59 protein-coding genes and 1 tRNA gene (1 of these 60 running past the window's edge) are annotated in these 54,911 nt (G+C 69.3%); 46 read left to right on the top strand and 14 right to left on the bottom strand.

All coding sequences use genetic code 11. The features are described 5' to 3' along the window. From rpsE to carB, 14 genes are all read left to right on the top strand, one after another. Positions 1-250, top strand: the 3' portion of a protein-coding gene (rpsE, locus tag LAO51_04675) for a 30S ribosomal protein S5 (GenBank protein MBZ5638036.1). It extends 266 nt beyond the left edge of the window; 250 of the gene's 516 nt are visible here — the last part of the coding sequence; its start codon lies off the left edge, out of view; its stop codon occupies positions 248-250. Beyond that, on the top strand, positions 247-474 hold the full coding sequence (gene rpmD, locus LAO51_04670; GenBank protein MBZ5638035.1) for a 50S ribosomal protein L30: 228 nt from the start codon (positions 247-249) through the stop codon (positions 472-474). Before rpsE ends, rpmD begins: the two co-directional genes overlap by 4 nt. 25 nt (positions 475-499) lie before the next feature. After that, entirely contained in the window at positions 500-946 is a 447-nt protein-coding gene (rplO, locus tag LAO51_04665) for a 50S ribosomal protein L15 (protein ID MBZ5638034.1), read from the top strand. 28 nt (positions 947-974) lie between these two features. Continuing rightward, a complete protein-coding gene (secY, locus tag LAO51_04660; protein MBZ5638033.1) occupies positions 975-2,366 on the top strand; it encodes a preprotein translocase subunit SecY in 1,392 nt (463 codons plus the stop codon). Between the two features lie 8 nt (positions 2,367-2,374). Then, positions 2,375-3,031, top strand: a complete 657-nt coding sequence (locus LAO51_04655) for an adenylate kinase (GenBank protein ID MBZ5638032.1) — start codon at positions 2,375-2,377, stop codon at positions 3,029-3,031. Continuing rightward, positions 3,028-3,813 (top strand): type I methionyl aminopeptidase, encoded by a 786-nt coding sequence (map, locus tag LAO51_04650; protein MBZ5638031.1) that lies wholly within the window; start codon positions 3,028-3,030, stop codon positions 3,811-3,813. Before LAO51_04655 ends, map begins: the two co-directional genes overlap by 4 nt. A gap of 91 nt (positions 3,814-3,904) precedes the next feature. Further along, positions 3,905-4,123, top strand: coding sequence for a translation initiation factor IF-1 (gene infA, locus LAO51_04645; protein ID MBZ5638030.1), 219 nt, complete (start codon positions 3,905-3,907; stop codon positions 4,121-4,123). A 28-nt stretch (positions 4,124-4,151) separates the two neighbouring features. Beyond that, the gene (gene rpmJ / locus LAO51_04640; protein ID MBZ5638029.1) at positions 4,152-4,265 is read left to right on the top strand and encodes a 50S ribosomal protein L36; all 114 of its coding nucleotides are present in this window, start codon (positions 4,152-4,154) and stop codon (positions 4,263-4,265) included. A gap of 29 nt (positions 4,266-4,294) precedes the next feature. After that, positions 4,295-4,681 (top strand): 30S ribosomal protein S13, encoded by a 387-nt coding sequence (gene rpsM, locus LAO51_04635; GenBank protein MBZ5638028.1) that lies wholly within the window; start codon positions 4,295-4,297, stop codon positions 4,679-4,681. Between the two features lie 83 nt (positions 4,682-4,764). Next, entirely contained in the window at positions 4,765-5,166 is a 402-nt protein-coding gene (gene rpsK, locus LAO51_04630) for a 30S ribosomal protein S11 (protein MBZ5638027.1), read from the top strand. Between the two features lie 21 nt (positions 5,167-5,187). Beyond that, positions 5,188-5,814 (top strand): 30S ribosomal protein S4, encoded by a 627-nt coding sequence (rpsD, locus tag LAO51_04625; GenBank protein MBZ5638026.1) that lies wholly within the window; start codon positions 5,188-5,190, stop codon positions 5,812-5,814. Between the two features lie 42 nt (positions 5,815-5,856). Continuing rightward, positions 5,857-6,840, top strand: a complete 984-nt coding sequence (locus LAO51_04620; protein ID MBZ5638025.1) for a DNA-directed RNA polymerase subunit alpha — start codon at positions 5,857-5,859, stop codon at positions 6,838-6,840. Between the two features lie 27 nt (positions 6,841-6,867). After that, positions 6,868-7,509, top strand: coding sequence for a 50S ribosomal protein L17 (gene rplQ / locus LAO51_04615; GenBank protein MBZ5638024.1), 642 nt, complete (start codon positions 6,868-6,870; stop codon positions 7,507-7,509). 109 nt (positions 7,510-7,618) lie between these two features. Further along, positions 7,619-10,834: a carbamoyl-phosphate synthase large subunit gene (gene carB / locus LAO51_04610; protein MBZ5638023.1), complete on the top strand. Its 3,216-nt coding sequence runs from the start codon at positions 7,619-7,621 to the stop codon at positions 10,832-10,834. 31 nt (positions 10,835-10,865) lie between these two features. Here carB and LAO51_04605 read toward each other — a convergent pair whose 3' ends face one another. Genes LAO51_04605 through LAO51_04575 form a run of 7 tightly spaced genes read right to left on the bottom strand, consistent with a single transcriptional unit; the run spans position 10,866 to position 16,790 of the window. Beyond that, positions 10,866-11,474 carry a hypothetical protein gene (locus LAO51_04605; protein MBZ5638022.1) on the bottom strand — a complete coding sequence of 203 codons (609 nt, stop codon included), beginning with the start codon at positions 11,472-11,474 and terminating at the stop codon, positions 10,866-10,868. After that, positions 11,471-11,980: an adenylyltransferase/cytidyltransferase family protein gene (locus tag LAO51_04600; GenBank protein MBZ5638021.1), complete on the bottom strand. Its 510-nt coding sequence runs from the start codon at positions 11,978-11,980 to the stop codon at positions 11,471-11,473. Before LAO51_04600 ends, LAO51_04605 begins: the two co-directional genes overlap by 4 nt. After that, the gene (locus tag LAO51_04595; protein MBZ5638020.1) at positions 11,977-12,996 is read right to left on the bottom strand and encodes a hypothetical protein; all 1,020 of its coding nucleotides are present in this window, start codon (positions 12,994-12,996) and stop codon (positions 11,977-11,979) included. The genes LAO51_04600 and LAO51_04595 overlap by 4 nt, the downstream gene beginning before the upstream one ends. Continuing rightward, complete coding sequence (locus LAO51_04590) at positions 12,993-13,574, bottom strand: HAD family hydrolase (protein ID MBZ5638019.1); 582 nt, start codon at positions 13,572-13,574, stop codon at positions 12,993-12,995. The genes LAO51_04595 and LAO51_04590 overlap by 4 nt, the downstream gene beginning before the upstream one ends. 26 nt (positions 13,575-13,600) lie before the next feature. After that, entirely contained in the window at positions 13,601-14,500 is a 900-nt protein-coding gene (locus LAO51_04585; GenBank protein ID MBZ5638018.1) for a lysophospholipid acyltransferase family protein, read from the bottom strand. Continuing rightward, positions 14,497-15,531: a tetraacyldisaccharide 4'-kinase gene (lpxK, locus tag LAO51_04580; protein ID MBZ5638017.1), complete on the bottom strand. Its 1,035-nt coding sequence runs from the start codon at positions 15,529-15,531 to the stop codon at positions 14,497-14,499. Before lpxK ends, LAO51_04585 begins: the two co-directional genes overlap by 4 nt. After that, complete coding sequence (locus LAO51_04575; GenBank protein ID MBZ5638016.1) at positions 15,528-16,790, bottom strand: 3-deoxy-D-manno-octulosonic acid transferase; 1,263 nt, start codon at positions 16,788-16,790, stop codon at positions 15,528-15,530. The genes lpxK and LAO51_04575 overlap by 4 nt, the downstream gene beginning before the upstream one ends. Positions 16,791-16,843: 53 nt before the next feature. On the opposite strand from LAO51_04575, the gene LAO51_04570 reads away from it, so the two are divergent. Both LAO51_04570 and LAO51_04565 read left to right on the top strand, forming a co-directional pair. Continuing rightward, positions 16,844-18,004 carry a cysteine desulfurase gene (locus tag LAO51_04570; GenBank protein MBZ5638015.1) on the top strand — a complete coding sequence of 387 codons (1,161 nt, stop codon included), beginning with the start codon at positions 16,844-16,846 and terminating at the stop codon, positions 18,002-18,004. 86 nt (positions 18,005-18,090) lie between these two features. Beyond that, positions 18,091-19,911, top strand: coding sequence for an HD domain-containing protein (locus LAO51_04565; protein ID MBZ5638014.1), 1,821 nt, complete (start codon positions 18,091-18,093; stop codon positions 19,909-19,911). Between the two features lie 5 nt (positions 19,912-19,916). On the opposite strand, the gene LAO51_04560 is transcribed toward LAO51_04565, so the two are convergent. Continuing rightward, on the bottom strand, positions 19,917-21,902 hold the full coding sequence (locus tag LAO51_04560; GenBank protein ID MBZ5638013.1) for a HEAT repeat domain-containing protein: 1,986 nt from the start codon (positions 21,900-21,902) through the stop codon (positions 19,917-19,919). 159 nt (positions 21,903-22,061) lie between these two features. Between LAO51_04560 and lexA the strand changes: the two genes are divergently transcribed. From lexA to LAO51_04470, 18 genes are all read left to right on the top strand, one after another. After that, positions 22,062-22,670: a transcriptional repressor LexA gene (gene lexA / locus LAO51_04555; protein ID MBZ5638012.1), complete on the top strand. Its 609-nt coding sequence runs from the start codon at positions 22,062-22,064 to the stop codon at positions 22,668-22,670. Continuing rightward, the gene (locus tag LAO51_04550; GenBank protein MBZ5638011.1) at positions 22,667-23,536 is read left to right on the top strand and encodes an aminotransferase class IV; all 870 of its coding nucleotides are present in this window, start codon (positions 22,667-22,669) and stop codon (positions 23,534-23,536) included. Before lexA ends, LAO51_04550 begins: the two co-directional genes overlap by 4 nt. Before the next feature lie 42 nt (positions 23,537-23,578). Then, on the top strand, positions 23,579-23,740 hold the full coding sequence (locus LAO51_04545; GenBank protein ID MBZ5638010.1) for a hypothetical protein: 162 nt from the start codon (positions 23,579-23,581) through the stop codon (positions 23,738-23,740). Positions 23,741-23,992: 252 nt separating this feature from the next. Continuing rightward, positions 23,993-25,024, top strand: a complete 1,032-nt coding sequence (locus tag LAO51_04540) for a hypothetical protein (GenBank protein MBZ5638009.1) — start codon at positions 23,993-23,995, stop codon at positions 25,022-25,024. A 27-nt stretch (positions 25,025-25,051) separates the two neighbouring features. Beyond that, the gene (locus tag LAO51_04535) at positions 25,052-25,456 is read left to right on the top strand and encodes an SIKE family protein (GenBank protein ID MBZ5638008.1); all 405 of its coding nucleotides are present in this window, start codon (positions 25,052-25,054) and stop codon (positions 25,454-25,456) included. A 33-nt stretch (positions 25,457-25,489) separates the two neighbouring features. Next, positions 25,490-26,302, top strand: a complete 813-nt coding sequence (locus LAO51_04530; protein MBZ5638007.1) for a hypothetical protein — start codon at positions 25,490-25,492, stop codon at positions 26,300-26,302. Positions 26,303-26,368: 66 nt separating this feature from the next. Further along, a complete protein-coding gene (locus tag LAO51_04525; protein MBZ5638006.1) occupies positions 26,369-26,584 on the top strand; it encodes a helix-turn-helix transcriptional regulator in 216 nt (71 codons plus the stop codon). 50 nt (positions 26,585-26,634) lie between these two features. After that, positions 26,635-26,844, top strand: a complete 210-nt coding sequence (locus LAO51_04520) for a hypothetical protein (GenBank protein ID MBZ5638005.1) — start codon at positions 26,635-26,637, stop codon at positions 26,842-26,844. Continuing rightward, entirely contained in the window at positions 26,841-27,152 is a 312-nt protein-coding gene (locus LAO51_04515) for a hypothetical protein (GenBank protein MBZ5638004.1), read from the top strand. The genes LAO51_04520 and LAO51_04515 overlap by 4 nt, the downstream gene beginning before the upstream one ends. Position 27,153: 1 nt before the next feature. Next, on the top strand, positions 27,154-29,211 hold the full coding sequence (locus LAO51_04510) for a bifunctional DNA primase/polymerase (protein MBZ5638003.1): 2,058 nt from the start codon (positions 27,154-27,156) through the stop codon (positions 29,209-29,211). A gap of 321 nt (positions 29,212-29,532) precedes the next feature. Beyond that, positions 29,533-30,183: a hypothetical protein gene (locus LAO51_04505; GenBank protein ID MBZ5638002.1), complete on the top strand. Its 651-nt coding sequence runs from the start codon at positions 29,533-29,535 to the stop codon at positions 30,181-30,183. A gap of 238 nt (positions 30,184-30,421) precedes the next feature. Further along, a complete protein-coding gene (locus tag LAO51_04500; protein ID MBZ5638001.1) occupies positions 30,422-30,661 on the top strand; it encodes a hypothetical protein in 240 nt (79 codons plus the stop codon). Next, on the top strand, positions 30,658-32,169 hold the full coding sequence (locus LAO51_04495; GenBank protein ID MBZ5638000.1) for a hypothetical protein: 1,512 nt from the start codon (positions 30,658-30,660) through the stop codon (positions 32,167-32,169). Before LAO51_04500 ends, LAO51_04495 begins: the two co-directional genes overlap by 4 nt. A 35-nt stretch (positions 32,170-32,204) precedes the next feature. Then, on the top strand, positions 32,205-32,897 hold the full coding sequence (locus LAO51_04490; GenBank protein ID MBZ5637999.1) for a hypothetical protein: 693 nt from the start codon (positions 32,205-32,207) through the stop codon (positions 32,895-32,897). Positions 32,898-32,933: 36 nt separating this feature from the next. Next, entirely contained in the window at positions 32,934-33,383 is a 450-nt protein-coding gene (locus tag LAO51_04485; GenBank protein ID MBZ5637998.1) for a hypothetical protein, read from the top strand. A gap of 52 nt (positions 33,384-33,435) precedes the next feature. Beyond that, entirely contained in the window at positions 33,436-33,924 is a 489-nt protein-coding gene (locus tag LAO51_04480; GenBank protein ID MBZ5637997.1) for a hypothetical protein, read from the top strand. A 168-nt stretch (positions 33,925-34,092) separates the two neighbouring features. After that, positions 34,093-34,884, top strand: coding sequence for a sigma-70 family RNA polymerase sigma factor (locus tag LAO51_04475; protein MBZ5637996.1), 792 nt, complete (start codon positions 34,093-34,095; stop codon positions 34,882-34,884). 98 nt (positions 34,885-34,982) lie between these two features. After that, positions 34,983-35,171 (top strand): hypothetical protein, encoded by a 189-nt coding sequence (locus LAO51_04470; protein ID MBZ5637995.1) that lies wholly within the window; start codon positions 34,983-34,985, stop codon positions 35,169-35,171. 72 nt (positions 35,172-35,243) lie between these two features. Here the strand turns inward: LAO51_04470 and LAO51_04465 are convergent, their stop codons facing one another. Both LAO51_04465 and LAO51_04460 read right to left on the bottom strand, forming a co-directional pair. Continuing rightward, entirely contained in the window at positions 35,244-35,633 is a 390-nt protein-coding gene (locus tag LAO51_04465; protein MBZ5637994.1) for a hypothetical protein, read from the bottom strand. Positions 35,634-35,668: 35 nt separating this feature from the next. Continuing rightward, positions 35,669-35,896: a hypothetical protein gene (locus tag LAO51_04460; GenBank protein MBZ5637993.1), complete on the bottom strand. Its 228-nt coding sequence runs from the start codon at positions 35,894-35,896 to the stop codon at positions 35,669-35,671. Positions 35,897-36,180: 284 nt separating this feature from the next. Between LAO51_04460 and LAO51_04455 the strand changes: the two genes are divergently transcribed. Both LAO51_04455 and LAO51_04450 read left to right on the top strand, forming a co-directional pair. Beyond that, positions 36,181-37,395, top strand: coding sequence for a tyrosine-type recombinase/integrase (locus LAO51_04455; GenBank protein ID MBZ5637992.1), 1,215 nt, complete (start codon positions 36,181-36,183; stop codon positions 37,393-37,395). Between the two features lie 58 nt (positions 37,396-37,453). Next, on the top strand, positions 37,454-38,668 hold the full coding sequence (locus tag LAO51_04450) for a site-specific integrase (protein ID MBZ5637991.1): 1,215 nt from the start codon (positions 37,454-37,456) through the stop codon (positions 38,666-38,668). 27 nt (positions 38,669-38,695) lie between these two features. Here the strand turns inward: LAO51_04450 and LAO51_04445 are convergent. Together LAO51_04445 and recA are read right to left on the bottom strand one after the other, a co-directional pair. Continuing rightward, positions 38,696-38,771, bottom strand: a tRNA-Phe gene (locus tag LAO51_04445). 77 nt (positions 38,772-38,848) lie between these two features. Continuing rightward, a complete protein-coding gene (recA, locus tag LAO51_04440) occupies positions 38,849-39,904 on the bottom strand; it encodes a recombinase RecA (protein MBZ5637990.1) in 1,056 nt (351 codons plus the stop codon). Positions 39,905-40,234: 330 nt separating this feature from the next. On the opposite strand from recA, the gene LAO51_04435 reads away from it, so the two are divergent. From LAO51_04435 to LAO51_04405, 7 genes are all read left to right on the top strand, one after another. Beyond that, positions 40,235-42,085 (top strand): LysM peptidoglycan-binding domain-containing protein, encoded by a 1,851-nt coding sequence (locus LAO51_04435; protein MBZ5637989.1) that lies wholly within the window; start codon positions 40,235-40,237, stop codon positions 42,083-42,085. Positions 42,086-42,139: 54 nt separating this feature from the next. Further along, on the top strand, positions 42,140-43,663 hold the full coding sequence (locus tag LAO51_04430; GenBank protein ID MBZ5637988.1) for a YifB family Mg chelatase-like AAA ATPase: 1,524 nt from the start codon (positions 42,140-42,142) through the stop codon (positions 43,661-43,663). A 122-nt stretch (positions 43,664-43,785) separates the two neighbouring features. Next, complete coding sequence (locus tag LAO51_04425) at positions 43,786-44,160, top strand: BlaI/MecI/CopY family transcriptional regulator (protein ID MBZ5637987.1); 375 nt, start codon at positions 43,786-43,788, stop codon at positions 44,158-44,160. Beyond that, positions 44,157-45,131, top strand: coding sequence for a hypothetical protein (locus LAO51_04420; protein MBZ5637986.1), 975 nt, complete (start codon positions 44,157-44,159; stop codon positions 45,129-45,131). The genes LAO51_04425 and LAO51_04420 overlap by 4 nt, the downstream gene beginning before the upstream one ends. 217 nt (positions 45,132-45,348) lie before the next feature. Then, on the top strand, positions 45,349-47,517 hold the full coding sequence (locus tag LAO51_04415) for a TonB-dependent receptor (GenBank protein MBZ5637985.1): 2,169 nt from the start codon (positions 45,349-45,351) through the stop codon (positions 47,515-47,517). Positions 47,518-47,831: 314 nt separating this feature from the next. Beyond that, the gene (locus LAO51_04410; GenBank protein ID MBZ5637984.1) at positions 47,832-48,308 is read left to right on the top strand and encodes an ATP-binding protein; all 477 of its coding nucleotides are present in this window, start codon (positions 47,832-47,834) and stop codon (positions 48,306-48,308) included. Further along, positions 48,305-48,649 carry an STAS domain-containing protein gene (locus LAO51_04405; protein MBZ5637983.1) on the top strand — a complete coding sequence of 115 codons (345 nt, stop codon included), beginning with the start codon at positions 48,305-48,307 and terminating at the stop codon, positions 48,647-48,649. The genes LAO51_04410 and LAO51_04405 overlap by 4 nt, the downstream gene beginning before the upstream one ends. 24 nt (positions 48,650-48,673) lie before the next feature. Here the strand turns inward: LAO51_04405 and mutS are convergent, their stop codons facing one another. Continuing rightward, positions 48,674-51,346 (bottom strand): DNA mismatch repair protein MutS, encoded by a 2,673-nt coding sequence (gene mutS, locus LAO51_04400; GenBank protein ID MBZ5637982.1) that lies wholly within the window; start codon positions 51,344-51,346, stop codon positions 48,674-48,676. Positions 51,347-51,459: 113 nt separating this feature from the next. Between mutS and LAO51_04395 the strand changes: the two genes are divergently transcribed. Beyond that, on the top strand, positions 51,460-51,819 hold the full coding sequence (locus tag LAO51_04395; protein ID MBZ5637981.1) for a DUF4870 domain-containing protein: 360 nt from the start codon (positions 51,460-51,462) through the stop codon (positions 51,817-51,819). A gap of 22 nt (positions 51,820-51,841) precedes the next feature. On the opposite strand, the gene LAO51_04390 is transcribed toward LAO51_04395, so the two are convergent. Further along, a complete protein-coding gene (locus tag LAO51_04390; protein ID MBZ5637980.1) occupies positions 51,842-52,969 on the bottom strand; it encodes a tetratricopeptide repeat protein in 1,128 nt (375 codons plus the stop codon). A 132-nt stretch (positions 52,970-53,101) separates the two neighbouring features. Here LAO51_04390 and LAO51_04385 point away from each other — a divergent pair, with 132 nt between their 5' ends. Together LAO51_04385 and LAO51_04380 are read left to right on the top strand one after the other, a co-directional pair. Continuing rightward, entirely contained in the window at positions 53,102-53,767 is a 666-nt protein-coding gene (locus LAO51_04385; GenBank protein MBZ5637979.1) for an outer membrane lipoprotein carrier protein LolA, read from the top strand. 82 nt (positions 53,768-53,849) lie between these two features. Then, the gene (locus tag LAO51_04380; GenBank protein ID MBZ5637978.1) at positions 53,850-54,881 is read left to right on the top strand and encodes a polyprenyl synthetase family protein; all 1,032 of its coding nucleotides are present in this window, start codon (positions 53,850-53,852) and stop codon (positions 54,879-54,881) included. Positions 54,882-54,911: the final 30 nt, after the last annotated feature.

Here is a 54,911-nt window from a genome sequence, read left to right as displayed (position 1 = left end):
CTTCGGCTCAGGCACGGTGCTGCTCAAGCCGGCGGCCCCGGGGACCGGCGTGATCGCCGGCGGTGCCGTGAGGGCGGTCCTGGAGTCCGCGGGAGTGCAGGACATCCTGACGAAGTCCCTCGGCTCGGCGAATCCCAACAACGTGCTCCGGGCGACCATGGACGGGCTCAAGAGGCTCAAGAGCGTGGAGCTCGTGGCGCGCACCCGCGGGAAGGACGTGGCGGAGATCGCGCAGGAGGTTTCGAGATGACGCCGCCGAGAGCGCAGGCCGCGTCCACCCTCCTGGCCCGCCAGGTCAGGAGCGGCATCTGCTGCAACAAGCGCCAGAAGGCGACCCTGCGGGCGCTCGGCCTTGAAAGGATCGGCCGGGTGCGGACGCTGCCCGACAACGACCAGGTGCGCGGGATGATCGCCAAGATCCCCCACCTCGTGGAGATCGTGGGCGGGGACCGGGCCCCCGGCCGGGCGCGCTAGCCCCGCCGGGCGGGAGGACGGAACGATGAGGCAGAACGAGATGAAGCCCGCGGCGGGTTCGAGGAAGAACCGTAAGCGGGTCGGTCGAGGGCCGGGATCGGGCCTCGGCAAGACCTCGGGTCGCGGCGAGAAGGGCCAGAAGTCCCGGAGCGGCTACTCGGAGAAGCGAGGCTTCGAGGGCGGCCAGATGCCGCTCCACCGGCGGATTCCGAAACGCGGCTTCACGAACATCTTCAGGAAGGAGTACCTGACGGTCAACGTGGAGAGGCTGAACCGGTTCGATGCGGGCGCCCTGGTCACGCCGGACTCGCTCCGGGAGGCGGGGTTGCTCCACAAGGGAAACCTCGGCGTGAAGGTCCTGGGCAACGGAGATCTCAAGGTGGCGCTCACGGTGCGCGCCCACAAGTTCACCGAAGCCGCGGCCCGGAAGATCGAGGAAGCGGGCGGGAAGGCCGAGATCCTGGGGCGGTAGCCGCCCCCCGACGGGAGAACGACCCGAGATGATCCAAAGCTTCAAGAACATCTGGAGCATCCCCGACCTCAGGAGGCGCGTCCTCTACACGTTCGGGCTGCTCGCGGTCTACCGGATCGGCGGCCACATCCCGACCCCGGGGATCGACAACCAGGCGCTGATCCGCCTCTTCGAACGTCAGGCCGGCTCGATCCTGGGCTACGTGGACCTGTTCGCGGGGGGGAACTTCCGCCGGTTCACGGTCTTCGCCCTGGGGATCATGCCGTACATCACCGCGTCCATCATCCTGCAGCTCCTGACGGTGGTCTGGCCGTACCTCGAGAAGCTCAGCAAGGAAGGGGAGGCGGGCCGCAAGAAGATCACCCAGTGGACCCGCTACGGGACGGTGGCCCTCTCCGTGATCCAGTCGTACGGGATCGCGCTCTGGCTCCAGTCGGCCAGCGCGGGCGGCGCCGAGAGGATCGTGCTGAACCCGGGGATCGGGTTCCAGATGATGACGATGCTCACCCTCACCACGGGCACCGCGTTCATCATGTGGCTCGGCGAGCAGATCTCGGAGCGCGGCATCGGGAACGGCATCTCGCTCATCATCTTCGCGGGCATCGTGGTCGGGTTCCCGAACGCGGTGGTTCGGACCTGGGAAGACCTGCGCACCGGGCAGCTCGGGCCGCTAGCCGTCCTGATGCTCCTGGCGCTCATGGCGGTGGTCGTCGCGGCCATCGTGCTGGTCGAGCGCGCCCAGCGGAAGATCCCGATCCAGTACGCCCGCAGGATCGTCGGGCGGCGGGTCTACGGAGGGGCCTCCACCTACCTGCCGCTCCGCGTGAACACCGGAGGCGTGATCCCGGTCATCTTCGCCTCGTCGATGCTGGCGATCCCCCAGACGCTGCTGACGTTCCGGTGGCTGCAGGACATCCGGTGGGTCCAGGATCTCCACCGCCAGCTGGAGTACTCGGCGCCGCTCTACAACGTCCTGTACTTCGTCATGATCATCTTCTTCTGCTTCTTCTACGTGTCCATCATCTTCAACCCGATGGACCAAGCGGACAACATGAAGAAGTACGGCGGGTTCATCCCGGGCATCCGCCCGGGGCGGAAGACCGCCGAGTACATCGACCGGATCCTGACCCGTCTGACCTTCGGGGGGGCGATCTACCTGGGCCTGGTGAGCATCCTGCCGGTGTTCCTCATCAGCGGCCTCAGGCTCCAGGTGCTCCCGTGGATCGGCCCGGCGATGGAGCCGTACCTGCCCAAGCTGATCACGCAGGGGCTCAACGTGAAGTTCTTCTTCGGCGGAACCTCGCTCCTGATCGTCGTCGGCGTGGCGATGGACACGGTTCAACAGATCGAGTCCCAGCTGATCATGCGGCACTACGAGGGCTTCATGAAGGGGGCCCGGATCCGCGGGCGCCGCGGATAGGGAGCGGGATGGTCGCGAGGAGAGTCGTCTTGGTGGGACCGCCCGGGGTCGGCAAGGGGACCCAGGCGCTCCGGCTCCGGAAGGAGCTCGGCGTGCCGCACGTGTCCACCGGCGACATCCTGCGCGAGGCGGTGCAGAAGGGGACGCCGCTCGGTCGGCGGGTGCGTTCCTTCCTGGATTCGGGGCAGTTGGTGCCGGATGACCTCATGGGCGAGCTGATCGCGGAGCGGCTGGAGCGCCCCGACGCCGCGGCCGGGTTCGTCCTCGACGGTTTCCCCAGGACCGAGGAGCAGGTCGGGATCCTCGACGGGGTGCTCGCGAAGGTGGGCGCGGAGATCGACCGCGTCCTCGCGCTCTCCGCCTCGGAGGCGGAGGTCGTGAGGCGGCTCTCGGGTCGGAGGATCTGCCCGAGGTGCGGCAGCGTCTTCCACCTCGACAGCCGTCCACCCTCCTCGGCGGGAGTATGCGACGCGTGCGGCTCCGCGCTGACGCAACGGCCCGACGACGAGGAAGAGGTGATTCGCGAGCGTCTCAAAGTGTACGAGGCGCAGACGCTCCCGGTGCTCAGGACCTACGGCCAGCGCGGGCTGCTCCGGGAGGTCGACGCGTCGGGGGACGCCGACGCGGTGTTCGTCGCGCTCAGGTCGGGACTGGCGGCGCCGTGAACCGTACGATTCTGAAGTCGGCCGTCGAGATCGAGATCATGGACCAGGCGAACCGGATCATCCGGGAGATCCTGGTCGAATTGAGGAGCAGGATCCGTCCGGGAGTGACGACGCTGGACATCGACCGATTCGCGGAGGAGAGGATCACGGCGGCCGGGGGGATCCCCGCGTTCAAGGGCTACCGTGGACCCTCGGGAGGACCCGGGTTCCCCGGCACCGTCTGCGCGTCGGTGAACGACGAGGTGGTCCACGGGATCCCGTCGGCCGACGTGGTTCTCCGGGAGGGCGACATCGTCTCGGTGGACCTGGGGGTGCTCTTCCGCGGATACTACGGGGACGCGGCGGAGAGCTTCCCGGTGGGCGAGGTGTCCGGCGACGCGAGGAAGCTCCTGGACGTGACGAGAGACTCGCTCGGGCTCGGTCTCAAGGAGGCCCGGCCCGGGAACCGGGTGTCGGACATCGGGCACGCGGTGCAGGCCCACGTGGAAGCGCACGGGTTCTCCGTGGTGCGGGAGTTCGTGGGGCACGGAATCGGCTCCCATCTTCACGAGGAGCCTCAGGTGCCGAACTTCGGGCAGCCCGGACGCGGAGCCCGTCTCCTTCCCGGCATGGTGCTCGCCGTCGAGCCGATGGTGAACGCCGGCGCCCCGGAGGTCGTGGTGAGCGCTGCGGACGGATGGACCGCCAGGACCCGGGACGGGAACCTGTCGGCCCATTTCGAGTTGTCGGTGGCGGTGACGGAGAACGGGCCGAAGGTGCTCGGGGAGCCGCTCGGCCCATGAGAGCCGGAGATTCGACGGCGATCGGAGGCGGGACGCGCCGCTTAAGGAGCGGCGCGCGATTCCCGGCCTCGGAGAGGTAAGACCGGTCCCTATGCCCAAGGAAGAGGCGATCCAGGTCGAAGCCACGGTGGTCGAGCCGCTGCCTAACGCGATGTTCCGGGTGGAGCTCGAGAACAAGCACCGCGTGCTGGCGCACATCTCGGGGAAGATGCGGAAGCACTTCATCCGGATCCTGCCCGGCGATCGGGTGCTGGTGGAGCTCTCGCCCTACGATTTGACGCGCGGGCGGATCGTGTACCGCTACAAGTGACGGCGGGCGCTCGCGGACGGAGACGGTCATGAAGGTCCGTGCATCGGTGAAGAAGATCTGCGAGAAGTGCAAGATCGTGAAGCGGAAGGGTGTCGTCCGGGTGATCTGCGAGAATCCGAAGCACAAGCAGCGGCAGGGTTGACGCGAGGGTCGCGTAAGGAGGCTTGAGCCGTGGCACGTATCGCGGGCGTTGACCTCCCCCCGAGCAAGCGGGTGGAGATCGGTCTGACCTACATTTTCGGGATCGGGCGGTCCCGCTCCCTGATGATCCTCGGCAAGGCCCAGGTGGACCCCGCGACCAAGGTGCGGGACCTGTCGGAAGACGAGGTCGTCCGGATCCAGCGGGTGATCAACCAGGAAGGTCGCGTCGAGGGCGACCTGAGGAAGAGCGTCTCGCTGGACATCAAGAGGCTCATCGAGATCGGTTCGTACCGCGGCATGCGGCACCGCCGCAACCTGCCGTGCCGGGGGCAGCGGACGCACACCAACGCGAGGACCCGGCGGGGGCCGCGCAGGGCCATCGCCGGCAAGAAGCGGGCCGTGGGGAAGAAGGGCTGAGGAAGCGCGTCGACGGCCGCGCGTCGTGGAGGCACCGGGGACCTCGGTCCCCGCTCCGCGCCGACCGGCCGTGAGGAATGAGCATGGCGAAAGCAGCGAAGGCCGCCGGAAAGAAGGGCGGCAAGAAGGAAAAGAAGAACGTTCCCCACGCGGTGGTTCACGTCCACGCGTCGTTCAACAACACGATCGTGACCGTGACCGATCCGAAGGGGAACGTCCTCAGCTGGTCCTCGGCCGGCGTTCAGGGGTTCAAGGGCTCGCGAAAGGGGACTCCCTTCGCCGCCCAGACCGCGGCGCAGGCGGCGGGGAACATGGCGAAGGAACACGGGGTCCGGACGGTGGACGTCCGGGTCAAGGGGCCGGGCGCCGGGCGCGAGTCATCGATCCGGGCGCTGCAGGCCGCGGGAATCGAGATCAAGTCCATCAAGGACGTGACGCCGATTCCGCACAACGGGTGCCGACCGCCCAAGCGGCGGCGGGTCTAGCCGGGTCGAGGAGGTTCGCCAGTGGCAAGGATGACCGGAGCGGTCTGCAGGCTGTGTCGGCGGGAGGGGATGAAGCTCTTCCTGAAGGGGGACCGCTGCTTCAAGGAGAAATGCGCGTTCGAGAGGCGAGGCTACGCGCCGGGCCAGCACGGCCGGCGGCGCTCGAAGGTGCAGGGATACGGGATCCAGCTCCGGGAGAAGCAGAAGGTCAAGCGCATGTACGGAGTGCTCGAGCGCCAGTTCAGGACCTACTTCGCGAAGGCCTCGCGGAAGAAGGGGATCACCGGCGCCAACCTGCTCCAGATGCTCGAGCGTCGGCTCGACAACGTCGTGTACCGGCTGGGGTTCGCCTCGTCACGCGCGATGGCCCGCCAGCTCGTCGCCCACGGACACATCCTCGTCGACGGGCGGAAGGTGGACATTCCGGCGAGCCTGGTGGATTCCGGCTCGGTGGTCTCCCTCAAGGAGGCCAGCCGCAAGAACGAGGCGATCAAGATCTGCCTGGACACCGCCAAGGGGCGCGGCGTCCCGCCGTGGCTCGAGCTCGACGCCGACCGGTTCCAGGGCACGGTGAAGCAAGCGCCGTCCCGGGAGGAGATCACGCTGCCGATCCAGGAGCAGCTCATCGTCGAGCTGTACTCGAAGTAGTCGGCCGGGACGGGCGGGTCACCGTCCCGCGGGAGGACTCGGATGCTCTGGAAGGGGTTTCAGAAGCCGAAGCGGCTCGAGGTCGAGCGGCAGACGCTGACGGCGACGTTCGGCCGATTCTCCGCGCAGCCGTTCGAGCGGGGGTTCGGAACGACCATCGGGAACGCCATGCGGCGGATCCTCCTGTCCTCGATCGAGGGGGCGGGCATCACGGCGGTCAAGATCGAAGGGGTCCTGCACGAGTTCTCGTCGATCCCCGGGGTGGTCGAGGACACGACGGACATCATTCTCAACCTCAAGCAGGTGCCGTTCCGGATCCACAGCGACCACTCCGAGGTCCTGATGCTCGCCGCCGAGGGGCCGAAGGTGGTGAAGTCCGGGGACATCGAGGCCGGCTCGAACGTGGAGATCCTGGACCGCGACATCCCCATCGCCACGCTCAGCGAGGAAGGCAAGATCGCGGTGGAGATGCGCCTGAAGCGGGGTCGCGGGTACGTCTCCGCCGACCAAAACTTCGACGACGACCTGGGGATCGGGTACATCCCCGTGGACTCCGCCCACTCGCCGGTCCGCAAGGTCAACTACATCGTCGAGGACGCGCGGCTCGGGCAGCAGACCGACTACGACAAGCTGACCCTCGAGGTCTGGACCAACGGCGCCGTGACCCCGCAGGACGCGGTGGCGCTGGCCGCGAAGCTCCTCAAGGACCACATGGCGATCTTCATCAACTTCGAGGAGTCCGCCGAGGAGGACATGGAGTTCCCGGTCACCGAGGACGAGCGGCTCCTCGAGACCCTGAACCGGTCCGTGGACGAGCTCGAGCTGTCGGTGCGCTCGTACAACTGCCTGAAGAACGCCAACATCAAGACCATCGGCGACCTGGTCACCAAGTCCGAGGTCGAGATGCTCAAGACGAAGAACTTCGGCCGGAAGTCCTTGAACGAGATCAAGGACATCCTGACCGAGATGGGCCTCGCCCTCGGCATGAACATCGACCTCAAGAAGCTCAAGGCCCGCTCCACGTAGCCGGGATCGGGCGCCGGAGAACCGAACATGAAACACCGGGTAGCCGGTCGGAAGCTGGGGCGCACGTCGGCCCACCGCCTGGCGCTGCTTCGCAACCTGGCCACCGCCCTCTTCGAGAGGGAGCGGATCCGGACCACGCTCATGAAGGCCAAGGAGCTCCGGCCCTTCGCCGAGAAGCTGGTGACGACCGCCAAGAAGGAGACGCTCCACGCCCGGAGGCAGGTGCTGCGGCACATCCACGACCGCGAGGTGGTGGCCAAGCTGTTCGAGACGCTCTCCGCCCGCTTCGCGCAGAGGCCGGGGGGGTACACCCGGATCCTCAAGCTGGGTCCCCGCCGCGGCGACGCGGCGGAAATGGCGATCATCGAGCTGGTCGGCTCCGAGTCGCTCACCTCGAAGAAGAAGAAGGACGCCGCGAAGGCGAAGGGCGCCAAGGAGGCCAAGGAGGCCGAGGCGCCCGCGGGCGCGGAGGAGACCGCGTCGGAGGCGAAGGCGGGAGAGAAGCCCCCGAAGCGGAAGGCCCCGGCGAAGAAGTCGAAGGAGCCCGCCGGGGCCGGGAAGCCGAAGGTAAAGAAGTCCGCCGCGGCCAAGGGCAAGGCCAAAGCGGAGGAGAAACCCCAGGCCGCGAAAAAGGGCGGCGGGAAGCGCGGCAAGAAGCCGGAGGCGTGACGCCTCCCCCAGGAGGCCGCCGGCTCGCGCGGAACGATCGAGAGGGAGCCCGTCGGGCTCCCTCTTTTGCTAGGGGTGGGGGCCGTAGCCCGATCGTCCGGGAGGGGACGTGCCGAAGCGCACCGACATCCGGAAGATCCTGATCGTGGGATCGGGGCCGATCGTGATCGGGCAGGCGTGCGAGTTCGACTACTCGGGAACCCAGGCGGTGAAGGCCCTCCGGCAGGAGGGGTACGCCACGGTCCTCGTCAACTCGAATCCCGCCACGATCATGACCGATCCCCTGACCGCCGACCGGACCTACGTGGAGCCGCTGGTCCCGGAGATCCTGGAGAAGATCCTCGACCGCGAGCGCCCCGACGCGCTCCTGCCGACGGTGGGCGGGCAGACCGGCCTCAACCTCGCGATGGCGCTGGGGGAGGCGGGAGTCCTGGACCGGCTGGGCGTCGAGCTGATCGGCGCGAGCCTCGACGCGATCCGCACCGCGGAGGACCGGTCGGCGTTCAAGGCGGCCGCGGCGCGGGTCGGCCTCGAGACGCCGAGGAGCGGGACCGTCCGCTCGTTCGAGGAAGCGCGCGTTCTGATCCGCGATCTCGGCTTCCCGGCGATCGTCCGCCCGTCCTTCACGCTGGGAGGAACGGGAGGAGGCACCGCATACAACCTCGAGGAGTTCGAGGAGATCGTCCTGGCGGGGCTCGACGCCAGCCCCGTCAGCCAGGTCCTGGTCGAGGAATCGGTACTGGGCTGGAAGGAGTTCGAGCTGGAGGTGATGCGCGACCTGAACGACAACGTGGTCGTGATCTGCTCCATCGAGAACTTCGACGCGATGGGCGTGCACACCGGCGACTCGATCACCGTGGCGCCGGCGCAGACCCTGACGGACAAGGAATACCAGATGATGCGGGACGCCGCCGCGGCGATCATCCGCGAGGTCGGCGTGGCGACCGGCGGCTCGAACGTCCAATTCGCCGTGGATCCCGTCTCGGGGCGGATGGTGGTGATCGAGATGAACCCGCGGGTCTCCCGATCGTCGGCCCTCGCCTCCAAGGCCACCGGCTTCCCGATCGCGAAGATCGCGGCGAAGCTCGCGGTCGGCTACACCCTGGACGAGATCCCGAACGACATCACCCGCTCGACGCCTTGCTCGTTCGAGCCGTCGCTCGATTACGTGGTGGTGAAGATCCCCCGCTGGGCGTTCGAGAAGTTCCCGTCCACGAGCCCGGTCCTCGGCACCCAGATGAAGTCGGTCGGCGAGGCGATGGCCATCGGGCGCACGTTCAAGGAGGCGCTCCAGAAAGCGATTCGCTCGCTCGAGGTCGGACGCGCGGGCCTCGGGGCCGACGGTCGCGATCGGTTCGACGCCTCGCGCCTCAGGGAGAGGCTCCTGACCCCGAACTGGGAGCGGATCTTCTACATCCGGCACGCCCTTCAGGGCGGGATGACCGTGGAGGCGATCGCCGAGCTGACCCGGATCGACCCGTGGTTCCTCGCGCAGATCGACGAGATCGTCCAGCTCGAGGGGCGGCTCCGATCGTTCGATCTCGGCGACGCCCCCTTGACGCTCCTCAGGACGGCGAAGCGCGCCGGGTTCTCGGACCGGCAGGTCGGGTACCTTCTGGGCTCGACCGAGGGGCAGGTCCGCGACCGCCGGAAGTCCGAGGGGCTCGAGGCGTCGTTCAAGCGCGTGGACACGTGCGCCGCCGAGTTCGCCGCGGAAACCCCTTACCTCTACTCGACCTACGAGGAGGAAGACGAGTCGGAGCCCACGGCCCGGCGCAAGGTGATGATCCTCGGCGGCGGTCCGAACCGGATCGGGCAGGGGATCGAGTTCGACTACTGCTGCTGCCACGCCTCGTTCGCCCTCCGCGAGGAGGGGATCGAGAGCATCATGGTCAACTGCAACCCCGAGACGGTTTCCACCGACTACGACACCTCCGACCGGCTCTACTTCGAGCCCCTGACGCTCGAGGACGTCCTCCGCATCGTCGAGAGAGAGCGGCCCGAGGGGGTGATGGTGCAGTTCGGGGGCCAGACGCCGCTGGGCCTCGCGCTCCCGCTCCAGGCGCACGGGGTGGAGGTGCTCGGAACGACGCCGGACTCCATCGATCTCGCGGAGGACCGGCGGCGGTTCGGCGAGCTGCTGGCGGAGCTGGGTATCCCCGCTCCGGAATGGGGGACGGCGAGGTCGCTCGAGGAGGCGAGGGTGATCGCCTCGCGGATCGGCTACCCGGTCCTGGTGCGCCCCTCGTACGTGCTGGGGGGGCGGGCGATGTTCGTCACCCACGAGGAGGAGACGCTCTCCCTGACCATGCGCCGCGCGGTGGAGGCGTCGCCGGAGCACCCCGTCCTGATCGACCGATTCCTCGAGGACGCGTTCGAGGTGGACGTGGACGCGATCGCGGATGGGAGCCGCGTCGTGGTGGCCGGGATCATGCAGCACATCGAGGAGGCGGGTATCCACTCGGGGGACTCGACGTCGGTGATCCCGCCGTACCATCCGGTCGTCGCGGGGAAGATGACGGTCCTGCGGGACTACACGGTCCGACTCGGCCGCGCCCTCAGGGTCCGCGGGCTGATGAACGTCCAGTACGCGATCAGGGACGGCGTCGTGTACGTGCTCGAGGTCAACCCGCGGGCGAGCCGGACCGTCCCGTTCGTTTCGAAGGCGACCGGCCTCCCGCTGGCGAGGATCGCGGCCAAGGTGATGGTGGGGCGGACGCTGGACGAGCTGGGGTTGACCGCGGAGCCCGGGGTCCGGGGCACCTTCGTGAAGGAGTCGGTCTTCCCGTTCGTGAAGTTCCCCGGCGAGGACCCGGTGCTGGGGCCCGAGATGCGTTCCACCGGCGAGGTGATGGGGGTCGCGCCGGAGTTCGGCGTCGCCTTCGCGAAGGCCCAGCTCGCCGCCGGCTGCCGCCTGCCGCTCCGCGGGACCGCGTTCCTCTCCGTGAACGACAACGACAAGGCCAACCTGGTGCCGATCGCGAGGGGGCTCGTGGCCCTCGGATTCGAACTCATCGCGACCGGCGGGACGGCGGCGCACCTCCGCGGCATCGGCCTCCCGTGCCGCGAGGTCTACAAGGTGCTGGAGGGTCGCCCGAACGTCGTGGACATGATGAAGAACGGGGAAATCCACCTCGTGGTGAACACCCCGCTCGGGCGGGAGTCGTACTTCGACGAGAAGGCACTGCGCGTCAACGCGATGCGGCGGGGGATCCCGCTGATCACGACCCTGTCGGCCGGTCACGCCGTCGTCGAGGCGATTCGCGCCATGAGGGAGGGGCCGCTCGAGGTCCGGAGCCTGCAGGAGATCTACGGGGAGCCGTGAGTCCTCGGAACGCGGCCAGCGGGCGACGACGTCACGGGGCCGCGGCGACGTCGTCGCAGCTCATGCAACCCTCGGGATAGGCTCCGCACCCGATCCGCTCACCGGTCTTCCGCTCGACGATCCAGACCACGTCGCAGCGAGCGTCGACGGGGACGACGGCGAGATTCACCCTCAAGATTTCCGGCGGATACCGCCCGAACGGGACATCGGGATTCGGCCGCACCCACGCCCTCGCCCGGACCACGTACGTCTTCCCGGCCGTGAGGTCGAGCTCGATCGCGTGTAGAGCCGCCGGCGCGTCGAGGGACGCGGGGAGCTCCTCTCTCGCGCCGTCCAGCCTGCGGACCGTGACGGGTGCGAAACGGACGACGAGAGCGTGACGTCCCGGCGACACGCGCGCGACCGTGACGCCTTTAGCGTCCGCGCCCTTACCATCGACCCCGGTCCGCGGCGCTTCGCCCAGAGACCGGCCGTCGATGGAGACGATTCGCACCCCCGTGGACTCGCGGCCGCGCCAGGCCTGTGCGGTGAGGGTCGCCGAGTCGGACTTGCCGAGACGGGCCTCCCGCTCCGCCGCCGCGGACGCTCCCACGAGCAGGACCGTGAAGCCGATGGAAAGAACCCGCGCACGACGACTCATGACGAGCCCTCCTCGGAGGTTTCCGGCGCCGGGTCGCGGATGGCCCGGAGCAGGTCCCGCGTCGCGTGACGTTTTGGGTCGCCCACGATGGCGATCCGGATCCCGAGCTCCCCGGCGATCTCGCGCTCGGGGACCGTGCCGACCGCGTAGTCGGTCCCCTTGCAGTGGACCGCGGGGCGGAGCGCGCGCATCAGCGTCTCGACGGTCGGCTCGGGAAAGAGCGTGACGAAGTCCACGCACTCGAGCCCGGCGACCAGCTCGGCGCGCTCGTCTTCCGGGACGATGGGGCGCGAGGGCCCCTTGAGCCGGCGCGCCGAGGCGTCGGAGTTGACGCCGACCACCAGGACGTCGGCCTCCGCCTTCGCCCCCTCGAGATAGCGGAGGTGTCCGACGTGGAGGAGGTCGAACAGGCCGTTGGCGAGCGCGACGGTCCTTCCGGCGGCGCGGAGGGGCGCGAGCGCCTCGACGAGGCGGGGGAGCGGAAGCACCTTCGTCGCCGCGCTCACGGCCGGAACGCCTCCTTCAGGGCCGCCTTGAGCTCGGCGCGGGTCACGGTGGCCGTCCCGACCTTCATGACCACGATCCCGGCCGCGACGTTGGCGAGGATCGCCGCCTCGGCGTACGTCGCGCCGGCGAGGAGCGCGAGGGTGAACGCGGCGATCACGGTATCCCCGGCGCCGGTCACGTCGGCGACTTCTCCGGCACCGAACGCGGGAATGTGGACGGCCGGGCTCCCGCGCTCGATGAGGCACATGCCCTTGGCGCCCCGGGTCACCAGCACGGCCCGGTCCCCGCTGCGGCGCAGGAGCTCGCGGCCGGCGTTTTCCACGGCGCGCCCGCTCCTCAAAGTGCCGAGTCCGAGGGCCCTCTCGACCTCCTCCTGGTTCGGCGTGCAGGCGGTGGCGTAGCGGAATCGCGCGACCCGGGCGCGGGAGTCCACCGTCGTCGTCGGCCTCCTCCCGGCGACGGCGGCTCGGACGACCGCGGGAGCGCCGGCTCCGTAGCCGTAGTCGCCGACGAGGAGCCCTTCGGCCCCGGCGAGCGCTCGCCTCGCGCGAGCGGCGACACCCGCCGACACCGGAGTCGGCAGATCGCCGTGAGTCGCTCCTCGATCGAGCCGCACGATCTGCTGTCGCCGCGTGTGGACGCCCCCCGCGACGATCCGGCTCTTGGACGGGGTCTCGTACCCCCGCGCGACGGCGATGGCGGTCGTTGGCACCCCGATCGTCCTCAAATGCGCGAGAAGCCTCGCGCCGGGCTCGTCCCGCCCGACGATTCCGACGGGGACCGGCCGGGCATCGAGGGCGCGGAGGTTCGCGACCGCGTTCCCTGCGCCGCCGGGCACCGACACGGTCTCGAGGCGCTCGAGGATCAGCACCGGGGCTTCCCGAGAGATGCGGGCGATGTCGCCGTTGACGAACTCGTCCGCCACCAGGTCGCCGAGCACCACGACCCGACGTCCCGCGAACCGGTCCACGACCGCTCGGAGGTGCGAGGCGTCGGCCGTCCGCGCGGCGCTCAAGGCGCGGCTCCCGGCGCGCCCGCGCCGCCGTCCCGACCGAGGATCCACTCGACGGCGTCCAGCAGATCCTCCGCGACGTGGTCCGGCCGCGCCGGCCAACGGGCGGCGCGGTGCTCGATCTCGCCTCGCCCGTACCCCGTCAACACCAGGATCGTCGTGACACCGACCCGCCGCCCGGCCTCGACGTCCCGGATCGAGTCGCCGATCATGTAGGAGCGCGTCGGGTCGATGCCCAGCTCGTCCCGGGCGCGCAGCAGCATGCCGGGGCGCGGCTTCCGGCATTCGCAGTCCTTGCGGTACGGCCCGTCGCCGGCGTCGGGGTGGTGCGGGCAGTAGTAGATCGCGTCCAGCACGGCGCCCTCCGCCGCGAGCATCTCCCTCACCCGATCGTGCACCCGATGGACGAGGTCCTCGGTGAAGTAGCCGCGGGCGACCCCGGCCTGGTTGGTCACCACGACGGTCTTGAATCCCGCCTCCCGGGCCCGGCGGATCGCGGCGGCGCTCCGCGGCAGGAGCCGGATCCGGCTGACGTGGTTCACGTAGCCGACCTCGTCGCAGACGGTTCCGTCGCGGTCCATCAGGAGGGCGCGGGCGGACGGAGCGCTCACGGGGTTCGTTCCCTCGGCGTCGTCTTCCAGCGCCGGTGCATCCAGAGCCAGAGCTCCGGGTGAAGTCGGACCCACTTCTCCACGACCGCCGTGGCGTCCGCCGTGAGACGCAGCACGTCGGCCTCGTGATCGCCGGAATCAGGGACCTCGACCTCGGGCTCGTACACGACCTTCCACGCTCCCCCGTCGAGCGGGACGGAGAAGACCGGCACCACCGCCGCCCCGGTCCTCAGCGCGAGCAGGGCCAGCGTCGGCGTCGTCGATGCGGGACGCCCGAGGAACGGCACGAACACCCCCAGGTCTCGCGCGTCCTGATCGATCACGATGGCGACGCCGATGCCGCAGCGGATCGCTCTCAGCATCTCACGGACCGCGTTCCGCTTGTGGATTATGACATTTCCCGAGCCGCTCCGGAGCTTCGCCAGCGTCCGCTCCAGGAACCGGTTGTCGAGCGGTCGGGCTACGAGCGCCAGAGGCATGCCGAGGTATCCCTGCATCAGGGCGACGAGCTCCCAGTGGCCGTAATGCGCCGAGAACAGAATGACCCCTCGGCCGCGCGCGTATGCGGCGCGGATGTGCTCGAGGCCCTCGTAGCGCACGGCGGCGCCGACGGATTCGGCGGAGAGCCTCGGGAACGCCAGAGCCTCGAAGAGGATCCTCCCGAAATGCCGCCAGCAAGCCTTGGCGATCCGGCGCACCTCGCCCTCGGGGAGCGATGCGCCGAGGATCGTGCGGAGGTTCTCGAGGGCGATCCTCCGATGCGTCCGGTCGATAGCATAGGCGAGCCGTCCCGCGCCCGAGCCGACCGCCGCGAGCGCCCGTCGCGGAACGACGCGCGCGATGCCGACGATCACCGCGAAGGCCGCGGCCTCCAGGAGGAAGCGGATCGCCCTCAAGGGAGGAATCCCGCGAGGGCCGTCCGCACCAGGCGGAGGAGCGCCTCCTCGTCGTGCACGACGGTCTCGATGCGGAGGGCGAGGAGAGAATCAACTGCCGGACTCGGAACGCGCACCCGGTCCTTCTCCGTCGTGACGAGAGCGGCTCGGTGCGTCCTCGCGAGCTTCCTCAGCCCCTCGATCTCGCGGGGAAGATACGGGTGATGATCGGGAAAGACCCGCGCGGCGACGACCTCGACCCCCTCCTCCTCGAGGTCCCGAAGGAACGGGACCGGGTTCCCGATCCCGCAGAACGCCACGACGCGCTCCGGCTTCAGCGCCGGCTCCGAGGCCGCGCCGACGAATCCGGCGCGTCGGTGCCCCGCGCGGATCACGGGCGTTCCCGGCGCGTAGCGCGCCACGGTGCCCGCGAGCGCGGAGACGTCGGCGTCCGGGAGGCACCGCGTCACGATGACCGCGGAGGCCCGCGCCAGAGCCCCAGCCGGCTCGCGGAGCGGTCCCGCGGGGAGGAGCCGGCCATTTCCGAACGGCGAAGCGCCGTCCAGGAGGACGAGGTCGAGGTCGCGCGAGAGACGGCGGTGCTGGAACCCGTCGTCGAGCACCACGACGTCCGCTCCCTCGACCGCCGCGGCCTTAGCACCGGCGACGCGATCCGACCCCGCCAGCACGGTCACGCCGGCGAGCGCGAGGGCCAACAGCACCGGCTCGTCGCCACAGACCTCGGGGCCGGCCAAGGGGCCGCCGCCGGAGGAAACGAGGAGCGGGCCCTTGCCGGCGCGCCCGCCGTACCCCCGGGTCACGATCGCCGGCCTCCGTCCTTCGGCTTGGAGTCGGCGGACGAGCCAGGCCACCAGCGGCGTCTTTCCCGCTCCCCCGGCCACGAGATTCCCCACCGACAGAACGGGGATCGGCGCGCTCGTCGACGCCCCCGGCCGGTCGTACCGACGGTTCCTTGCGCGGACCGCGTACCCGAACGCCCAGGCGAGCGGCATGAGCGCCGTCGAGATCAGCCCGCCGCGAGGTGGCCTCACGAGCGATCCAGGAGCGAGAGCACGACGGCGACCGTCCGCTCGAGCGCGCCGCGGTTGGTGCGGACGACGCCCCCGGCCGCACGGGCGATCCGCCGGCGTTCCTCACCGTCGCGAACGAGGAGTTTCCACGCCTCCGCGAGAGCCGCGGGGCTCAGGACGCGGATCGCGCCGCCGGCTCCCAGAAGGGCTTCCACCGTCTCGGTCACGTGGCTCGTGTGCGGGCCGACGAGGACCGGCGCTCCCGCCGCGGCCGGCTCCAGGACGTTGTGCCCTCCGATCGGCACCAGGGTCCCCCCGACGAAGGCCGCGGTGGCCATCGCGTAGAGCGACGCCAACTCTCCCACCCGGTCCACGAGCAGGACGTCGGCCCGACCGGCCTCGACATCGGCGCCGGCGGTCAGCCGGTGATGCGAGAGGCCTCGATCGACCATCTCCGAAGCAACCTCGCCCGCCCGCTCCGGATGTCTCGGGGCCAGCACCAGGTAGAGCGACGGGTGCTCGGCCCGCGCCTCGGCGAAAGCGTCGAGCACCATCGACTCCTCGCCCGGCCCGGTGGAGCCGGCGAGGACCACGGGACGGCCCTCGGCGATCCCGAACCTAAGGCGTAACGAAGCCTCCGACGCCGCGGGAACGGGTAGGTCGTATTTGACGTTTCCAGTCACCGTCAGCGCCTCTCGCCTCACTCCCAGCTCGACGAATCGCTCGGCCTCGTCCGGGCTCAAGGCGGCGACTTTTGCGAGGCCCGCGAGGAGCGGCGAGAAGAGGCGGCGGAATCTCCGATATCGCGCCATCCGCTCCGGAGCGAGACGCCCGTTGATCACGGCTACCGGGACGCCGCGGCCGAAGGCCTCGTGGAGGAGGTTCGGCCAGATCTCGGTCTCGACGAGCACGAGCACCCTCGGACGTATGCCGTCGAGCACACGGCCGGGGAGCCCCGCGAAATCGAGCGGGGCGTAGAACGCCGCCTCCACCATCGGGGGCGACGGAAGCTGGCCCCGGCCGGACCGGGTGACCGCGGATGCGGCGAGGGGCACCCCGGGCCTCTCCGCGCGGAGGGCCGCGGCCAGGAGCCTCACGATGCGCGCTTCCCCGACCGAGGCTCCGTGGATCCAGATGCCTCCCGGCGGCATGTCGGGAAGCCGCCGCGCCCGGCGCTCCTCCCACTCCCTCACGGCCTCGGGGCTCTTACCCGCCGCGACCTCGAGGAGCGGAGGGAGGGCCCGGAGCGGCAGGGCCAGCGTGTTGTACGCCCAGAGCATGGTCGGCGTCCTCCGGTCCCGCTACCGATGGCGGTCCGTCCCGCGCCACTATAATGGCAGCCGTGCGCCGGATCTATCTGGACCACCACGCGACCACACCGCTCCTTCCGGAGGTCCGGGCGGCGATGGAGCCGTACCTCGGGGACCGATTCGGCAACCCGTCGGCGGCTTCGGTCTACCCCGAGGGCCGCCAGGCCCATGAAGCGGTCGAAGCGGCTCGAGCGAAGGTGGCCGCGCTCCTCGGGGCCAGGCCGTCCGAGATCGTCTTCACGTCGGGGGCCACCGAGTCCGACAACTGGGCGCTCAAGGGGGCCGCGTGGGCGCGGCAGCCTGGGAAGGACCATCTGATCACCTGCGCCATCGAGCACCAAGCGGTGCTGGAGCCGGCCGCGTGGCTCGGGCGGCGGGAGATCCGCGTGACGACGCTCGGCGTGGACTCCGATGGACGAGTCGATCCCGACTCGGTCCGTCGCGCGATCGGCCCGGGCACGTTCCTGGTCTCGATCCAGATGGCCAACGGCGAGATCGGCACCGTCGAGCCCGTGGAGGCCATCGGCGAGATCTGCCGCGAGCGCGGCGTCCTCTTCCACGTGGACGCGGCGCAGGCGGTCGGGAAGATCAGGGTGGCGGTCGGCTCGATCGGAGCCGACCTGCTGTCGCTGTCGGCCCACAAGATCTACGGGCCGAAGGGGACGGGCGCGCTGTTCGTCAGGCGGCGGGTGCGGATCGAGCCGCTCCTCCACGGGGGAGGGCAGGAGCGGGGCCGGCGCTCCGGGACGGTGCACGTGGCCGGGGTCGTCGGCATGGGGGCGGCGTGCGAGGCCGCGGCCCGGGACCTCGACGGGCTGGCCTCCCGACTCGCCGCGCTGAGGGACCGCCTGTGGGAGGGGATCTCGTGCCGGATCTCGTCGGTCCGGCGCAACGGCGATCCGGTCCACGCCCTGCCTCACAACCTGAGCGTGACGTTCGAAGGGGTCTACGCGCAGGCGCTGGTTCAGGCGCTCCGATCGGTGTCGGCGTCGAGCGGGTCGGCCTGCTCCTCGTCGAATCCGGAGCCGTCCCACGTTCTGAGGGCGATCGGGCTGCCCGACGCGCTCGCGGACGCCTCGCTCCGCTTCGGCCTGGGACGCGACAACACCGCGGACGACATCGACGAGGTCGCCGAGTCGCTGTCCCGGGCGGTGGACCGTCTCCGCTCCCTCTCTCCGGTCTGACGCACGTTCGCGCCGTTCCCTTCGAGCTTTTTCGGAGACCTGGCGAGGGTTTGTCCCGCGGGCGTGCCGGAACCTATATTCCCCGCATGATCGACGACGGGGAGGAGCCGCTCGCGGCGAGCGGAGAACCGGTCAAGGTGTCCGCCGGGATCCCACCGATCCGGCGGAGGGGGAGGATCCTCTTCTCCCTCCTCGCGGTCTTCGTGATCGTGGGGCTCGTCCCGCTCGCCACCGTCGCCTGGAAGCTGATCGACGTCAACCGGGAAGCTCTCAAGACGTCCCAGCAGGAGTACCAGCTCCTGATGGCCTCATCGGTGGCGCGGGACGTGGACGGCCAGGTGGATGCCCTCCGCGCCCAGCTCTCGTCCCTGGCGAAAGGAATCGGCGGCCTCCTGGGGCATTCGGGGACGGTCGATCCGGAGACGATCCGCCGGGCGCTCGCGGACATCGCGGACGACCGGATGACCTACCTCCGCTACATGGATTTCCGCGGCGGGATGGTGGACACCCGCTCGACCGCCACACTCCCGCCGGACCTCGACGCGCTGTTCTTCGCGGGACTCAGGCGATCGGCGGAGTCCATGTCGGAAGGACGCGGAGGGACCACGGTCCCGACGATCTCGGAGCCGATCCTCCTCGCCGGCGGCGCTCCCCGAGCGGTGGCGATCCTCTCCGCACCGGTGGTCTCGGGGGGGATGTTCCGCGGGATTCTCTCGGCCCTGGTCGACCTCCAAGCCGTTTGGGACGGCGTGGCCGGCGGGAATCGGACGGGCCACACGATGTTCGCCCTCGACTCCAAGGGAAGGGTCTTCGCCACGAGCGCGCGAAGCAGCGAGGCGCCGGACCGTGACTTCGCCCGGTCGGAGATCGCCCGGAAGTTCCTGAACGCTCCCGGCCGCGCCCGCGAGACGATGCCCTTCACCCTGCAGCGGAACGGGAAGCCGGAGCGGTACCTCGGCTCGTACGAGGTCACACGGGAGGGGTGGGGCGTCTTCGTTCAGGCCAAGGAGCGCCAGGTCTACCTCCCGGTGCGGGACATGGTGGCGAGCACGCTCCGTTGGGCCCTCCTCGCGCTCTCCCTGGCGATCCTGGCCGCCGTCGTGTCCGCCGGGACGCTGTCCACACCCATCGACCGTCTCGCCGCCGCGACGCGGGCGTTCGCGGCGGGGGATCTCTCCCACCGCGTGCAGGTCCGGTCGCGGAACGAGATCGGCGAGCTGGCCGAGGCGTTCAACCGGATGGCGTCTCAGATCGAGGACTCGATCGGACGTCTGAAGCAGGCCGCCGAGGAGAACAACCAGCTGTTCCTCGGCACCATCCGCGCCCTGGCCCAGGCGATCGACACCAAGGACCCGTACACCCGGGGCCACTCGGTCCGCGTCAACAAGTACTCCGTGATCATCGCTCGCTACATCGGCCTGCCGCGGGACGAGATCCAGAACATCCACGTCGCCTCGCTGCTGCACGACGTGGGCAAGATCGGGATCGACGACGCGATCCTCAAGAAGCCCGCGCGCCTCACCGCGGACGAGATGTCGGTGATGAGGACGCACACCGCCCTGGGCGCGAGCATCATGTCGCCGATCCGCCAGATGGCCAAGATCCTGCCCGGGCTGAGGAGCCACCACGAAAGGTGGCGCGGGGACGGGTACCCGGACGCGCTGGAGGGCGAGGCGATCCCGCTCATGGCCCGCATCATCGCGGTCGCCGACACCTTCGACGCGATGACGACGACCCGGCCCTACCAGCGAGCCTGCACGTTCGAGGACGCGGTCCGACGACTGAACGAGATGAAGGGGACCGCCCTCGAGGAGAAGGTCGTGGAGGCGTTCAACCGCGCGTACCACGCCGGCGAGTTCCGCCCCGAGGAACGCGCGTCCCAGGCGGTACAGTCCGCGACGGCCTGAAGCTCCTACTCGAGCTTGATCCGCTCCGGCGGCACGTCCATCGACGCGATGGACCGGCCGGCGTCGAGCTCCCTCAGCATCCAGTCGAGCCGGACCTGTTCGTGGCCCCGCATCATGTGGAACGACCGGAGCCGCGGGATCCGCACGGCCTTGAGGGTCGGGATCGCCTGCTTCCCCGAGGCCACGGCGAGGTAGATCAGCACGTCGATGTCCCGTCCCTCGCTCCGCTCGGCCGACGCTCGAAGGGCGTCGGTCATCTTCGGGTCGCCGAGCCGCCGCGCCGCATAGGCCGCCATGTCCCGGATGGGCTGCTTCTCGAGTGAGTCGTATGCCGGGTCGAGGAGGACGTGCTCGACGAGGGAGGCCGCCGCCGGGGATGCCCCGGCGGCGGTGGCGCGCAGGATCTCCACCTGATCGTCCGGCTTCGCTCCGGCGAACAGGTCCGCGAGGCCCCGGTCCGCCTCTTCGCCCCCGATCTCACCGAGTCGCGTGTAGGCGAGGCGACGAAGGCCGGGGTCGTCGCCGGCCGCCGCGGCGAGCCACTTCTTGACGTCGTCCTGATTCTCCCGGATCGCGGTGAGGCGACGGAGCAAGCCGTCGAGGTACGCGATCAAGGTCGGATCGGTCTGGACCTTGCCCGCCTCGCGGACTCCCACGATCGCGTCCCAATACCGCAAGGCGACCATCGCGTCGCCGAGGGCGTAGACGTCGCTCCACCGGCTGGCATCCGCGAGCGGCGACGCGAGATACCCCTTCAGAAGGCGCTCCGCGATGCGCGGCCCCGCCCGGCGCTCCTTTGCGGCGACGAGGGGACCGAGGACGCTCTCGACCAGAGGCCAGCGCGGATCCGAGAGGAGCGCGAGCAGCGTCTCCATCGCGCCGGCACCGCCGATCATCGCGATCGAGTTCACCGCGTGGATCGCCACGGTGACTTCCTTGTCCTGTAGAGCCGTCCGGAGCAGGTTGAGCCCCTTGGGGTCTCCGATGGTTCCCAGGACGTTCGCGATCCACATCCGGTCGAGATAGTCCCTCCTGCCCCAGTACCCGCTCAGGGGCTCGATCGCCGCCTCGCCCGAGATCTCGCCGAGCGTGCGGTAGAGCGGCATCCGCACCGACGTCTCGCTCTCGACGTCGAGGCGCGCCACGATCTCCTTCGCCTTCCCGGCGGGCCTGAGCTGCTCGAGGGCGACGGCCGCCGCCGCGCGTGGGATCGACTCGCTGTCCGTGAGCATCTCGAGGAGCGGGGGGATGCCGGCGAGGCTACCGAGGCGCCCGATCGCCCGCGCCGCCGCGGCGCGAACCCCGAGATCCGAGTGCTTGAGATAGGGGAGGATCTTGGGCAGCGTCGACGGATCCGCAATCCGTCCCAGCGCGTCCAGGACGGAGGTGAGGTCCCGCGTCATCTCGGGGATCTCGGCGTACTTCTGCGCCTGGGCGAGGAGCCGCGGGATGCTCGCCGGCGCGGTCAGCGCGCCGACGACCTCGATGCCGCTCATCTGCTCGAACAGCTCGACCGTCGCGGCCCTGAGCCGGCCCGAGTTCAGGAGATCCACGGCGTCCACCTCGCCGAGCATCGCCAGCCCGTAGCACGCCCAGAGCTTCTTCTTGCGGGCGAGTCCGCCGGAGTCCTTGTCGGCCTCCGCGACCGCCGTTCGGAGCGCCTGGACCGACGCGTCGCACTTCACCCGGCCAAGCACGCGGCATGCCAGGGGATAGTTCGGGGTCCTCGGCGCGGTGAATTCCGGCACGATGAACTCGACCATCGGAGGGCCGAGAGCCACGAGCCGCCGCTCGATCGACGAGCGCTCGATCTTGTGGTCCGCGGCGTCGGTCAGGATCGCCTCCACGGCCGCTCGAATCCTCTCGTGCTCGATCATCGCCTGAGCGCTCTCCGACGGCTCCTGCGGGTTCGGCTCCGACGCGATCGCGGTGCCCGCGGCCATCGCGATCAGTAACGCCAGCGGCAGGATCACGCGAAGAATTCGGCGCACGGCAGGTCCTCCCATCAGCGCAGCTCGGCTTGCGACTATATCCCGCGCCCCGCGACGCCGCCAAGTCGCGAGGGTGCTCCAGAGGCCCGCGACGTGAACTCGAGGTTCAGGCTTGATTTTCGTCCGCCTTTCGCTAATAACTAGTGCGGGAGGTCGCACATGGCCCTGACGCGCCGGCAGCGGGAGGTCCTGGACGTGATCCGGGAGTTCATCGGGACGAACGGGTACTCGCCGAGCCTCGAGGAGATCGGGAAGTCCCTCGGCCTCTCCTCGGTCGCGACGGTCCACAAGCACGTCTCGCACCTCGTCGCGAAGGGATACGCGCGCCGGATCTGGAATCAGAACCGCTCGATCGAGCTGACCCCGGGGCCGGAGGTCCCACTGGCTCGGAGCGTGCCGGTCGTGGGGCTGCTCGCGGCGGGTGTCCCGATCGTGACGGTTCCCGACGGCGGGACCGTCGTGATCGCTGCGGGCCTGGCGCCCGAAGGGCTCAAGGCCCATGCGCTCCGGGTCGTCGGCGACTCGCTCCTCCCTGCCGCCATGCGAGATGGCGACCTCGTGATCGTCGAGGAGCGGGTGGAGGCCGCCGACGGCGAGACGGTGGTCGCGATCCTGGACGAATCGCGGTCCGCGGTCGCGACCCTACGTCGCGACCGGGACAGGACGTGGCTCGAGGCTCATCCGGGGGAGCCGTTGACGGTCTCTCCGGCGCGCGTCGAGATCCGGGGGGTGTTGCTCGGACTCGTTCGCAGGTACCCGAAGCCGTGAGCCTCGAAAACTCCCGTCTCAGGTTCCAGGACCCTAGCGGATCCGTCTGGCTCGACGGGCGCCTCGTCGAGCCGCGGGAGGCCGCGATCCTCGTCACCGATCCGGCCATACAGTTCGGCCTGGGAGTCTTCGAGTCGCTGGCCCTGCGCGCGGGGCGCGCGCTCGAGCAGAGCGCGCACGTCGACCGCCTGTTCGCGTGCGCGGCGCGCCTCGGCGTCCCCCTGCCGGCGAGAGCCGAGCTGGAGTCGGCCATCGCAGGGGCCGCGGCCGGCGTCGAGGGAGGCTGCGGCTGGCTTCGGGTGATCGCGAGCCGGTCGGGCCGATGCGCGGTGTTCGCGGGAAGGATGGATCCGTCCGAGGAGGGGAGGAGCGTGCGTGCGGTCCTGCTCCCCTGGCGGCGCAGTCCCGCCGACGTTCTCACCGGGCTCAAGAGCCTGAACTACGCGGCGAACGTGCTGGGCCTCGAGGAAGCCGAGCGGCGGGGCGCCGAGGAAGGGCTCTGGCTCAACACGCGAGGCCATCTCGCGGAAGGATGCTCGAGCAACCTGTTCGTGGTGAGATCGCGCGCGATCTTCACGCCGGCGGAGCGCGACGGGATCCTGCCGGGGATCGTCCGCGGGCTCGCGATCGACGCCGCCCGCGGCCTCGGTCTCCCGATCCACGAGGGGAAGGTGCGCGTTCCCCGGCTGCTTCGGGCGGACGAGGCGTTCCTGACGTCGAGCACCCGGGGCGTCCGGCCCCTGGTGGAATTCGAGGGGAAGCCAGTGGGTCGCGGGCGGCCTGGCCCGGTTACGGCCGCGATCGCGGAGGAGGTCCGCAGGCTCCGCGGGATCGACACGGCGGAGGCGGCGCGCCGGCGTACGTGATAGAACGTCGCCGCGGACTCGCGTCAGAGGGAGGATCACGGGATGGAGCAAGGCGTCACACAAGCGACGGGCTGGATCGTCGCCACCCCTCATGCCTGGACCTTCATCGCGATCTGGGCCGTCGTGGTCCTGGCTTACGGCATCTGGCGCTCGCGGGGTGAGGCGACGCAGGACACGATTCGGCCGTCGGGGCCGACGGGGTAATCCTCGCAGCGGGACCTCGAGCCGGCGACTGCGACCATCCGTGGCGCGATTCGGGATTGGTGGCTCGGGACGGAATTGAACCGCCGACGCAGGGATTTTCAGACGGGTCCCAGAGCTTGTCGTTCCGACGTTTTCGCGAAACGGCGCGGTTTCCTTATCCGAGATATCCGACTAATACGCTAGAATTGCCTTAGCGGGGTCCCTGCTCGGTCCCTACTCGGAACGCACGACAACCCGCGACCGGGGGCAGGCATGGCGACGCAACAGGCTCTCGATCGACTCACGGCCATAATCAAGCAGCTCGACGATGTGGATCGCGAGAAACTTCTCCGGCGAAACCTCGGAGAAGAGTCGATCGAGAAGGCGATAGGTCCGGGCCTCGAGCAACTCGACCAGGTAAAGCACTTCGTCGTGACGTACGCGCAGCAAGTTCACGACAGCCTGGTCGAAGGTATGCGGGGCGTCCTCGAGGGGATACGGACCCTGCTCGCGACCCAGGCGGCAAGGCCGAACGTTGAGTATCTCTCCCAGCGGCAGGTCTTCCTTACCGAGTTCGCCCGGCAACTCGAAGACACGAAGGTCCACATGCCGGGCTTCGTTACCGCAGCGATCGTCGAGCGGGGATTCCTAGAGGACGAAGGCATCCGACGCGAGTACGAGAAGACGGTCACCGAACTCAAGCGCGAATCTGCTGCGACGCTCGCGGCAGTGAAGGAAGAAGCAGAGAAGGCCGTAGCCGGCGCCAAGGAGCTCGCGGATCAAATCGAGCAGCGCGCGCGGCGGACCGCCGCGAAAATCTCGCTGAAGGAGGCGCAGGAGCAGTTCACCTCCGCCACCGTCGACCTTTCCGGGAAGATCAAGCTGTGGGCCAGGTGGACGCTCGGGGCACTCGGCCTCTTGGTTGTGGTCCCACTCGCATTCATGCTGTGGCCACTGCCCAAAGGCGAAGCGTGGCCCGTCGCGCTCTATCACACGCTCCTTCGTATGATCGTGTTGAGCGCGGCGGCGGGCTTTTCCACGTTCTGTCTTCGAATGCTCCGGGCACACATTCACATGAGCGAGAAGAATAAGCACCGCGTTCGAGTCGCCAATAGCGTGGAGAGCTTTGTGAACTCCGCAGTGGATCCGCAGCAAAGGGATCTGATCCTCGCAAAACTCGCGGAGGCCATCGTCGACTTCGGCGACTCGGGCCTGATCCGACACGAACACGACGACACTGGTTCCCCAGCCCTTTCCGGCGACACGATCGGAAGAATCCTGAGCGCGCTGAGTTCGAGGAAGTAGCGAACGGCGCCAACCCAGGAGGTTTGAATGGGAGTCCTAGACGCCCTCAAGGATGCCGGTCAGCTTGCCAAGGGGCTCGCGTCGATTGAGGACAAACAGAAGCTCCTCGATCTCCAGGTCGCAGCCCTCGAGATCGCACAGCGAAATGCCCAACTCGAGCAGGAGAACCGGGAGTTGCGCGAGAAACTGCGGATCCGGGACGAGCTCACGTTCCGCGAGAACGTCTACTGGCGCGACGGCCAGGCGGACAAGGGCCCATTTTGTCCCCCGTGCTGGGACTCGCGCGGGCTACTTGTCCATCTCACGGAAACCACGCCCAATGTGCAGTACGACTGTAGGTCGTGCGGCAAATACTTCACTCTTCGGCCCGCCCCGCCTGTGATACCTCGGCGCGGCGTAAAAGAAGATCCTGACCCCTTCAGACGTTTCTAGGTTCCATCCCGGCGCGCTCGGGCGGGAGGCAGGATGGCTCATAGGTCAGCGCGGTCCGTCTTGACGGTGCTCCACCAGGAGCGGAGCGCGGACTGCATCACGTTCCACGAGTGCAGGTATCAGCGCCCCCACGGCGTCCGCGGGCTCGGGGACGTGCTCGTTATCGTCGCGACCGGCGAGACCCCGAAGGGAGATGAGTGGCGCCGCTATTCCCGATCAAGCGTCGCTTGGTTCCGTTGGCGTGAAGGTCGGCGGACGCCTTACGAGCCCGAGCGTTGCTTTGAGCAAAGGAAGCCGGTCCCCGCGCTGGCGGAGAAAGTGGACCGACTCCGGCGACACGTCGAGAACAGCGGGCACTTCTCACACGGTCCGCTCGGCACCGCGGGGCCCGTCGAAGGCAAAACGCTAGTCTCGCGGGAGAGAGTCGGGCCGGTGGTCCTCGAGTTCCTCTTCGCGCTCGCGGCTCCGATGCTTCCGGTCAAGGGAGAGTCCCGAAGATGGGAAGGGCTGAGTGTGCCCTGCTGGAAGGCTTACTGCATGGCGCAGGCGAAAGAGGATCCGGCGGAGCGTCGAGGGCAACTGCACTCCCTGTTCTGGACGCTGCACCGAGGCTGCCCGTCCCTCGACCGCGCCCCCGCGAATATTCAAGGCCTCGTGAAGCGGCAACTCGCTCTCCGGTCGCAACGCGGGCGGCGCTGGGGACCCCGGCACGAGAAGCCGGAGACCCTCGTGCTCGAGCTCGCCGCGAAGATCCTCCGATGCAGCGTCGAGACGCTCAAGCGCCGCGTCGTCTTTGCCTACCGTACTGACGGCTCTCTCGACCCGTGGAGCATCGGCCTGTCCTGACCTGCCGGTTTCGTACCCCCTTGTCATCCGTGACATGCCGCGGCGGGAGGCCCTATAACCTGGGCCATGGCGGACACAAATGTTCTTGAGGTTGTTGACGGCCCCGCCAGAGTGATCCGGCGGGCCCGGCGAATTCTCGGCCTCTCGGTTCACGAGCTGGCGCTCCGCGCCGATTGCTCGCCGTCGCACCTCTCCCGCGTCGAGCGCGGCCTCGCCCGGCCTGGCCCGGACCTGCTCGCGCGGGTCCTCGAGGTCCTAACCGTTGAGGAGCCGCGGCTGTGAACGCGCCGGCAGGCGAGCGCCTGACCTACAGGACGCGAGAGGCCGCGGAAATGTTGGGCGTTCCGCTGTCGACGCTCCACGATCTGATCCGCCGCGGCGTCCTCGAGGCGGTGCGGCTCGGAGGAGCGGAAATCCTCGAAACACGGAACGGCGTCCGTCGGCGGAGGCGCGGTCTCGTGCTCATTCCGGCCGCAGCTCTCTCAGAGATGATCGAACGGAACCGGGTTCCGGCGCGGGAGCGGAAAACGGGGGCTGCATGAGTATCCGCATCGTTCCGACAGAAGACGACGGCCGGACCGTCTACGCGCCGCGGGTTTTCTGTGACCATTGCGGCCAGGAGATCACCGACGCCGGCCGGGCCATGTTCGCCTGGCCGTGGGACGAAGCGCGAGCCGGCGACTCGACGGCGCCCCTCTTTCTTCACAAGGGACCTTGTGCCGAGACCGCCGCTCCGCGCGAGACGCACGGGTGGGACGAGCTGGAACGGTTTCCGCTGTTCCTCGCGGCCAACATCGGCGCCGACCTTGAGCGGGCGAAGCGATCCGCTCAATTCATGGCGAGGCTCTGACGTGGACCAGGCCGCGGCGATCCGCGAAGCCGAAGCGGTGAAGGGCGCGGCCCGGGGATGGGCTTTCACCCCGGTCAACGGCAAGGTCCCAACGCTTCCCGGATGGCCCGATCTACCCAAGCCCGATGCGGAGCAAATCCGCCAGTGGGCGCGAGCCGGGAACATCGGCCTTCGGTGCGGGAGCGTGTCGGGTGTGGTGGTGGTAGACGAGGATAGGCACAAGGGCGGCCGTCTCGATAGCGTACCTCGGACCCCGACCGTGGAGACTGGCGGAGGCGGCAAACAGTACTATTTCGCGGCGCCCCCCGAGCCCATCGGGAACACGGCCGGGCGGCTCGCCCCCCACGTCGATACTCGCGGGGACCGTGGACAAGTCGTATTTGTAGGGAGCGTCCACCCGGAGACGGGCCGCATCTACCGATGGGCGGACGGTCTCTCGCCGGATGACGTGCAGCTCGCGCCGTTCCCAGCGGATTGGCTTACGAAACTCCGCGGCGGGAACGGGAACGGACACCAGACTCCCGCAAAGGCGTCCGTGGCGGTGGCCGTCCCCGATGCTTACGGCCGTTCGGCTCTCGAGGCGGAATGTCGGGCCGTCCGCGAGGCGCCCGCCGGCACCCGAAATGACACCTTGAACCGCGCGGCGTTCAATCTCGGGACGCTCGTGGGAGGCGGGATCCTCGAGCGCGTGACCGTGGAGGATGCGCTCCTCGACGCGGCGTGCGCCTCCGGACTCGTGTCCGACGACGGGGAGCGGAGCGTCCGAGGGACGATCGCCTCCGGCCTCAAGTCAGGGATCGCGGAGCCGAGGCGCCCCGAGCCGACGCGACAAGGCACACCCGCCCCCGCGGCCGTCGAGGTGGATACAGACGCGCGCGACTCGTCCACCCCGCCCGAATGGGTAGACGCGCCAGAGCGCGACGGGGCAACCCGGCAAGCGCCACCGGCAGAGCCGACCTCCCGGCGTGTCGCCGAGGCCGCCATCTGGCGGAGCGCGGACGTGTACGAGCTGCTCATCGCAGAGCCCGCGCCGGTCCCGTTCTTGGCCGATCGGTTTCTAGCGCGGCAAGAACTGGCGCTCCTCACCGCACCGCCGAAGGAGACGAAAACTTGGGTAACACTCGCGGCGGCCGTCGACCTGGCGCTAGGCCGGCCGGTTCTCGGGCTCTTCGCCGTCGAGCGCCCGCTCCGGGTCCTCCTCGCCGACGAAGAGATGGGGCTCCGGAAGATTCAACGCCGGTTGCAACGGATCACCCTCGGCCTTGGCCTCACTGACAACGACCTCCGCGCCGTCGCGGAACGGATCAATCTTCGGCCACAGCAAGGCATGGGGCTCACGTCGGACGAAGGAATCGAGGCTCTCCGCGTGGCCCTCGAGGCGTTCCGGCCCGACGTGGCGATCTTCGACAGCTTCGCCGCATTCACTAGCGGTATCACCAGCGAGAACGACAACGCGGCCAGGCGCCGGTTCTACAACGCCGCGATCGCACCCTTTAAGCAGAGTTACGACCTGGCCGTCATGATGACCGCGCACCCGCCGCTCCCGTCGCAGAACGCGGCCCCTGACGCGAAGACCCGCCCGCGCGGAGGCGGAGACATTCTCGCCGTCGCCGATCGGGCGTTCTACCTCGAGAAAGTCTCCGAGACGAAAACCGAGCACGGCCGCATCGTGACCGCGACCCTCGGGGAGCGGTTCTCCCGGGAAGGTGGTGGCCTCGACGGCCTCTGTACCGTCACCGTGGAGGATGTGGGCCCGAACGCCACGACGGTCCGCGCCACCTCGAGCGAGAGCGGTTCCCTGGCCGCGGCGGTGGGCAAGCGCGCCGCGTGCGAGCAGGAGATCCTCCACACACTCCGACTCCAACCCGAAGGGCGGATCTACCAGCCGACCCTAACCGAACACTGCAAGGGCAAGGGATACGACCGGACCCGGGTGTACTACCCCGCCTTGAACGGCCTCGAGGGGCTCCGCCGGCTCCGCGTGCTCCCCGCCGTGCCCGGCTCCGGCAAGTCGGGGAAGTGGGTGCAGCTCAGCGAGGAAGACGACCGTGACGACTAGGAGATTGTCGCGACTGTCGGGGGCGATTGTCGGGGAGCACCGCGACAATCGCGAGAGGGACTGTCGGGGCTGTCTAAGAAGACACTCTCCCTGCGACAGTCTCCCGCGAACGAAGAAAGACAGACTGTCCCCCAGACTGTCGCAAACAGGGGGGCAGTCCGGCGGCCTCTGGGCCGCCTTAGACAACCCCCCTCCCGGGCGCGCGGACAGGCCGAGTGTCGGGCGGGAAGGACACACCCTCGCGCCCACGCCACCCGGGCCCCTTCGGTGCTCGCGCCCGTATGGCTCGCAAATCCCTACAGCGAAAAAGGAAGTGAAGCGGTGTCAGTGACTTACGAAAACGTCGAGGCGACTCGGGACCCAGCCGGGACCGCCGAAGCAAAAAGCCGCCTTGAAAAGCCGCACGCCGAGGGACTCGCCGGGGCCGCGCCGATCCCCTGGCCGGTGGCGATTCAGAGCCTCGCCGGGGCGCTTCGACTTCATGGCGTGAAGGCATCGGAGGTGCTCGCGGTAGGGGAGTGGATCGCCGCAACGGAGGCGGCCCTCGAGGAGCCCGTCACGCCGGGCGATCGCGGCACGCTCGGGAGTCTCGCCCGGGTCAAGGTGCTCGAGCTACGCGCCGCGCGCCGACTCCTCGAGCGTGGGATGTTGACGCGCGAAGGAGGCGTCAAGCCGCTCTCTGCCGAGTTCCGCGGATACGTCCGGCTCGGGATCGACCTACAGGCACAACTCCATTACCGGCGCGGCAAGCCGCCCGGCCTTGACCTCGCCGGCTACTTGGCCGCGAGGAGGACCGAGGCCGCCTCCGCTGCGCTCCCCGTGGACGTGTCATCGGTGCAGCCTCCCGGCCCCGACGCGGCTACGGCCCAGCCTGGCAGCGACGCGGGCAACGTCGCGGGGCAAGCCGCCGAAGTCGAGGCCGACGCGCCCGGGAGCGATCCTGGTGAAGTAGGCGAGGAGGTACGGCCGTGAAGATTCCGACCGCTGGAAAAAATTCGAAGGTCGAGGGGCAAGGGCCGGCCGCTCCCTCGAGGCGGGACTCCTCGCCCGCTGGACGAACGGCGACCGGCCACGGGAAGGCGCGGGCTCTGCTCGGCGGGCTCGCGCCCCACCGTTCTAGGGTGACGCCGTGACCGCTCGCGCTTCGTCGAGGCGCCCGGCTGTCCGCGCTCGGATCGCTACGGCGCTCCGCCGGCTCCGGGACCTTGCCGTGTCCGTGGGGACCGCCCGCCGGGAGGCGCTGTCCGCCGTCCTCCGCGTCGGCCTCAGCGGGGGCGACTTGGCCGACGTGCTGACGGCCGCCGCGGTTCTCCGCGAGGTGGAGCGGGAGCGGGCCCGCGTCGAGGGGGATCTAGTCACCGCCTCGCGCGAGGCTCTGAGGGTTGACCGTCGACCGACTCCCGCCGCTCAGCGGGCGAAGGGCGCCCGGGTGCGAGGGGGGAGGCCATGACGATCCCTCGGATTTCCCTCGAGGACTTCGCGGTTGATCCCCAACTCGGGAACTTCAACGAGGCGTCGCCCGGACAGCGGCTCGCGCTCCGGCTCCTCGACGGGCTCCCGCCGGCGGACACGGAGCAGCGGGACCTATTCGAGACGATCGCCGGTCGGCCGTGGGGCGAGGACTTGCGGGCCCCTCGCCGGGTCGTGGCGCTCGTTATGGGCGCCGATTCTGGGAAGAGCATTATGGCCGCCGAGTTGCTCTTGCATCGGGCGCTCTTCGGCGACGTCTCGGCCCTTCGGCCGGGTCAACGCGCGGTCGGGCTTCTCGTGGCACCTGATACCCGGCTCGCGGGAATTCCACTCTGCTACGTCAAGGGCATCCTCGACACGTCGGCGCTCGTGCGCGCGGAGCTGGACGGAGAGCCGGCGGCGGAGACAATCCGGTTCAAGCGCGGAACGGAAGTCGCGATTCTCCCGGCGACGCTCGGCGGCCGCGCAGTTCGTGGCCGTCGATTCGTTGCGGCGGTGCTCGAGGAGACTGCGTTCTTCAGGGATCGTGACTTCGCGGTCAACGACGTGGACATCGTTCGTGCTGTTCGTCCCCGACTCCTCCCCGGGGCGCAGCTCGTGGCGATTTCGACGCCGTGGCGAAAAACCGGCTACCTGTACGACCTGCATCGCGCCGAGTTCGGACAGTCGAAGGGCGCGCTCGTGCTTCAGGCTGCTACCGGGATCATGCGCCCCGACAAGCGAGCCGCCGATCTAGAGCGCGAGTTTGCGGACGATCCGATTTCAGCCGCTGCCGAGCTGGGCGCGCAGTTCCTCGAGGGCGTTGACGGGCTCTTCGGCGTGGCGGACCTCGAGGGGGCGATTGACGAAGGGGTGCAGCGGCGGGGGCGGGTGCCCGGTTTCGCGTACGTCGCCGCGACGGACCCGAGCGGACTGCGAAACGATCCGTGGGCGTTCTGCATCGTTGGCCGCCGCGACGACGGCGCGGTCGTGCAGTTCGTGACGCGCGCATGGCTCCCGGGGTCGAGTGTTGAGCGCATCGTGGCGGAGATCAAGGCCGAGCTGGCCGCGTTCGGCCTCGGCTCGGTTGTCAGCGATCAATACGGCTCCGAGGTGACGCGCGCCCACTTCACGGCCGCCGGCGTGCAGCTCGAGGAGCGCGCGTTCACGTCGGGCCCGTCAAGTCCGAAAACGATGGGATTCAAGGCGCTTCGGGACCTCGTGGTATCGGGTCGGATTCGGCTCCTCGACGATGAGACGCAGCGGCGCGAGCTTCAGCTCCTCGAGGTGACGCGGTTGTCGGGTGGCGGGGAACGGATCGCGGCGCCGGGACGGTTGCACGACGATCGCGCCTGCGCGTTGGCGCTGGCGGTCGGAGAGATCGCTACTCCCGCGCCCCATCAAGGCATTCTCGATTTCATCCGGGCCCAGCGTGCGGCGCAGTTTGCAGCGCGGGGCGTGACGCACGTTGACGGCGTACCCGTAGCGGAGATCCAGACAACGAATTGACCGCGCCCGCTGTGGCGCAGGAAGGACGGACCGAAATGGAAACGATGACCACGACGACGGGCGCGTTGAAGGACCTGAAGGTGGCGGCCGCGCGTCTCCGGACGCGCCAGGCCGCGCTCGAGGAGGAGCACCAGGGCGACGTCGCTCGGGTCGAGAAGGGCCGCGTCTCACTCGAGGAGGCGAAGGCGGCTCACGTCGCCGGGTCCGTCCGGGCCTCGGCGGTCCGGGACGGAGAGGTCGCGGTCGAGGAAATGCAGGCGATCGCGGGACACTCCGCGCACGCGCTCGGGCTGGTCTCCGAAGACCTGGCCCGGGTCGAGGGTGAGATCGCGGTCGAGGAGCGGACCCTCGAGGCGGAACGCCAGCGCAAACTCGCCGCGCCGCTGCTCGCGGAGCATGACCGCCTGCTCGACGAGCTGGCCGCCTCGCTCGCGGCCGTACCTCACGCGGTACTCGCGAAGCTGGGCGCCTTGGTCCGCGAACTCGGGGAGAAGGCGCCGCTCGTCGACGCGCCCTCGGTCGAGCTGGCCGACGTCGCCGCACGCGCCGCGAAGGTCTGGGCCGGGCTCTGCGATCGCTCGTGGGCCGGCATGGACGCGACCGATCCCGGATTCTCCGAGCGGGAGCGCGCGGCTCTGTTCCTGCGGTGGCTCCCCGTCGTGCTCGCCGGTCCGCTGGTCGACGGCGGAACGGTGAACGCGCTCGCCCGTCTCGGCGTGAAGCAGTAAGAACCACGGGCCCCACGGCCCGGTCAAAGGAGTTGTATGAACAAGCTGAACGAGGCGATGGACGCCGCGTGGCGAGCCCTCGCAAAAGAGGCAGCGCATCTCGACGCGGCGGCCAACGCGACGATCGCGCGGCTGCGCGTGGAACTGGCCGAGGCGCAGCAGCCGAAGGCGCCGACGCTCACAAAGCGGGAGATCGTGGCGCTGCGCGAGGCGGAGCGGACGGGCACCGTTCCCGCCGCGGTCAAGCGTCTCGTGAAGGCTCGCAGCCTGTCGGCGGCTCAACGCGCCATGCTCGACGCCAGCGCGATGGCGTTGGAGCAGGACATGCGCCAGTCGAAGCTCGGCTGCCCGCCACACGAGCGGGTCGTCGAGTTGATGACCGAGGCGGTTCTGCGGTTCTTCGACGACGCGCACCCGTTCTTCGATACCGCGCTGGGCGAGGGGTACGTCACCGTGAAGACGCGGCTGCGGAGCGGACTCTTCTAGAGCGCCTGGCGGTGGAACGGGGGCCGCTGTCGGTCCCCGTAAAGGAGCGGCAATGGATCACGATTTCGAGCCGCGCCCCTTGGGGCGCCCTTCCGTCCTCCTTGAAGCGGTCGGCGCCTTCACCGCGGCGGTGCCGAACGGAGCAAGTTTCTCCAGGATCCCGCCTCTCTCGTGGCCGTTCTTTGCCGACCTCTGCGCGAGTTACGGCGCCACGGACGAATGGCTCGCGGACGGTTTCTGCGTCCCCGCCGATGTCGCGGAAGCGGTCGCGGTCGGGATCGAGACCGGAGGAATCGAGGCCGTCGCCGATGCGCAAGCGGGCTATCGGGCCACGCGGGCGACGGGCGTGTTCCCGACGAAGACCTGGCCGGCGGGGGCGACGCGGGAGTACCTCCGGCCGTGGGCCGTCAATCTTCTCGACGAAGGCGCCGAGGAATGCGAGATGGTCATCCCGGACGAGATCGTCGAGGAGTACGAGCACCTCGTTCGGGCCTTCGCGAAGTTCTGCCGCGGGAGCGGCGGGTTCTACATCAGGTTTTGAGACCGGGGTGAGGGGCGGTCCGGGGCGCGGTCTCCCTCAGCGCACCGTCTGGCGACTTCGCCCGGCTGCGCCCCATCTAGAGCACGGCCCGCCCGGGGTGGCTCCCGTGGCGGGCCAGGAGGACGGTGGACATGAACGGCCCAAGGTTAGCACAAGCCGGAGGTGTCCATGTCCTCCTCTGTCGCTCGCCTGACCGCCGACGCCGAGACCGCCATCCGTGCCCGCCTTGCCGCGGGCGACGAAAGCGCGAGGGGCGAGATGATCGAGCGCACGGTGGGGCTCGCGCGGTGGGTTGCGAGCCGGCCGCGGGTGCCGATGCACCTCTTCGACGATGCCGCGCAGGAGGGACGGCTCGCGATCGTGCAGGCGGCGCAGCGGTTCGACCCCGACACGTCGACCCCGTTCCGAATCGTCGCGCTCGTGGTGGCGGAGCGCGCCGTCTGGGATTTGATTCGCCGGGAGTCACCGCTTCACATCCCGGCGTGGTACACGAGGCGGCTCTCCACGGTGCTCCACGTCGCGGCAACGCTCGCCGGCAGGCTGGGCCGGGAGCCGTCGGAGGCGGAGATCGCGGAGGCGGCGGGCATCTCCGTGCGTGCGGTGGCCCAGACGTTCGAGCGGGCCGCCTCGCTCTCGGTCGTCCACCTGGACGACCTGGACCCCGAGGAGCAGCGGGCGATTCTCAGGAAGGTCGCGGCGCCCGGGCCGACGCCGGCAGAGGACGCCGAGCGAGAGGACGCGGCCCGCTGGGTCCGGGAGCAAGTCGCCCGGCTTCCCTCGCGGTCGCGTGGGGTCCTGGTGGCGTACTACGGACTCGACGGCCAGGCCCCACGGGGCGGAGGCGCCCTCGCGAGAGAACTTGGTATCACCCGTCAGGGGGTCGCGTTCCGACTGGCCAAGGCCGAGCGCAGGCTCCGCGCCCTGGCCGAAGTCGCGGGGTTGCAGCCGGCGCGGCGCTGAAGCTGGCGAGGCGCGGAACTCGCCGGCCGCGGGGTGACGGGACGGCTCGTGGACGTAGATCGTTGACGACTTCGCGGCGGGAGCCGCACGGAGAGAACATGGCAGAGAAGCTCGATACCTCATTCGTGGAAAGTCGAACGTCGCAAGAGCGGCAGATCCAACAGGCCACGGCGGCCCCCGGTGGCGCCGTGGTGGCGCGCCAGCCCTCGCCGGGCGCGTCGGCCGGAGAAGGTCGCGCCGCGGTCGCCCGCACGATCGGCGCGAGGAACAGCGCCGGGACGAAGTGACGGGCGCGCGTCGGTGCGACGGATGACCGAGGCGGAGAGGGCGGGACGATGACGCCGGAACGATTCCCGACCTTACGGCAGGGTGCCGCTCGCCGTGGCGATCTTGTACGCGCCGTCACTACTCGCAGACCTGAAGAACTTGTCGTCAACGTAGATCGTGACTGTCACGGTCCCGTAGTCGCACTTGTTTTGCGCCGAGAGGTAGATCCAATCTCCGGTGCGACCGCCCCAACGGTGTTGCCAACCCGACCTTACGTCTTGTTGCTCGCTGCTTCCGCCTGCTGCCGAGTACGTCACGGAAGCGCCACAGTCCGGGGCGACCACTCCATAAAAGACGGTACGAGTCGTCGGGGAGACTTGCGAGAGGCCGGTCCAGACGACGGACAGCACGACGCAAGCGCCTATCCCGAGAACGGAAATCCCACCGATCACGGCGAGGACGATCAGGCAGCCCTTTTTCATCGGCATCCCCGCGACGAAGTAGGTCTAGCGACCTTTCAAGCGGCGGGGGACTGGACTGACCGCTCGCCCTTCCGCCATCGCTGGGCCTTGTCCTCGTCCCATGCGGGCTCGGCAAGGCCCACGGCGAGGAGAGCTATAGGCCCCATGACGACCGCGAGCAGCAGCCAGCCGACGCCGGGACGGCCCTTCGATTCTGCGACGAAGGCGGTAGCGAACAAGCTCATGAGGTAGGTCCAGACGCCGAGAGGCAGCATCAACGCCATGATTCACCCCCGAGGGATCTACGGTGGACCGGATCATACAACCGTACCAGCGGCACGTTTACCAGCTCATGCAAGCGCCGGGATCATGGCGGAGGGGAGGCCCGCCGAAACCGGACGTGCGATCACCCTGCCGACCTCGCGCCGAGCGATCCTGGGCCCGCCCAGCGCGTCATTTTCGAGCCGGGAGGCCCCGCTTGACAGTTTCCGCGGCTAGGCGTAGGTTCCCATCGAAAGCGGGACCCCCGACGGCGCGAACCGTCGGAGGCCCCTAACCGGAGGACGCGATGATGGCGCGACCCACGGCTAACGCAATCCTAGCAGACAAGAGCAGACACTTTACCTTCCCCGTTGGAGAATCCTATCCGCCTAGACAGACTCTCCGACCGCTCGAAATCTCTCTACTCCTCTCCGCTCCCGACCGGCGCACCCGTCGCGGTCTACGGGATGCCGCGGTCCTGGAACTCCTGTACGGCGCCGGCCTCCGAGCGAGCGAGGTAGCCTCCCTCCGCGTGGACTCGATCCGCTGGGCGGATCGGAGTCTCTTCGTCAGAGGCAAGGGCGGTAACGAACGGCTCGCCCCGCTGGCGGGGATGGCAGCGGAAACGCTCGCCCTGTATCTCGGTCGCGGTCGTTGTGGTGACTGGGTATTCCCCGGACGCAACGGCCGCCCGCTGGGGCGCTCCGCGGTGTGGGGCATCGTGAAGCGGGCCGCGCGGGCAGCGGGGCTCCCTGAGTGGATCGCGCCTCACGCGCTGCGCCATTCGTTCGCCACCCACCTACACGAAGGGGGCGCCTCGATAGAGCAGGTGCGGCGGTTCCTTGGACACGCGCACCTCGCTACCACCGCGATCTATACCCACGTCGAGCTTTCCATGCTTCGCAAGACGATGCGGACCTGTCACCCACGCGAGCACCGCGGCGCCCTGTTACGTCTCTGGGAGACCCAGCATCGGGGAATGCGCGAGGCCGGCGAAGAGGGGCGGCGCCGTCACCGAGAGCACTCCTGGTGGATCGCGCACCGCCGCAGATGGCGCGAAGCGCGGCCGATCAACGCCGAGCCGGGCGAACTGGCGAAGGTCAACGTAGAGTGCATGGACCGAGAGGGGAAGCGGCTGCGCTGCCTCATCTGCGACACCGAATGGATAGCTGGCCCGGGGCCGAACGGACGCCGGGCTTATCGGTTCTGGACGTGCCCGCAAGGGTGCAACGAGGAGGGGATCATGGCGACCAGGAGGAGAGTCCCCCAGGTGGTCCGCACGGAGATGTCCCACTACTTCGGCGCGCTCTGGCGCGTCCCCGTCGAGCGGCGGGAGGAATGGACCGCAGCGCACCCGGCGCCCGACACCACGGCGGCGGCGCGGGAGAGTACGCACCGGCGGCGGTCCGAGGAGGTGGACACCCGAAGGGTCCTCCGTGGATGCGTCCGAAGCATGGAGCGGCACGCGGCCCGGCGGGAGACGTTCACCGCGGAGAGGCTGCGAGCGGCGGGGATCGCGTGAGATCCGCCGACTACTTCCTCTGTGTGCTCCAGGCGTGGCGGAACGAGGAGGACTGACGATGATCTGGAAACGCCGGAACAAGCGCGACGGGATGGTCTACTACTTCGTCCGGTACGAGCTGGACAACGGCCGGCGGAAGAAAGAACAAGTCCCCCTGAATCTGGACGGTCGGCCCGTGTCGAAGCAGGACGCCGCCGACTTCCTGACGAAGCGGAAGGCGGAGGTCAACGCCGGGACGTGGGTCGACCCGCACGCGCCGGCGCCGGAGGTGGATCCCGAGACGGGCCCGACCTTCCGGCAGTTTGCGACACGGTTCCTCGCGGAGCATCCCGGGAAGCGCCGCTCGAATCACTACCCGTCGAACGTCCGCGAGCTTGTGAAGCACTTCGGCGACCGACCGCTCCGGCAAATATCACGCGCCGACCTGGACGCCTACCGCGTGGCGCTCCAGACGACGGCGCGCCCGGGGCGGCCGATCCCGAAGAGCAAGAGGGTCGAGGGCGGACCCGAGCGCACCTCCCGGGCCCCCCTCTCCTCGACGACGGTCCTTAAGCGCCTCCGCGCGCTGCATCGGATGTTCAAGTTGGCCGTGCGGTGGGGCGATCTGCCGTTCAACCCTGCGGCGGACCTTGAGAAGCCGTCGCCGAACCGGGGCGGGCTCCGCTACCTGTCGCGTGAGGAGTTCGGGAGGCTCGAGGAAGCGGCTCCGCCGTGGCTCCGCCCCATGCTTCGGCTTGCGGTCGTTACCGGCCTCCGGTTGAAAGAGGTCGCGCTCCTGACGTGGGGCGAGGTGGACCGCAAGGCGCGGACGCTGACCGTAGCGATGGAGACGAAGACGGGGGCCCGCACGGTCCCGTTGAATCGCGAAGCGGAGGCCGTCCTCGACGAGGCGAAGGGGCGACGGAAGCAACTCGCCACGGAGGTCCGAGTCCTGGAGGCGTACGTCTTCGTGGACGATGCCGGCCAGGGATACGCCGACGAGGCCAGGAGGCGGCTCGTCAGCGAGGCGACCCGAGCCGCGGCCAGGGGGGCCGAGCTTCCCGGCAAGGTCGGGTTTCACACCCTCCGGCACACGGCCGCTTCGTGGATGGTCCAGGGGCGGACCCCGCTGTACGAGGTCCAGGAGATCCTCGGACACTCAAGTCCGGCACTCACCGCCCGGTACGCCCACCTGGACCCGAAACACCTCCGGACCGCGGTCGAAGCGATCGACGAAATGCTCCGCGAGGGTCCCGTTTCGGTCCCTATTCGCGAGGCTGTTTTGGGTGGCTAGTTAAAAACATTGAATCGTGGGGCTTTTTGGTGGCTCGGGACGGAATTGAACCGCCGACGCAGGGATTTTCAGTCCCTCGCTCTACCAGCTGAGCTACCGAGCCTCCTGCCGGATGCCGCGAAGCGCGTGGATTCTCGCACCGCCCCCCTGGGTCGTCAAGGTCAGGAGATCGCCTGAACGTCAGCCGCGGGACTTGGCGTGGGCCTTCTCGGCCTCCTGCGGAGGAGCGGCGGCCGCTCGCTTCGACATCCCCAGAACCTCTCGGACCTTCCCCTCGATCTCGGCGGTCAGGTCGGCGTTGTCCTTCAGGAAGACACGCGCGTTCTCCCGCCCCTGCCCCAGGCGGATCTCGCCGTAGGAGAACCACGAGCCCGACTTGTCGATGATCTTCTGGGCGATCCCGAGGTCGATGAGGTCGCCTTCCCTCGAGATCCCCTCGCCGTAGAGGATGTCGAACTCCGCGGAGCGGAAGGGAGGTGCCACCTTGTTCTTCACGACCCTAAGGCGGGTGCGGCTCCCCGTGGTCTCCTCGCCTTCCTTGATCGCGCCGATGCGCCGGATGTCGAGCCGCATCGAGGCGTAGAACTTGAGCGCGCGTCCGCCCGTCGTCGTCTCGGGATTGCCGAACATGACGCCGATCTTGTCGCGGATCTGGTTGATGAACACCAGCGCGGTCCCGCTCTTCGACACGACCCCGGTCAGCTTGCGGAGCGCCTGCGACATGAGCCTGGCCTGGAGGCCGACGTGGGAGTCGCCCATCTCGCCGTCGAGCTCGGCCTTCGGCACCAGCGCGGCCACGGAGTCCACCACCACGATGTCGATGGCGCCGGACCGGATCAGGATCTCCACGATCTCGAGCGCCTGCTCGCCGGAGTCCGGCTGCGAGACCATGAGGTTGTCCACGTCGCAGCCGAGCTTCTTCGCGTACTCCGGGTCGAGGGCGTGCTCGGCGTCGATGAACGCCGCGATCCCTCCGAGCTTCTGCGCCTCCGCCACCACGTGGAGGGCTAGGGTGGTCTTGCCCGACGATTCCGGTCCGAAGATCTCGACGACCCGCCCCTTGGGTATCCCGCCCACGCCGAGAGCGAAGTCCAGCGAGAGCGCGGACGTGGAGATGACCGGAATCTCCACGTGGCCGCGGTCGCCCAGCTTCATGATCGATCCCTTGCCGAACTGCCGCTCGATCTGCGAGACAGCGAGATCCATCGCCTTCGTCCTTTCCTTCGAGTCTGGCATCATGGGATTCTCCAGGGGAGGCGTCGTCCCGCCGGTTGGTCGCAGGGTCCCCGGCCTCGCTGGAGGTTAGGCGATCGCCTCCGGCCCTGTCAAGGCGTGGCGTTTCGGGATCGAAATCGGACTCACGAATGCGTTCTTTGGGTGGCCTCCAGCGCCCCGGAAGCCGCGTCACGGCGCAAGGCGCGTCCGTTGCTATGGGTGGGTGGCGTACGGGCCAAGGCAACTTGAAGAGTTCAAGGTTGACAGCACCGAAAGCGGCCCTTATTATTCGCCACGACTCATAGGCCCGCCGCCGAAGCCTTCGGGGCGCCTGAGCGTGGAGGAGCCGACGTGATCAGGCTGCGGTCGACCCTCCCGGGCAAGCCATGTTTCACTCTCCTCCCGGCGGTGCTGGCGCTCGCGCTCGCGGGCTGCGCCACCCTGAACCAGCGCTCGGTGGACACTCCGCCCAACGAGACACCGGCCCCCGTCGCGAACGCACCGGCGGTTGCGGTGCCTGCCGGGAACGCCGTCGAAGAGGTGATCCTGGGCGCGCGCGCCCACCAGGCCGCTGCGGAGCGGGCTCAGGGAGAGGGCGACGCCGCGACCGCGCGTCAGGAATTCGACAGCGCGATTCGGATACTCCAGGAAGGCGGAACCGACCCCAGGCTCGGCGAGATCTCGGCGGAGATCTCGGACGAGATCAAGGCGCTCGACGGCGCGGCGCAGGCCGGTCCGGACCAGGTCGACGTCGAGACCGAAGAGGTCGAGCCTTCTCCCCTGGACGAGCTGGCCACGCCTCCGCCGGAGCTGACGCCGGGCGAGATGGAGCAGGAGCGCAGCCTCATCGATTATTCCGGTCTGAAGTTCGACATCCCGTTCGTGGTGAACGACAAGGTGATCGCCTGGGTCGATTTCTTCACGAACCGCGATCGCGACAAGTTCCTCCCGGGGCTGATCCGTTCCGGCCGGTTCCTTCCGATGATCCGGAGGATCTTCGCGGAAGAGGGCCTGCCGCAGGACCTCGCGTACATGGCGCACGTGGAGAGCGCGTACAAGGTCAACGCGTTCTCGCGCGCGAAGGCCAAGGGGATCTTCCAATTCATTGTCGGCACGGGGCGCCGCTACGGCCTCCGCACCGACGCCTGGGTGGACGAGCGCTCGGACCCGGAGAAGGCGACCCGGGCCGCCGCGGCGTACCTCAAGGACCTCTATGCGATGTTCGGCGACTGGTACCTCGCGCTGGCCGCGTACAACGCCGGCGAGGGGAAGATCCAGCGCGTGATCGACCGGACGGGAGAACGGGACTTCTGGTATCTGGCCGCGACCCGCGTCCTGCGGAACGAGACCGCGAACTACGTGCCCGCGATCCTCGCCGCCACGCTGATCTCGAAGGACCCCAAGCGGTTCGGCTTCGAGTTCGAGCCCGATGCGCCGATGGACTACGAGAACATCCGGGTCGAAGGCTCGGTGCACCTCAAGGTGCTCGCTCGCTGCGCGGGAACCGACGTCGACACGATGCAGAAGCTCAACCCGGCGCTGAGACGCCGCCAGACCCCTCCCGGTTCCACCGAGGTCCGCGTTCCGGCGGGGACGGGGACGACCACCCTCGCCGCTCTCGCCGAGGTGCCGGCAGCGGAGCGGTCGGCGGTGGCGCGGCACTTCGTCGCGAAAGGCGAGACCCTCGCTGGGATCGCCCGCCGCTACGGCGTCCGGACTTCCGAGATCCGGAAGGCCAACCGGATGGGGAAGCGCACCGCCGTCCATCCCGGCGAGTCGCTGATCGTGCCGGCGGGCGCGGCCGACGTCGCAGATTCCACCGAGCCCAGGCCCGCCGCGCGCTCTGCGGGCGCCACCCTCTACCGGGTGCGCCGCGGGGACACGCTGTCGTCGATCGCGAGGAGGTACGGCACCCAGCCGGCCGCGATCGCCTCGGCCAGCGGGATCTCGCAGAATCGCACGCTCAAGGTCGGCGATCGGCTGACGGTCCCGGGGGCCGCGGAGGCGAAAGCCGACGCCCTTCCCGCAAAGGCGGCCCGCCACTCTCAGGACGCCGCACGGGTCGTCCACACCGTTCGGCGAGGCGAGACGCTCCGGCGTATCGCCGACCGCTACCAGGTCACAGTGGACCGGATCTGCGCCCTGAACGACCTCTCGCCGGACGCCACGATCTACCCCGGCCTGAGGCTCACGATCGAGTAGCTCCCGCCTCCTCCCGTCTCGGTCCCGTTTCGCCTTCCGAGAGGGTGCCGGACCATGCTCGGGCGTGCCACGGGTGCCGTCCTGATCGGGGTCGAGGCCTGCCTGGTCGAGGTCGAGGTCGATCTCGCCGGTGGGCTGCCCAGCGTCTCCGCAGTGGGGCTGCCGGACGTGGCCGTCCGGGAAGGGATTGAGCGCATCCGTTCGGCGATCCCGCACGCGGGGTTCACGCTCCCCGACGGGCGGGCGATGATCAACCTCGCCCCGGCGGAGGTGCAGAAGCAGGGGGCCGGACTCGACTTGCCGATCGCGGTGGCGCTCCTGTCGGCGGACGGGCAGATCCAGGCGAGCCATCCCGAGGAGACGGTGATTGCCGGGGAACTCGGTCTCGACGGCTCGGTACGGCCGATCCGAGGCGCGCTGTCCATCGCGATGGAGGCGGCACGGGTCGGCCGCCGGCGCGTGCTCGTCCCCCGCGCGAACGCGGAAGAGGCCGCGCTCGTCGCGGGGATCGACGCCGTCTCCGTGGGGTCGCTCGCCGACGTCGCGGCCACGAACGGAGCGAGCGCGCGGGTGTCGCGTCCCGACGTCGCCTCGGCACTCCGGGCCGCGGAGGCCGGCCGGTCGTCGCACGACCTCGCCGATGTTCGCGGACAGGCCCTGGCGAGACGCGCGCTCGAGGTCGCGGCCGCGGGAGGGCACCACCTGCTCCTCTCCGGGCCTCCTGGCTCGGGAAAGAGCATGCTGGCGCAACGACTCCCCGGGATCCTCCCGGGAATGACACCGGACGAAGCGCTGGAGGTCACGCGCATCTGGAGCGCTTCGGGACTCAGCCGCGGTCTCGTCGCCACCCGCCCTTTTCGATCGCCGCACCACGGGATCTCGTTCGCCGGCCTGACCGGAGGAGGACTGCGCCTGAGGCCAGGTGAGATCAGCCTCGCGACCCACGGGGTCCTCTACCTGGACGAGTTGCCGGAGTTCCGCCGGGACGCGCTCGAGGGGCTCCGGCAGCCGCTGGAGGACGGGACGATCACGGTGGTGCGCATCCACGCGAGCGCGACGTTCCCCAGCCGGTTCATGCTGGTCGCGTCGATGAACCCCTGTCCGTGTGGACATCATGGCAGCCCCGGCGGGAGGTGCGGCTGCACGCCCCTCGAGATCCGGCGCTACCTCGCGAAGCTCTCGGGGCCGCTGATCGATCGGTTCGACATCGTGGTGGACGTGCCTCCGGTCGATCTGGCGGCGCTTTCGTCTCCTTCGAGAGGGGAGGCGTCGCTGGCGGTGCGGGAAAGGGTGGTTGCGGCGAGAGAAAGGCAGAGGGAGCGATTCGGCGAGAGCGGTCCGACCTGCAACGCGCGCATGGGACCGAGTGAGCTCGACCGCTTCGCGCCGCTCTCGCCCGCCTCGCGGCGCTTGCTCATCGACGCCTGCGAGAGAATGGGTCTCTCCGCGCGAGGCTTCGACCGTGTCAGACGCGTTGCGCGGACGCTTGCGGACCTTGAGGGGATCGAGGCGATCGGTCCCCACCACGTCGCCGAGGCGGTGCAGTACCGGAGGGCGCTGGTGCTGGGGGGAGGGTGAGCGCGGCGCCGCACATCCGGTAGGACGAACGTTATTCGGTCGACCGAAACTCGCGTATGATTCCGCTCGTGTTGATCAAGAGAGGATCCCTCGCGTCTTTCCTCGGGCCTCTCGAGCTCCGCGTGCTGGAGGCACTGTGGAATCGGGATCGGGAGGCACGTGTTCGCGATCTCCTCTGCGACTTTCCGGGCGTCGCCTATACGACTTTGATGACGACGCTCGACCGGCTGCACAAGAAAGGCATCCTTACCCGTCGACGGTCCGGCCGCTCCTTCTTCTACGTTCCGGTCTCGAGCCGGGCGCAACTCGAGGCCATCCTGGCGGGCCAGGCTCTCGACGTGCTCGTGGCGTCGTTCTCGAAGCGCGCGGCGATCCGGCCGCTCCTGATGAGCTTCGTCGACGCGGTCAGCCGTCGTGACGAGTTGGCGCTCGACGAGTTGGAAGAGGTGCTGCGCGCCCGTCGGCGCGCGCTGGACCGTAGCGAGGGCCATCGGTGAATTTCGTCGCGCTCGCCTGCTGTCTGACGTTGCTGGCCTACGGCACGGCGATGTCGGCGGCATCGCTGCTGAGCTGTCCGTTGCTGCCAGCGGCTCTTCTCACTCCCGAGCCGGACTCGCGCTCGCGGCGGCTCTTCGCGTTGCGTGTTCTGCCGGTGGCGTTCGCTTTCTTCGTCGCCTTGGAAGTCGTCCTACCCGCCTTCGTTTGGTTCGAGCCGTGGGACACCGGAGAACGGGTGGCTCTGGGGCTACTGGTGGGAGCCGTGTTCTCGAGTGCCGTCCTGGCGACGGGGATCGTGCGCGTGGGCTCGGGCCTCCTGGCGACGAAGCGGCTGGTCCGCCGCTGGCTTCGTGGCGCTTGCCCGATCCGGCTGGTCGGCGTCACGATGCCGGTGTACGCCGTTGACGAACCTTTCCCAATCGTGACCATCGCCGGGTGCGTGCATCCGCGCCTGTTCGTTTCCCGGATCGTGCTGGAGCACTGCACGGGGGCGGAGCTGGCCGCGATCGTCGCTCACGAGGCGGGCCACCAGCGGCGCGGGGACGCATGGAGGCGCCTGGTGCTGCGTGCCTGCCCTGACATTCTGGCGCTGACCCCGATCGGGGCTGCGCTCGAGCGCTGGTGGGCGGAAGCCGCGGATGAAGCGGCGGATGACTGCGCCACGGCCGCGGGAGATGCACCGTCGCTCGACCTCGCGTCGGCCCTTCTCAAGGTGGCGCGGCTCGCCGGAAACGCGAGGCCGCGGGGGCTTCCGTTGACCGCGCTATATCACGGGGGCGGGGCCGCGGGGCGGGCAGCTCGCCTGCTCGGACGGCTTTCACCGCCCGTGGTTCCTCCGCGCGGCAAGCCGGGGACGGTTGCCGCGATCGCGCTCGCGGTGGGGGTGCTCTTCGTTCCCCTCGCAGCCGTGTCGACGATCCTGCACCAGGTCCACAATTTGCTGGAGTCCGTGGTGCTCCTCTTCGGGTAACACCTCCAACAACGAAGTCTGGTAGTAGATGGCTCGTCTCCCTAAGCTCCGGGGGGTGGACAAGTGGAGGTCTGCGTGCCGTCGCGTCCGCGTCCGGTCGCAGGCTGCAACTTCCTTCACGTGGGATTCCAGGACGGAAACGGCGTAGGCCACTGCACTCGTTCCTGCACCCTGCGGGGACCTTCCCGTTCGCGGCAGGCGTTGGAGGTAGGTCTAGATGACAACCCGACGAACGCGCCCTCTTCACTTCCTTCTACTCTCGATCGTCGCGCTGGCCGCGGCGCCCACCCTCGCCGATCCGGGTTCCGCGCCCGAGACGGACAAGGACATCCCGCGGATCGAGTCCACCGAGGTCGTGGTGGTGACCGCTCCCCGCATCGAGGTCCCGCTCATGGAGATCCCCGGCGCCGCGACGGTGGTGGACCAGCAGGACCTCGAGAAGACGAGATCCAAGACCATCGCCGCCGACGACGCGCTCAAGTTCGTGCCGGGCGTCAAGGTGGACAACCAGGCCGACGGCGAGCGCGTGCACCTCTCGATTCGCGGCGAGGGAATCCTCACCGAGCGGGGCGTCCGGCGGATCGCCGTCCTCCTCGACGGGATCCCGCTGAACGATCCCATGGGGCTCGTGCCCGATCTGTTCGACGTCGACTGGGAGACGGTCCGGCGCGTGGAGGTCCTGAGGGGCCCGATGTCGTCGCTCTACGGCGCCGGCGCCGCCGGAGGGGTGATCAACATCGTGACGCGGGACGGCGGCCCGAGGAACCCCGAGGGAGACGCGTCCATCAACGTCGGCTCCTACGGCTTCCGGAAGCTCTTCGCGGAGACGGACGGCACGGCGGGCGCGCTGTCGTACCGCCTCTCCGCCTCGCGGATGTTCGACGACGGCTACCGCGTTCACACCGCTTCCGACGCCACCAACGTCTACGGGAAGCTGAGCTGGACCCGGGGGCCGTCGAGCCACCTGACGGCGATCGTCGCGCAGACCGAGTACTTCAACGGGAACGCGGAAGGGCTCAACATCGACCAGGTGTTCCAGGACCCCAGGCAGGCGAACCCGGACGGGGTAGCCTCGAACGAGTACCAGTACACTCGGCGCGTGACCACGGGATTGACCGGCGACTACACGCCAGGGTCCCACAACACCTTCTCGTTCGCGATCTACTCGCGTCTCACGACCTGGCGGGAATCCGTGCCGTCCACGGTGATCTACCGGACCTACAGTAACCCCGGCGCCTTGCTGCAGTACACCCTGCACACCGGGGGAAGCGAGGGGATCAAGAACGACTTCAGCGTCGGTGTCGACCTCGCCTGGCAGTCCGTGGACGAGCAGAAGGTCGTGAATCCTCTCCTGGCCACCGCACATCCTGACGTGTATCCGGAGATCGTCGCGCAGCTGCCCACGGACACCGCGTACCACCAGAGCAGCCGCGGCGTCTTCCTGCTGGATCGGCTCGAGCTGGGTCATGGGTGGGGCCTCGTCGGGAGCCTGCGGTGGGACGGATTCAACACCGACTTCGACGACCGGCTGGCCATGACGCCGGTCTCGCTGCCGAGCTACGACAAGACCACGGGGCGCATCGGCGCGACCTGGAACCCGTGGAAGAGCCGCGGTTTCTACGCGAACTGGGGCCAGGGCTTCACGCCTCCGACCACCGAGGAGCTGATCAACAATCCCGTCGCGTTCGGCGGCTACAACCAGAGCCTCGTCGCGGAGACGTCCAGCGGCGAGGAGGTGGGCGCCCGCGGCTCCCTCGGCAAGCAGGGCTCGTACGACGTCGCGGTGTTCCACATGAGCACCGACAACGACTTCGGCCGCTACCGGGTCGCGGGAAGAGACCTCGAGACCTTCTATTACAACGCCGGGTCCAGCCGCAGGTACGGGCTCGAGACGTCGGTGGGCTGGGAGCCGTTCGAGGGGTTCTCGACGCAGCTCGCGTACACGTACTCCGACTTCAAGTACTCGGACGTGAAGTTCTACACGCAGGCGGTGGACCCCGAGGATCCGGGCACCCAGGTGCCGCTGAGCCTGCGGGACGCATGGCTCCCCAACATCCCACGGCACCAGGCGTACCTGGACCTCGAGTACCGGGGGGTCCCGCGCTGGACCTTCGGGGCGAGCCTCGAGGCGCTGAGCCGCGCCTACGTGGACCCGACCAACACGAGCTGGTCTTGGGGGTACGGGCTGGTTCACCTCCGCGCCGCCTACCGCTGGCAGGCGCGGTCCGCCGGTGGGGACGTCTCCCTCGTCGTCCGGAACGCGGGGAACCGCAAGTACATCGCGTTCACGGAGCCGGACCCGGACGGGAATTCGTACCACACGGCCGCAACGCGGGAGATCTTCCTGTCGGCCCGGATCCGCCTGGGGGAGCGCAAGCGGGCCTGAGCTACTTGTTCTCCGGCTTGCCCCGGCCGACGCAGGTCCCCGACTCGTTCGACCTTCAGAGAGTGAACCATCAGGCGGTGCGGCTCGCGCTGGGGGCGGGCCTTAGGCTGACCCATTTCTCGCACTTCCTCGGGACCGCCCCTTTCGGTCGGATGGAGCGATTCCTGCCGTCCGGGCCGTCGGTGTTCTGAGGGAGACGGACCGGCCTGCCCACACCGTGCGATTTGACTTCCATCAGCCTCGCCGGTATCCTCATCCGCACCCTGCGGCATGCACGAAACGCGCCGCCAGGTGCAGGAGTCCCAGCGGAGACCATGGCGGCCGCGACCTCGGTGAAGCTCGTGATCCCCAGCGAGGTGCGGCTGGTCGATTTGGTGCACACGGTGGCGGAGAAGCTCTCGGAGATCGTGGGGCTCGATGAGGAGGACGGGCTGAACGCGGCCCTAGCGGTCCGGGAGGCGCTGATCAACGCCATCGTCCACGGCAATCGCTCGGACCCGGCGCTGGACGTGGAGGTGACCTTGGTCGCCAGCGCGGAGGGGCTCGAGGCCAAGGTCGTGGACAGGGGACGAGGCTTCGACCCGGTCGCGACGCCCGATCCGACGGTGGGTGACAACCGGCTGAGGACCTCCGGCCGGGGACTCCTGCTCATCCGGGCTTTCGTGGACGACGTGAGATTTCGCTACCTCGAAGGGCGCGGCATGGAGGTCACGCTGATCAAGGCTCACCACCCTCCGCGCGGGGCGGGTGAAGATCGGTCGTACGGGCCGGCGATTCCACGGAGGACATGACGATGATGAAGGCCGCGCTCCGGCAGGTCGGGAATGTTGCGGTGCTGGATCTGTCGGGAAAGATCACCATCGGCGAGGGAGACGTCGTGCTCAGGGACAAGGTCCACGAGCTCATCGACGCGGGCAAGACCCAGATCCTGCTCAACCTCGACAAGATCTCGTACATGGATTCGGCGGGGATCGGAGAGCTGGTGGCGTGCTACAAGCGGGCCAGGGAGAAGGGGGGCACGGTCCGCCTCCTGAAGCCCTCGGGCAAGGTCTACGACCTGCTGCAGCTCACCAAGCTGGAAGAAGTCTTCGACACGTTCAGCGAGGAGCCGGAGGCGCTGAAGTCGTTCTGACGCGGGCGCCTTCGGTGCGCGGTCTCATTCCTCGACGCCGAGCCTGACGCGCCACGCCGCGAGCTTCTGGAGCGCTTCCAGCGGCGTGAGGCGATTCGGGTCCGCAACGCGGAGATCGGCCAGTACCTCGGCGGCCGCAGGATCGGCGGATTCCGCGGGAGGCGGCGCCGCTTCGCACACCGAAAACAGGTTCGGCTGGCCCGGCGGCCCGCCCCCTTCCTGACGCCTCGAGCGCCGCGGAAGCCCATCCCGCCCGAACTCGTCCCTCTCCAGGTTCGTCAGGATCTCCTTGGCTCGCGCGATCACCGGCTGCGGAATCCCGGCGAGCCGCGCCACCTGGATGCCGTAGGACTTGTCCGCGGCGCCGGGCTCCACCCGGTGGAGGAAGATCACCCGATCGCCGCGCTCCCGCGCGCCCATGCGGTGATTCACGACGCCCGGCAATGCCACCGCCAGCTCGGTCAGCTCGTGGTAATGGGTCGCGAAGATCGTGCGCGGCGGGCCTCCTCGCCGGCCGTGCAGCGACTCCACCACCGCCCAGGCGATCGCCATCCCGTCGAACGTCGCCGTTCCCCTGCCGATCTCGTCGAGGAGCACGAGGCTCCGGCGTCCCGCGTGGTGGAGGATGATCGAGGTCTCGATCATCTCCACCATGAACGTGCTCTGCCCTTCCGCGAGGCTGTCCGACGCGCCGACGCGGCAGAAGATACGATCGACGATCCCGACCTCCGCCTGGTCCGCCGGGACGAACGACCCCGCCTGCGCCAGCAGCACGATCAGCCCCACTTGCCGCAGGTACGTCGACTTGCCTCCCATGTTCGGTCCGGTCAGGATCGAGATCGCCTCGCCGGCGGCGTCGAGGTCGGTATCGTTCGGCACGAACCGCGTATCGAGCAAGGCGCGCTCCACGACCGGGTGCCGGCCGGCCACGATCCTGAGGCGGGTCCCGTCGTGGACCTTAGGGCGGCAGTAGCCGCGGTCGCCCGCGATCTCGGCGAGGGCCGCGAGCAGGTCGATCAGGGCGGCGGCGCGGGCGGCGGCCTTGATGCGGTGCGCCTGTCCCGCCACCTCGCCACGTAGCGCGCAGAAGATCTCGTACTCCAGCGACTCGATCCGCTCCTGCGCGTTCAGGACCTTGGCCTCGTGCTCCTTCAGCTCCGGCGTCAGAAAGCGCTCGCCGCCGGCGATGGTCTGCTTTCGCAGGTAGTGCGCCGGAACCAGGCGCAGGTTGGGCCGGGAGACCTCGATGTAGTAACCGAACACCTTGTTGAACCGGACCTTGAGCGACCCGATCCCCGTGGCCTCGCGCTCCCGGGACTCGATCGAGGCGATATAGGCTCGGCCGTCCCGACGGATCGCGCGGAGCTCGTCCAGCTCCGCATGGAACCCCTCGCGAATCAGGCCGCCCTCCCTCAAGCCCGGCGGGGGCGACTCCGCCAGCGCGATCTCCAGCCGGGTCGCGACGTCCACGCACGTGTCGAGTCCGTCCAGCGTCGCGCGGACGAGCGGCGCCTCGAGTTCCGCCAGAGCCTCGACGAGCCCGGGCAGGCGGGCGAGGGAGGCCCCGAGGGAGAGCAGGTCTCTCGCGTTCGCCGTCCCGGCGACGGTCCGGCCGAGAAGCCGCTCCACGTCGTGGAACGGCTTCAGCCGCTCCCGGGCGTCGAGCCTCGCGGCCGGATTCAAGAGCAGTTCCTGGACCGCGTCGAGCCGGCGCGCGATCCCGTCGACGTCGGCGAGCGGCGAGAGGATCCACTGCCGGAGGAGGCGCCCGCCTGCGGAGGTGAGCGTCGCGTCGATGGCGTGGAGGAGCGATCCCGGGCGGGCGCCGTCCCGGGCCGAGCGCTCGATCTCGAGGTTGCGCCGGGTGGAGGGATCGAGGAGGAGGTGGCGCGACGGCTCGTGGACCGCGATCCCGTCGATGTGCTGGAGGGCGCTCTTCTGGGTCTCCTGGAGGTACAGCAGGAGCCCACCGGCGGCGCCGGTCGCGGCCGGCCGCTGCTCCAGCCCGAAGCCGTTCAGGGACGCGACCTCGAAGTGCCTCGCCAGCAGGTCCGCGGCCCGTCCGGGCGCGAAAGGATACGGCTCGACGGACGTGAGCACGGCCGAGCCGATCTTCTCCCGGCGGAACGCCTCGGGCCACGGGAAATCCTCGGGATGCACGATCTCCTTCGGCCCGAACGCGAGGAGGCGCTCGGCCAGCGCGTCCCAGCGGGCGTCGTCCGCCGGGGACTGCCAGGCCAGGAACTCGCCGGTGGAAGCGTCGAGGAACGCCGCCCCCAGGGCCCCCTCGGCCTCGGCGACCGATGCGATCCACGAGTTCTCCCGCGCGTCGAGCTCCCCCGGATCCGTGAGCGTTCCCGGGGTCACGACCCTCACGACATCGCGGCGGACGAGCCCCTTGGCGGTTCTCGGATCCTCCACCTGATCGCAGATTGCGACGCTCCGACCCGCCCTGACGAGCTTGGCGGTGTAGGCGTCCAGCTGATGGTGGGGAAAGCCGCACATCGGCGCCGCGTGCTCGGTCCCCTTCCCCCGGGCGGTGAGCGTCAGGTCCAGCAGCCGGCTCGCCTCTTGGGCGTCCTCGTAGAACATCTCGAAGAAATCGCCCATCCTGAAGAGCAGGATCGCGCCGGGGTGGCTGCGCTTGTGCTCCCGGTATTGCCGGAACATCGGGGTGGTGGAGGAAGCTTCGAGCATCGGCCGACGAAGTATACAGGGTACCGCCGGACGCGCGCCCCCGCGCTGCCGCGGCGGCGTCCCGTGCGCGTCCCGTTGACGGCGGCCCCCGGGGGACGATATAAAGGCGACGAATGGAATCCCAGGAGCTCGCGAGCGATCTGAGCGACCAGGACCGGATCCTGCTGGTGTTCGACTATCTGGGCCCCCTCGCTCTGTTCTCCCTCGTGGCGAGCCGGCGGGAGCTGGTGAAGTGGCACGCCAAGCAGGGCCTGGTGCTGACCGCGACCGTCGCCGCTCTGTACGTCGTGGTTCGGCCGGTGTACCTGCTGCTCCGAGGGTACGCCTGGCCGTTCTTCGGAGACCTCTTCTGGGCCGCGATCTCCCTCGTCGGGGTCGGAATCCTTCTGCTGATGCTCATGTGCGTCGTACGGGCGCTGGAGGGCGAGCGCTTCAAGATCCCGGTCCTCGGCGACCTCGCCGACAGGTTCTGATCGCGCCGCCGCGGCGCCGCGCTCATTTCTCCGTCGTCTTCGGCTCCCATTGCTCCGGGTGGAACACCAGCGGGGCGAATCCCTTGGAGAATGCCGTCTCCCGGATCGGGAGCCCCCGAGCCGCGTACTCGATCCCCGCCGCGACGAAGATCCTGTGCGCTTCCTTGAGCCGGGCCGGATTCTCCGGCGGCGTCACGACCGGAGTCGCCGAGACGTCGGGCGCAGCGGGCGGCGGCGCGAGGGCCACCTTGGCCTGCTCGAGCATCATGTTCTCGAGGTCCTCCGTGGAGGGCTTGTCCCACGTACGTCCGTCGGGTGTCAGAGCGGGCAGCGAGCCGAGCTGCGCGGCCTGCAGCGCGAGCTGGCGGCTGTACCGCGCGTCGTCGCCTCCGCCGGGTGTGAGCTGCTCCGCCTGGTGCCATGCGTCCGCGGCCTCCTGCCAGCGGCCCATGCGCGCCCGGGCGACCGCGAGCTTATGCCATTCCCCGGCCATCGGCGCCGGCAGCGCCACCACGGCGGCGAATTGGCTCGCCGCTTCCTCCCAGTTCGCCCGCCGCAGCGCGAGATCGCCGAGGTAGCCTCTTGCCCAGCGAAGGTACGCGGGGTACCGGACCGCCTCGGGCGTCAGCGCTTCGACCGCCTTCCGGTACCTCTCCTCGGCGCGGTCCTCTCGTCCCTGGTCGGCGTAGAGCTTCGCGAGGCGGAACACGTCCACGCCGCCTTCCGGTTCCTTCCACGTCCCCGCCTCGAGCCGCGAGGTCGCGTCGGCGGCGACCTTCGCCGAGTCGGCGGGGCGTCCGAGGTTCTGGTATGCGTTCGAGAGGTAGAACCACGATTCGATCGGTCCGCCGGCCTTGGTCTCCTGCTCGAGCGCGGCCACGGCGCGCGCCAGGATCCTCGCGTGCTCCTCCTGGTCGCCGGCGACTCCCGCGCAGAACGCGAGGCGGTACAGGAGGCCCCCGTCCGCCTTCTCCGCCACGTCGAGGGCGGTCAGCGCGGCGTGCGCCTCGGGATAACGTCCCCGGTCGTAAAGGGCGATCGCGGCGGCGCGGGAGTCCCCGGCCGCCGGGGGCGCGACGGCCGAGCCCTCCGCGAGGGCGGGCGTCATCGAGAGCGCAGCGATCACGAGGCAGGCGGCAACGGTCCGCATCGAGGCACCTCCGCGAAGGCCCCTTGATTATCACCGCCCGTTCCCGGAAGCAACCGGCCCCGCTCCTCTGGTACCCTGTCGGCGACGCGCTCGGGTCGAACGAACGGCGGTCCGTATCGGCGGGGAGGTGGGATGCGGGTGAGCGGGGTCGCGATGGTCCTGGCGGCGCTGGTCGTCTCCGGCGGCGCCGGGATGCGAGCGGAAGCGGAGCCCGCGGTCGGGGGAGGCGAGATCGAGGGGCTCGAGCGATGGCTCGACGGCACGAACGACCTGACCTGCCGGTTCGAGCAGCGGCTCCTCTCGGGAGCGCTGGGAGCCGGCACGCGGGAGTCCGGCGTGTTCTACCTGCTCCGGCCGGGGCGACTGCGCTGGGATTACTTGCACCCCGAGCCCAAGACCGCAATCGTCGAAGGGGCCCGGACCCTCCTCTACATCCCGGAGGACCGGCAGCTGATCCGAGGACGGCTCGATCCCGATCAGGACCTGCTACCGGCTCTCCTCGCCGGGCGGGGCGCGATCGGCGGGCTGTTCGACGCGGAGTTCCTCGGTTACGCCGGATCCGGCGCGGCGAGGATCTTCAGGGTGAGACTCGTGCCGCACGCGGTCCGCGGCGGCGTGGAGGAAGTCGTCCTGACGGTCCGCACGCCGGGAGGCGCGATCGAGGGCGCCGAGGTCCTCGATCCCGCGGGAAACCGGATGCAGTACCTGTTCACCCGGGTCCGCCGCAATACGGGGCTCTCGGCGTCGGTGTTCACGTTCGAGCCACCGCCGGGCACCGAGATCGTCGACTCCCCGTGAGCGGTCGCGCGCCGCGCCGCCGTTGTCCCCCGGCGAGGATTTCCGGTACACTCGGTGGCCAGTGACGAGGGGAAGGGGACGCTTGAGCACCTCCGACCGGTTTCCGTCTCGCGCGGAGCGGCTGCTCCAGGAGCCGGTCGCCGCGGCGCCGGCGATCTTCTCGCTCGTCGAGGAACGGCTGCAGGCGGTGGAAGCGACCTTCCGGCGGAACCTGGCCTCACCGGTGGGAATCATCGACGAGATCGGCGGCTTCGTGGCCGATGGAGGCGGCAAGCGGGTCCGCCCGGCGATCCACCTGCTGTGCGCGAAGCTGTGCGGGTACGGCGGATCCCACGACGTCCTGATGGCGACGGTCCTCGAGCTCATCCACTCGGCCACGCTGATCCACGACGACATCATCGACGAGGCCAAGACGCGGCGCGGACGCCCGTCGGTCAATCATCGCTGGGGGAACAACGTCACGGTGCTGTTCGGCGACTACATGCTGGCCAAGGCCATGGAGATGGCGCTGGACGCCGAGAGCCTCAGGATCATCCGGAAGCTGGCGGAGATCACCCTGCGCATGACCGAAGGCGAGATGCTCCAGACCCGGTACGTCGGCCGACTGGACCTGACCGTCGCCGAGTACTCGGACCTGATCGAGCGGAAGACCGCCGTCCTCTTCGCCGGCTGCTGCGAGATCGCGGGGATGCTGGCCGGCGTCGACGCGGCGACCGAGGGGGCCCTGGGGCGCTTCGGGACCCGGGTGGGGCTCGCGTTCCAGATGGTGGACGACCTCTTGGACTTCACCGGCGACCCCAGGACGCTCGGAAAACCCGCCGGCAGCGATCTCTGCGAGGGGAAAGCCACGCTCGCGCTCATCTACCTCCTCGCCTCCGGCGACGGTCGAGGCCTCGACCTCGCGCGGCGGATCATGGACGGCGGCGGTGCCGGCGCCCCGGAGATCGCCGAGCTGACGGACCTCCTGGAGGAAAGCGGTGCCCTGAGCCGTGCCCGCGCCCAGGCGAGTCGGACGGCGACCGAGGCGGTCGCGGAACTCGAGCACTTCCCCGACGGCCCGGCGCGGAGAGCGCTCGCAGCGGTTCCCGGCTACCTGATCTCCCGGGACCGCTGACCGGACGGTCTCCGTCACGTCCGATGATTC

The organism is Terriglobia bacterium (assembly GCA_020073205.1).
In the GTDB taxonomy this organism is placed as follows: domain Bacteria; phylum Acidobacteriota; class Polarisedimenticolia; order Polarisedimenticolales; family JAIQFR01; genus JAIQFR01.
The sequence above is the reverse complement of the archived record's forward strand: the minus strand, read 5'-3'. Positions and strand labels throughout refer to the sequence as shown.

What these genes read in the sequence shown, in the direction of transcription:
- rpmD (MBZ5638035.1), top strand. Translation starts at nt 247, where the DNA reads ATGACGCCGCCGAGAGCGCAGGCCGCGTCCACCCTCCTGGCCCGCCAG.
- rplO (MBZ5638034.1), top strand. Translation starts at nt 500, where the DNA reads ATGAGGCAGAACGAGATGAAGCCCGCGGCGGGTTCGAGGAAGAACCGT.
- secY (MBZ5638033.1), top strand. Translation starts at nt 975, where the DNA reads ATGATCCAAAGCTTCAAGAACATCTGGAGCATCCCCGACCTCAGGAGG.
- LAO51_04655 (MBZ5638032.1), top strand. Translation starts at nt 2,375, where the DNA reads ATGGTCGCGAGGAGAGTCGTCTTGGTGGGACCGCCCGGGGTCGGCAAG.
- infA (MBZ5638030.1), top strand. Translation starts at nt 3,905, where the DNA reads ATGCCCAAGGAAGAGGCGATCCAGGTCGAAGCCACGGTGGTCGAGCCG.
- rpmJ (MBZ5638029.1), top strand. Translation starts at nt 4,152, where the DNA reads ATGAAGGTCCGTGCATCGGTGAAGAAGATCTGCGAGAAGTGCAAGATC.
- rpsK (MBZ5638027.1), top strand. Translation starts at nt 4,765, where the DNA reads ATGGCGAAAGCAGCGAAGGCCGCCGGAAAGAAGGGCGGCAAGAAGGAA.
- LAO51_04620 (MBZ5638025.1), top strand. Translation starts at nt 5,857, where the DNA reads ATGCTCTGGAAGGGGTTTCAGAAGCCGAAGCGGCTCGAGGTCGAGCGG.
- rplQ (MBZ5638024.1), top strand. Translation starts at nt 6,868, where the DNA reads ATGAAACACCGGGTAGCCGGTCGGAAGCTGGGGCGCACGTCGGCCCAC.
- LAO51_04605 (MBZ5638022.1), bottom strand. Translation starts at nt 11,474, where the DNA reads ATGAGTCGTCGTGCGCGGGTTCTTTCCATCGGCTTCACGGTCCTGCTC.
- LAO51_04590 (MBZ5638019.1), bottom strand. Translation starts at nt 13,574, where the DNA reads ATGGACCGCGACGGAACCGTCTGCGACGAGGTCGGCTACGTGAACCAC.
- LAO51_04575 (MBZ5638016.1), bottom strand. Translation starts at nt 16,790, where the DNA reads ATGCTCTGGGCGTACAACACGCTGGCCCTGCCGCTCCGGGCCCTCCCT.
- LAO51_04570 (MBZ5638015.1), top strand. Translation starts at nt 16,844, where the DNA reads ATGGCAGCCGTGCGCCGGATCTATCTGGACCACCACGCGACCACACCG.
- LAO51_04565 (MBZ5638014.1), top strand. Translation starts at nt 18,091, where the DNA reads ATGATCGACGACGGGGAGGAGCCGCTCGCGGCGAGCGGAGAACCGGTC.
- lexA (MBZ5638012.1), top strand. Translation starts at nt 22,062, where the DNA reads ATGGCCCTGACGCGCCGGCAGCGGGAGGTCCTGGACGTGATCCGGGAG.
- LAO51_04545 (MBZ5638010.1), top strand. Translation starts at nt 23,579, where the DNA reads ATGGAGCAAGGCGTCACACAAGCGACGGGCTGGATCGTCGCCACCCCT.
- LAO51_04540 (MBZ5638009.1), top strand. Translation starts at nt 23,993, where the DNA reads ATGGCGACGCAACAGGCTCTCGATCGACTCACGGCCATAATCAAGCAG.
- LAO51_04535 (MBZ5638008.1), top strand. Translation starts at nt 25,052, where the DNA reads ATGGGAGTCCTAGACGCCCTCAAGGATGCCGGTCAGCTTGCCAAGGGG.
- LAO51_04530 (MBZ5638007.1), top strand. Translation starts at nt 25,490, where the DNA reads ATGGCTCATAGGTCAGCGCGGTCCGTCTTGACGGTGCTCCACCAGGAG.
- LAO51_04525 (MBZ5638006.1), top strand. Translation starts at nt 26,369, where the DNA reads ATGGCGGACACAAATGTTCTTGAGGTTGTTGACGGCCCCGCCAGAGTG.
- LAO51_04520 (MBZ5638005.1), top strand. Translation starts at nt 26,635, where the DNA reads ATGTTGGGCGTTCCGCTGTCGACGCTCCACGATCTGATCCGCCGCGGC.
- LAO51_04515 (MBZ5638004.1), top strand. Translation starts at nt 26,841, where the DNA reads ATGAGTATCCGCATCGTTCCGACAGAAGACGACGGCCGGACCGTCTAC.
- LAO51_04495 (MBZ5638000.1), top strand. Translation starts at nt 30,658, where the DNA reads ATGACGATCCCTCGGATTTCCCTCGAGGACTTCGCGGTTGATCCCCAA.
- LAO51_04490 (MBZ5637999.1), top strand. Translation starts at nt 32,205, where the DNA reads ATGGAAACGATGACCACGACGACGGGCGCGTTGAAGGACCTGAAGGTG.
- LAO51_04485 (MBZ5637998.1), top strand. Translation starts at nt 32,934, where the DNA reads ATGAACAAGCTGAACGAGGCGATGGACGCCGCGTGGCGAGCCCTCGCA.
- LAO51_04480 (MBZ5637997.1), top strand. Translation starts at nt 33,436, where the DNA reads ATGGATCACGATTTCGAGCCGCGCCCCTTGGGGCGCCCTTCCGTCCTC.
- LAO51_04475 (MBZ5637996.1), top strand. Translation starts at nt 34,093, where the DNA reads ATGTCCTCCTCTGTCGCTCGCCTGACCGCCGACGCCGAGACCGCCATC.
- LAO51_04470 (MBZ5637995.1), top strand. Translation starts at nt 34,983, where the DNA reads ATGGCAGAGAAGCTCGATACCTCATTCGTGGAAAGTCGAACGTCGCAA.
- LAO51_04465 (MBZ5637994.1), bottom strand. Translation starts at nt 35,633, where the DNA reads ATGAAAAAGGGCTGCCTGATCGTCCTCGCCGTGATCGGTGGGATTTCC.
- LAO51_04460 (MBZ5637993.1), bottom strand. Translation starts at nt 35,896, where the DNA reads ATGGCGTTGATGCTGCCTCTCGGCGTCTGGACCTACCTCATGAGCTTG.
- LAO51_04455 (MBZ5637992.1), top strand. Translation starts at nt 36,181, where the DNA reads ATGATGGCGCGACCCACGGCTAACGCAATCCTAGCAGACAAGAGCAGA.
- LAO51_04450 (MBZ5637991.1), top strand. Translation starts at nt 37,454, where the DNA reads ATGATCTGGAAACGCCGGAACAAGCGCGACGGGATGGTCTACTACTTC.
- recA (MBZ5637990.1), bottom strand. Translation starts at nt 39,904, where the DNA reads ATGCCAGACTCGAAGGAAAGGACGAAGGCGATGGATCTCGCTGTCTCG.
- LAO51_04430 (MBZ5637988.1), top strand. Translation starts at nt 42,140, where the DNA reads ATGCTCGGGCGTGCCACGGGTGCCGTCCTGATCGGGGTCGAGGCCTGC.
- LAO51_04415 (MBZ5637985.1), top strand. Translation starts at nt 45,349, where the DNA reads ATGACAACCCGACGAACGCGCCCTCTTCACTTCCTTCTACTCTCGATC.
- LAO51_04410 (MBZ5637984.1), top strand. Translation starts at nt 47,832, where the DNA reads ATGGCGGCCGCGACCTCGGTGAAGCTCGTGATCCCCAGCGAGGTGCGG.
- LAO51_04405 (MBZ5637983.1), top strand. Translation starts at nt 48,305, where the DNA reads ATGACGATGATGAAGGCCGCGCTCCGGCAGGTCGGGAATGTTGCGGTG.
- mutS (MBZ5637982.1), bottom strand. Translation starts at nt 51,346, where the DNA reads ATGCTCGAAGCTTCCTCCACCACCCCGATGTTCCGGCAATACCGGGAG.
- LAO51_04395 (MBZ5637981.1), top strand. Translation starts at nt 51,460, where the DNA reads ATGGAATCCCAGGAGCTCGCGAGCGATCTGAGCGACCAGGACCGGATC.
- LAO51_04390 (MBZ5637980.1), bottom strand. Translation starts at nt 52,969, where the DNA reads ATGCGGACCGTTGCCGCCTGCCTCGTGATCGCTGCGCTCTCGATGACG.
- LAO51_04385 (MBZ5637979.1), top strand. Translation starts at nt 53,102, where the DNA reads ATGCGGGTGAGCGGGGTCGCGATGGTCCTGGCGGCGCTGGTCGTCTCC.